This window comes from Hydrogenophaga aquatica, from assembly GCF_054780915.1.
This window is the reverse complement of the sequence record NZ_BAAGVK010000011.1, coordinates 396,426-453,750: the sequence shown is the minus strand read 5'-3', so window position 1 is coordinate 453,750 and position 57,325 is coordinate 396,426. Positions and strand designations below refer to the sequence as shown.

Here is a 57,325-nt window from a genome sequence, read left to right as displayed (position 1 = left end):
CCCGCCGCGAGGAAGAAGCGCGCCGCCAGGCAGAGCTCCTGCGCCGTCAGGAGGAAGAACTCGCCCAGAAGCGCCGTGAGCGCGAAGAGCAGGAGGCCCGCGCAGCCGAGGCCGAGCGCCAGCGTCAGGCCGCCGAGGCGCAGGCCCGCGCCGAAGCCGAGGCGCGCGCCAAGGCAGAAGCCGTTGCCGTGCCCGCGGAAGAGGTTGAGCCGGTTGCTGCGCCCGCCGAGGATGTGGCCCGCGCCGCCGCCAAGGCCGAAGCCGAACAGCTGGCCAAGCAGCGCCTTGAGGCCGAAAAGCAGGCCGAGGCCGAGCGTGCCAGAGACCTTGACGAGCGCCGTCGCAAGGCACTGGCGGAGGCCGAAGCCATCCGCGCCATGATGGCCGCCCCGAAAAAGGTGCTCGTGGCCAAGAAGCCCGAGGAACCCAAGCCAGCCGCCGATGCGAAGGCGGGTATCAAGGGCACGCTGCACAAGCCGGCTTCGGCCCCCAAGGCCGCGCCCGCCGCAGCGCCTGGCGCCGCTGGCGGCAAGAAGGAAGTGAAGTCCGAAAACCTGTCGTCCACCTGGAAGGATGACGCAGGCAAGAAGAAGGAACTGAAGACACGTGGCGACACCGGCCCGAGCCGGGGTGGCAGCAACTGGCGCGCTGGCCCCAAGGGCGGCAACCGCCGTGGCGGCCGCGACGACCGCGAGCAGTCCTCCAGCTTCTCGGCACCGGCCGAGCAGAAGGTGATCGAGGTGCACGTGCCCGAGACCATCACCGTGGCCGAACTGGCGCACAAGATGGCTCTGAAGTCGTCCGAGGTCATCAAGCAGTTGATGAAACTGGGCCAGATGGTCACCATCAACCAGTCGCTCGACCAGGACACCGCGATGATCGTGGTGGAGGAACTGGGCCACAAGGCCTTGGCAGCGGCACTGGACGACCCCGAGGCGTTCACCGAGGAGGAAGTGTCCTCCCAGCAAGCCGAACTCATGCCGCGCGCGCCGGTGGTCACCGTCATGGGCCACGTCGACCACGGCAAGACCTCGCTGCTGGACTACATCCGCCGTGCCAAGGTTGCGGCAGGTGAGGCTGGCGGCATCACGCAGCACATTGGTGCCTATCACGTTGACACGCCGCGCGGCATGGTCACTTTCCTGGACACCCCGGGTCACGAGGCCTTCACGGCCATGCGTGCCCGTGGCGCGCAGGCCACCGACATCGTTATTCTCGTCTGCGCGGCAGACGACGGCGTCATGCCCCAGACGAAGGAAGCCGTCAAGCACGCCAAGGCGGCTGGGGTGCCCATCGTCGTGGCCATGACCAAAGCCGACAAGCCCGAGGCCAACGTCGAGCGCGTCAAGGCTGAACTGGTGGCCGAGGAAGTGGTCCCCGAAGAATTCGGTGGTGACTCTCCCTTCGTCGCTGTGTCGTCCAAGACCGGCATGGGTGTGGACGAACTGCTTGAGCAAGTGCTGCTGCAGGCCGAGGTTCTGGAACTCAAGGCACCGGTCGAAGCCATGGCCAAGGGCCTGGTGATCGAAGCCCGGCTGGACAAAGGCCGTGGTGCCGTGGCCACCGTGCTGGTGCAGTCTGGCACGCTCAAGGTGGGCGATGTGGTGCTGGCTGGCCAGACATCTGGCCGCGTGCGCGCCATGCTCGACGAGAACGGCCGTGCCACCAAGGAAGCCGGTCCGTCCATCCCCGTGGAAATCCAGGGCCTTGCCGAGGTGCCGCAGGCTGGCGACGAATTCATGGTGCTGGCCGACGAGCGCCGGGCCCGTGAAATTGCAACCTACCGTGCAGGCAAGTTCCGTTCGACCAAGCTGGCCAAGCAGCAGGCCGCCAAGCTCGAGAACATGTTCGCCGACATGCAGGCGGGCGAGGTCAAGACCCTGCCCATCATCATCAAGGCCGACGTGCAAGGTTCGCAGGAGGCACTGGCCGCGTCGCTGCTCAAGCTGTCCACCGACGAGGTGCGCGTGCAGCTGGTCTATGCGGGCGTGGGTGGCATCAGCGAATCCGACGTGAACCTGGCGATCGCCTCCAAGGCCATCATCATTGGTTTCAACGTCCGCGCCGACGCTGGTGCCCGCAAGCACGCTGAAGCCAACGATGTGGATCTGCACTACTACAACATCATCTACGACGCCGTGGACGAGTTGAAGGCAGCCATGTCCGGCATGCTGGCGCCAGAGAAGCGCGAGGAAGTCATCGGTACCGCCGAAATCCGCCGCGTGTTCGTGGCGTCGAAGATCGGTACGGTGGCAGGTTGCATGATCACGCACGGCCGTGCCACGCGTTCTGCCCACTTCCGCCTGCTGCGCGACAACGTGGTCGTCTACACCGGCGAACTCGACTCGCTCAAGCGCGAGAAGGACGACGTGCGCGAGGTCAAGGAAGGTTTCGAGTGCGGTATCAAGCTCAAGAACTACAACGACATCAAGGAAGGTGACGTGCTGGAGCTCTTCGAGATCAAGGAAATCGCACGTACGATCTGAGCGACGCCATGCCCGCCAAGAAATCACCCTCCAACCGCAGCTTCAAGGTCGCCGACCAGATCCAGCGCGACCTGACCGAGCTCATCGCTCGCGAGTTGAAAGACCCGCGCGTGGGCATGGTCACGCTGCAGGCGGTGGAGGTGACGCCGGACTATGCACACGCCAAGGTGTACTTCAGCCTGTTGACGGGTGACCCGCAGGAAACCGAGCTGGCGCTGAACCAGGCCGCCGGCTTTCTGCGCAACGGCTTGTTCAAGCGGCTGCACATCCACACCGTGCCGACCTTGCATTTCCACTTCGACCGCAGCGTAGAGCGTGCGGCCGATATGAACGCCCTGATCGCCAAGGCTGTGGCGTCCCGCTCCAAGGATTCCGACTGACATGACGGCTGTTCCCCGCGCACGGGTGCAGCGTCGCCCCGTGCATGGGGTGGTGCTGCTCGACAAACCCGTGGGACTTTCCAGCAATCAGGCCTTGCAAAAGGTCAAGTGGTTGCTGCGCGCCGAAAAGGCGGGCCACACGGGTACCTTGGACCCACTGGCCACGGGTGTGCTGCCCTTGTGTTTTGGCGCCGCCACCAAGTTCAGCCAGCTGCACCTGGACGCCGACAAGACCTACGAGACCACCTTGCGCCTGGGCGAGAAAACGTCCACCGGCGACGCCGAAGGCGAGGTGACCGAGCGCCGCACGGTGGCCTGCACGATGGGCCAGGTGGTGGAAGTGCTGGACCGCTTCACCGGTCCCGTCAGCCAACTCCCGCCCATGCACAGCGCGCTCAAGAAGGACGGCAAGGCGCTTTACGAATACGCCCGTGCGGGGGTGGAAGTGGAACGCGAACCGCGTCAGGTGACCATCCACGAACTTGAAATGCTGGATGCCGATCTGGCTTCGGACATGCCATCGCTGCGTCTGCGTGTGCATTGCAGCAAGGGCACGTACATCCGTACGCTGGGTGAAGACATTGGCGCCGCATTGGGTTGCGGCGCGCACCTGTCGGCGCTGCGCCGGGTCGAAACCGGTGGCTTCGGGCTGGAGCGCTGCATCACGCTGGAGCAGATAGAGGCTCTGCCGGAAGACCAGCGGCTGAGCATCTTGCTGCCTGTGGACACCTTGCTGGCAGGACATGCGCGCGTCACTCTCGGCAGCGACGATGCAGCCCGCTTCCTCAGCGGCTTGCGCCGTCGCGGAGCGTGGGCCGACGCAACACACGTGGCCGTCTACGGCGACAAGCCCGCAGCCCTTTTGGGCACGGCGCACGTCAAGGCCGGTGAACTCATACCGGGGCGCCTGTTGAGCCCCATCGAAATTCAACAGATCCTGGAAAGCCAACCATGAGCACTCCCATTCGCAACATCGCCATCATCGCCCACGTTGACCACGGCAAGACCACCATGGTCGACCAGCTGCTGCGTCAGTCCGGCACCTTCGCGGAACACGAAAAAGTCGTGGACACCGTGATGGACAACAACGCCATCGAACGCGAGCGTGGCATCACCATTCTGGCCAAGAACTGCGCCGTGAGCTGGGAAGGCACGCACATCAACATCGTGGACACCCCGGGCCACGCCGACTTCGGCGGTGAAGTGGAACGCGCCCTGTCCATGGTGGACGGCGTGGTGCTGCTGATCGACGCCCAGGAAGGCCCGATGCCGCAGACCCGCTTCGTGACCAAGAAGGCTCTGGCCCTGGGCCTCAAGCCCATCGTGGTGGTCAACAAGGTGGACAAGCCCGGCGCCAACCCGGACAAGGTCATCAACGCCGCTTTCGACCTGTTCGACAAGCTGGGCGCGACCGACGAGCAGTTGGACTTTCCGGTGGTGTACGCCTCGGGCATCAACGGCTGGTCGTCGCTGGAAGAGGGCGCGCCGGGCGAGCAGTGGGGCCCCGACATGTCGGCCCTGTTCAATACCATCCTGAAGCACGTGCCCGCGCACGCTGGCGATGCAGATGCGCCGCTGCAGCTGCAGATTTCCGCGCTGGACTACTCGTCCTTCGTGGGGCGCATCGGCGTGGGCCGCGTCAACGCGGGCACCATCAAGCCGGGCATGGACGTGCTGGTGTGTGAGGGCCCGGATGGCAAGCGTGTCAAGGGCCGCATCAACCAGGTGCTGACTTTCCAGGGCCTGGACCGCATGCAGACCACGGCTGCCGGCCCGGGCAACATCGTGCTGATCAACGGTATTGAGGACATCGGCATTGGCGTGACGGTGACCAGCGTGGACACGCCCGCACCGCTGCCCATGCTGAAGGTGGACGAGCCGACCCTGATCATGAACTTCTGCGTCAACAACAGCCCGCTGGCTGGCCGCGAAGGCAAGTTCGTGACCAGCCGCCAGATCTGGGACCGCCTGCAGAAGGAACTGCAGCACAACGTGGCGTTGCGCGTCAAGGAAACCGACGAGGACGGCATTTTCGAAGTGGCTGGCCGGGGCGAACTGCACCTGACCATCTTGCTGGAGAACATGCGCCGCGAAGGCTACGAACTGGCCGTGTCCAAGCCGCGTGTGGTGTTCCAGGATATCAACGGCGAGAAGCACGAGCCGATGGAGTTGGTGACCGCCGACGTGGAAGAAGAGCACCAGGGCGGCGTGATGCAGGCGCTGGGCCTGCGCAAGGGCGAAATGGTCAACATGGAGCCGGACGGCCGTGGGCGCGTCCGTCTGGAGTACCGCATTCCTGCTCGTGGCCTGATCGGCTTCAGCAACGAATTCCTGAACCTCACCCGCGGCTCGGGCCTGATCGCGTCCATCTTTGACGGCTACGAGCCGCACAAGGGTGACATCGGCGGACGCAAGAACGGCGTGCTGATCTCCATGGACGATGGCGAGATCTTCACCTACGCGCTGGGCAAGCTGGACGACCGCGGCCGTATGTTCGTGAAGGCCGGCGACCCGGTGTATGAAGGCATGATCATCGGTATCCACAGCCGTGACAACGATCTGGTGGTCAACGCCACCCGCACCAAGCAGCTGACCAACTTCCGCGTCAGCGGCAAGGAAGACGCGATCAAGATCACCCCGCCGATCGAGCTGACGCTGGAATACGGTGTGGACTTCATCGACGACGACGAACTGGTCGAGATCACGCCCAAGAGCATCCGCCTGCGCAAGCGCCACCTGAAAGAGCACGAGCGCAAGCGCGCACAACGCGAAGGCGCATGAAGATACGCCACGGTCAGGCCGTTGGCCTGATGCTTCTGGTCACCTTCCTGTGGTCCACTGCAGGTGTGGTCACGCGTCAGTTGGAGCAGGCGCAGGCCTTCGAGATCACCTTCTGGCGCAGCTTCTTCACGCTGCTGTCGCTGCTGGTGATCCTGCCCGTGTGGCAGGGCTGGGGCGTGTGGCGGCGCATGCGGCAAGAGGGCTGGGTGCTGTGGGCTTCCGGCGCCTGCTGGGCGGTCATGTTCACCGCCTTCATGCTAGGCCTGGCGCTCACGTCTGTGGCAAACGTGCTCATTACGCTGGCCGCCGGGCCGCTCATCACCGCACTGGTGTCCAGCGTGTTCTTCGGGCAGCGGCTGGCCCGCCGCACCTGGATCGCCATTCTCGTGGCCGGCCTGGGCATCGCCTGGATGTTTGGCCGCCAGCTGGGCGAAGGCAACCTGCTGGGCAGCCTGGTGGCACTCGGCGCACCCATCGGCGGGGCCATCAACTGGAACCTGGTGCAGCGCAGCCAGCAGGCTGGGCGCCACGTCGATCTGGTGCCTGCGGTGTTGATTGGCGCATTCCTGTCGTCGCTGGTCACCTTGCCGCTGGCGTGGCCCATGCAGGCCAGTGTCCACGATGTGACGCTGCTGGCCGGGCTGGGGCTGGGACAATTGGCCATTCCCTGTGTGCTCGCCGTGGTTTGTGCTCGTTCGCTGACACCGCCCGAGATGTCGCTGCTGGCCCTGCTGGAGGTGCTGTTCGGCATTGGCTTGGCGTGGGTTGGCGCGAATGAGGTGCCTCAGCTCTACGTGCTGCAGGGCGGCGTGCTGGTGCTTGGTGCGCTGGTGGCCAACGAGTGGCTGGGCTGGCGTGAGCGCGAGGGGCACTACCGCATTCAAACGCTGGAAGTTGAAGACACCGGAGACAAGAATGAACTGGACGACACCGGACGTGACCGTTGAGGTCAGCGCCAATGGCGTTGGCTTGCTGACGCTGAACCGCCCCAAGGCACTCAATGCCTTGAGCCTGCCCATGATCCGCGCGCTGACCGAGGCGCTGCTGGCCTGGCGCGACGATCCTGCGATTCGTGCCGTGGCCATCCGTGGCACCAGCAAGCACGGCCTGTTCGGTGCCTTCTGCGCGGGCGGCGATATCCGCTTCTTTCACCAGGCGGCTGTTGCAGGTGACGCGGCGCTTGAGGACTTCTTCACCGAGGAATACGCCCTCAATCACCTCATCTTCACCTACCCCAAGCCTTACATCGCGTTCATGGACGGCATCGTCATGGGCGGGGGCATGGGCATCAGCCAGGGCGCGGGCGTCCGTATCGTCACCGAACACACCAAGATGGCCATGCCCGAGACCAATATCGGGCTGTTTCCGGACGTGGGCGGCGGGTACTTCCTGAGCCGTTGCCCGGGGCACGTGGGTGAATACCTGGCTTTGACCGGCCACGTGATCGGTGCCAACGAGGCACTGGCTTACGGGCTTGCCGATGTGATTGCGCCCGCGCACAGCCTGCCTCAGGCATGGGAAGCGCTTCAGGACATCAAGGCTGCCAGCAGCCAGGCCTTTGCGGCCGAATGGCAAAGCTGGATGGACAGCGCCGGCTGGGCGCGGCAGGCCGCCGACGATGCCCCGCTGCTGACGGCCGAAGTGGAGGCTGCCTTTGGGCAGCCGACCGTGCAGGACATCGTGGAGATGCTGCAGCGCACGCCGACCGGAAATGCCGAGAAGACGCTGGAGATCCTGCGCACGCGCAGCCCGCTGATGCTGCACGTGGTTCTGGAGCAGGTGCGCCGTGCGCGGCACATGGGGCTGGCAGACGATCTGCGCATGGAACGTGACCTGGTGCGTCACTGCTTCCAGACGGTGCATCTGCAGCGTGCGGGCCATGCCAGCGAGACGGTTGAAGGCATTCGGGCGCTGGCGGTGGACAAGGACCATGCGCCGCGCTGGAACCCCCCTCGAATCGAGGACGTGACGCCCGGCATGGTCGAGCCGTTTTTTGTGAGTCCGTGGCCGGTGCACAGCCACCCGCTGAAGAGCCTGGACTGAGGAAAATCCTGGCAGCGCTGGCGGTGTGGCCGCCAGCGCGCGTCAGCGTTGACGCTGCTTCAGGGCGCGTTCGACTTCTCGCTTGCCTTCGCGTTCCTTGATGGTGTCGCGCTTGTCGTGCTCGGCCTTGCCTTTGGCCAAGGCGATGTCGCACTTGACCCGCCCGTTCTTCCAGTGGAGGTTGATGGGGACAAGGGTGTAGCCTTTTTGCTCCACCTTGCCGACCAGGCGGCGGATTTCCTCCCGGTGCATCAGCAGCTTCTTGGTCCGGGCGCTGTCGGCGCTGACGTGGGTGGACGCCGTGCGCAGCGGGTTGATCAGGCAGCCGATCAGGAACAGCTCGCCATCGCGGATCATCACGTAGCCGTCGGTCAGCTGGACCTTGCCTTCGCGCAGGGCTTTGACTTCCCAGCCTTCCAGCACCACGCCGCACTCGAAGCGCTCTTCAAAGTGGTAGTTGAAGGAGGCTTTCTTGTTTTCGGCGATGCGGCTGTCGCGGGCTTTGGGTTTGGCGTTTTTCTTGGCGGAAGACATGTCGTACAAATGGGGTGCCGGCGGGCCAATACAATCCCACGTCGGCCGATGATTGTATGAAAAGTGTTCACAAGTCTGTTTTGATCTGGCACAGCGCGCACGAAATGTTCGCGCTGGTCACCGACGTGCGGCGTTACCAGGAGTTCCTGCCCTGGTGCAGCGGCGGGGAAGTGCTGGAAGAAACCCCTGACGGCATGGTGGCGTCGATCGGGATGTCGATTGGCGGCTTGCGCAAGAGTTTCACGACGCGCAACACCCATGTCGAAGACCGGCGGATACACCTGGAGCTGGTGGATGGCCCGTTTTCGCACCTGGATGGCACTTGGGAGTTCACGCCTTTGGGCGACGGCACGCAGCGCGCCTGCCGGGTAGACTTCACGTTGAACTACGGCTTTTCCAGCAACACGCTGGCTGCGTTGGTGGGGCCCGTGTTCGACCGCATCGCTGGCAGCCTGGTGGACGCTTTTGTCAAGCGGGCCGATCAGGTTTACGGAAGCGATTGACCGGCATGCAGGTGACCCTGGTCTGTGCAAGCGCTTCCCGGCAGGTCGAGGAGCTGGTGCTGTCCCTTGAATCCGGCGCCACGGTGGCGGATGCCATGCGGGTCAGCGGCTGGGACCGGCGCTTCGAGGAGGGCCCAGCCGGGCCCGGTTGGGGCGTTTCCGTGTGGGGCCGCAAGGCGTCGCCGGAGCAGGTGCTGCGCGAGGGGGACCGGGTCGAGTTCTGCAGGGACCTTCGTGTTGACCCCAAGGTCGCGCGCAGGGAGCGCTTCAACAAGCAGGGGGCTCGCACGGCAGGCCTGTTCTCGCGCCGCCGCAAGGGTTCCAAGCCCGGGTACTGACCAAGCCGCCTAGCGGCAGTTCTCGGCGATGATCTGTTCCAGGCGGCGTGTCTCGTCGGATCTTGTCTGACTGCTCATGATGACCTGCCGGCCCTGGGCGTCGGTGGTCATCAGCCGCATGTTGGATTTCAGGGTGCTGATGGCGGACGTGGCACGCTTGCAGTTTTCAGCCCGTATCTCGGCATTCTTGGCCTCGACGGCCTTGCGCCGCGCCTCTTCGGCCTGCTGGGCTTCCTTGCGTTTCTTTTCTTCGGCTGGGTCCGGCTTGGGCGGCGCGGCAGCGGGCGTCGCCGCAGATGACGCGCTGGCCGGAGTGTCCGACGCTGCAGCGGGCAGGGGAGCGATGCGTGCGCCTGCTGCTGGCTGCTGCACTATCTGGCGGTCGGAAACCGAGGCTGGAGGGGGAAGGTCACTGTAGACCTTGCGGCCGCTCTCGTCGACCCAGACCCACGCCCCGGCGGCGTGTGCAGGCAGTGTTGATACCGCCGTGAGGAGGGCGAACAACAACGTCCGCGAAGGGTGTGCACCAAGCCTGTGTGCATGGGAAAGTGGCGTGTTCTGCCGCTGCATGGTCACCTCTTGTGAGTAGCCGCCATGTTACGCCTTTTGACCCAAGTACAATATTGCTTTTGGAGCTTTACACATGCGCCTACTCGGAAAAGCGCTCACCTTCGACGATGTGTTGCTGGTGCCCGCGTACTCCCAGGTCCTGCCCAAGGACACGTCGCTCGCCACCCGGTTCACACGCGACATCACCCTGAACCTCCCGCTGGTGTCCGCCGCCATGGACACCGTCACCGAAGCCCGGCTGGCCATCGCCATTGCCCAGGAGGGTGGCATAGGCATCGTTCACAAGAACCTCACGGCGCAGGAACAGGCGGCGCACGTGGCCAAGGTCAAGCGTTACGAGTCCGGCGTGTTGCGCGACCCGGTGGTGATCACCCCTGACACCACTGTGTTCCAGGTGCATCAGCTGTCCGAGGAACTGGGCATCTCCGGCTTCCCGGTGGTCGACGGTGGCAAGGTGATCGGCATCGTCACTGGGCGTGATCTGCGCTTCGAGACGCGCGTGGACCTGCCCGTCAAGGAGATCATGACGCCCCGCGAGCGCCTGATCACCGTGCCCGAGGGCACCACCCCCGCCGAGGCGAAGGCGCTGCTCAACAAGCACAAGCTGGAACGCCTGCTGGTGGTCAATGAGGCCTTCGAACTCAAGGGCCTGATCACCGTCAAGGACATCACCAAGCAGCTCAATTTCCCCAATGCCGCGCGCGACGCGGCTGGCCGCCTGCGTGTGGGCGCCGCCGTGGGCGTGGGCGCTGGCACCGAGGAGCGCGTTGAGGCGCTGGTCAAGGCCGGGGTCGACGCCATCGTGGTGGATACGGCCCATGGCCACAGCAAGGGCGTGATCGACCGCGTTCGCTGGGTCAAGCAGAATTACCCGCAGGTGCAGGTCATCGGTGGCAACATCGCCACCGGGGCGGCCGCGCTGGCGTTGGTGGAAGCGGGCGCTGACGGCGTCAAGGTCGGTATCGGCCCGGGCTCGATCTGCACCACCCGCATCGTGGCGGGCGTGGGCGTGCCGCAGATCACCGCCATCGACAACGTGGCCACGGCGCTGCAGGGCACCGGCGTGCCTCTGATCGCCGACGGCGGCATCCGCTACAGCGGTGACATTGCCAAGGCCATTGCCGCGGGCGCCAGCACCGTGATGATGGGCGGCATGTTCGCCGGTACCGAGGAAGCGCCGGGCGAGGTCATCCTCTACCAGGGCCGCAGCTACAAGAGCTACCGTGGCATGGGCTCGATTGGCGCCATGCAACAGGGCAGTGCCGACCGCTACTTCCAGGAATCCAGCACTGGCAACCCCAATGCCGACAAGCTGGTGCCTGAGGGCATCGAAGGCCGCGTGCCTTACAAGGGCTCGATGGTCTCCATCGTGTTCCAGATGGCGGGTGGCATTCGCGCTTCCATGGGCTACTGCGGCTGCGCCACCATCGAAGAGATGCGCAACCGTGCCGAGTTCGTCGAGATCACCGCCGCCGGTATCCGCGAAAGCCACGTGCACGACGTGCAGATCACCAAGGAAGCGCCCAACTACCGCGCCGACTGATCCGTCGCCTTCCAAGGGCCGCCGCACCGGCGGCCTTTTGCATTTCCAACGGGCCCGAGCCCTTACCGCCATGCAACACCAGAAGATCCTCATTCTCGACTTCGGCTCCCAGGTCACCCAGCTTATCGCGCGCCGTGTGCGCGAGGCCCACGTGTACTGCGAAGTCCACCCCTGCGACGTTTCCAGCGACTGGGTGCGACAGTACGCAGCCGACGGTCTGCTCAAGGGCGTGATCCTGTCCGGCAGCCATGCCAGCGTGTACGAGGTGGACGACAAGGCCCCCGACGCCGTGTTCGAACTCGGTGTGCCGGTGCTGGGCATCTGCTATGGCATGCAGACCATGGCGCAGCAACTGGGCGGCAAGGTAGAGGGCTCGCACACCCGCGAGTTCGGCTACGCCGAGGTGCGCGCGCGCGGCCACACCGATCTGCTCAAGGACATCGTTGACTTCACCACCCCCGAAGGCCATGGCATGCTCAAGGTGTGGATGAGCCACGGCGACAAGGTGACCGAACTGCCGCCGGGCTTCAAGCTCATGGCGAGCACCGACTCCTGCCCCATTGCCGGCATGGCCGACGAGGCGCGCCGCTTCTATGCCGTGCAGTTCCACCCCGAGGTGACCCACACCGTGCAGGGCCGCGCCATCCTGGAGCGCTTCGTGCTGGATATCTGCGGCACCCACCCCGACTGGATCATGCGCGACCACATCGCCGAGGCGGTGGAGAAAATCCGCGCCCAGGTGGGTGACGAAGAGGTCATCCTGGGCCTGTCCGGCGGGGTGGATTCTTCCGTGGCCGCCGCGCTGATCCACCGTGCGATCGGTGACCAGCTCACCTGCGTGTTCGTGGACCATGGCCTGCTGCGCCTGAACGAGGGCGACATGGTGATGGACATGTTCGCAGGCAAGCTGCACGCCAAGGTGATTCGTGTGGACGCGAGCGATCTGTTCCTGCGTGAACTGGCGGGCGTGAGCGACCCCGAGCAGAAGCGCAAGATCATCGGCCGCCTGTTCGTGGACGTTTTCAAGGCCGAAGCGGAAAAGCTCAAGGCCAGCGGCCAAGGCCACAAGGGCGCAACCTTCCTGGCCCAGGGCACCATCTACCCGGACGTGATCGAGTCTGGCGGCGCCAAGAGCAAGAAAGCCGTGACCATCAAGAGCCACCACAACGTGGGTGGCCTGCCCGAGCAGTTGGGCCTGAAGCTGCTGGAGCCGCTGCGCGACCTGTTCAAGGACGAGGTGCGCGAGCTGGGCGTGGCCCTGGGGCTGCCGCACGACATGGTGTACCGCCATCCCTTCCCGGGGCCGGGCCTGGGCGTTCGCATTCTGGGCGAGGTGAAGAAGGAATACGCCGACCTGCTGCGCCGCGCTGACGCGATCTTCATCGAAGAGCTGCGCTCCACCATCGACCACAACTCCGGCAAGAGCTGGTACGACCTGACCAGCCAGGCTTTCACTGTGTTCCTGCCGGTCAAGAGCGTGGGCGTGATGGGCGACGGCCGCACCTACGACTACGTGGTGGCGCTGCGTGCCGTGCAGACCAGCGACTTCATGACGGCCGACTGGGCCGAGCTGCCTTACAGCCTGCTCAAGCGGGTGTCCAGCCGCATCATCAACGAGGTGCGCGGCATCAACCGCGTGACCTATGACGTGAGCAGCAAGCCGCCGGCGACGATCGAGTGGGAGTGATCCCCCGGCCGCTCAGGACGCGAGGGCGGGGCGGCTGAAGCGCCCGTTCTCGACGTCTTCCGCCAGCTGCGCGGGCGGCATGGGGCGGGCCAGCAGGTAGCCTTGCAACAGGTCGCAGCCGTGCTTCTGCAGAAACGCCTGCTGTGCCGGTGTCTCCACGCCCTCGGCCACCACTTCCAGGCCCAGGTTGTGGGCCAGCACGATGATGGATTGGCAGATGGCGGCGCTGCCCTGGTCGGTCTCCACCCCCTGAACGAAACTGCGGTCGAGTTTCAGCCCGTGCAGGGGCAGTTCTCTCAGGTAGCTCAGCGACGAATAGCCGGTGCCGAAATCGTCGATGGACAGGCGGACACCCATGTCTCGCAGTGCCCGGAGGCGGGTGGTGCTCGTCTTGGTGTCTTCCATCAGCATGGACTCGGTGATTTCCAGCTCCAGCCGGTCCGCGGGCACGCCGTGCCACTCCAACAGCTTGGCAACCGTGCCTGTGAGCTCTGAACTGGCCAGTTGCTGGGCGGACAGGTTGACGGCAATGCGCAAGTCCGGGCCGCCCAGGGTGTCCTGCCAGGCGCGCCACTGCCTGCAGGCTTCGTCAAGCACCCATTCACCCAAAGGCAGGATCAGGCCACTCTGTTCCGCCACCGGAATGAACTTGCCGGGTGGTATCCAGCCCTGTTCAGGGTGGCACCACCGCAGGAGCGCCTCGACCCCGAGCAGCTCGCCCGTCAGCGCGGAGAACTGGGGCTGGTAATGGAGCTCGAACTGGCCAAGGTCGAGCGCCTTGCGGAGTTCGGCGATGAGATGCACACGCTCCAGCAACAGCGCCTCCATGCCGTCGGCATAGAAGCAGGTCTGGTTACGGCCCTGCGATTTGGCGTGGTACATCGCTGTGTCGGCTCGCTTGAGCAACAGCTCGGACGTGTCACCGTCATCGGGAAAACAGGACAGGCCGATGCTTGCCGTGGTTCGCAGCTTCAGGTGGTCGACCGTGAACGGTGCATCCAGCGCCAGCCGGATCTTTTCGGCGACCTGACCGGCTGCGTCGCGCCCTGAGACCTGGGACAGCAGGATGACGAATTCGTCACCGCCCAGTCTGGCCACCTTGTCGCCATGGCGTACCGCCTGTTGCAGCCTTTGTGCCACTTGCTGGAGCAACTGGTCCCCGATGGCATGGCCATGCACGTCGTTGATTTCCTTGAAGTTGTCCAGGTCGATCAGCATCACCGTCAGCACGTGGCCGTGCCTGCTGGCCTGCAACACGGCGTGGCTCAGCTCCAGCGTCAGGGACATGCGGTTGGAGAGGCCGGTGAGGCTGTCGTGGTGTGCGAGCCGGTAGATGCGCTCTTCTGCCTGCTTGCGTTCGGTGATGTCGCTGAAGATGCCGATGTAGTGCGTGATTCGGGCCTGTTCGTCGCGCACGGTGTTGATGGACAGCCACTTGGGGTAGACCCGGCCGTCTTTGCGGCGGTCCCAGATCTCGCCCTGCCAGGTGCCATGCTCGTTGAGGTCGTGCCAGAGTTGCCGGTACAGGTCCGTTGGCGTGAGCCCGGCGGACAGCATGCGCGGGTTGCGGCCCAGCACCTCGTCACCGCTGTAGCCCGTCAGCAAGGAAAAGGCGTTGTTGGTCGCGATGATGCGGTTCTGCGCGTCGGTGATCATGATCGCCTCGCGGCTGTGCTGGAAGACCGTCGCCATCAAGTCCAGCCGGCCCTCGATGCGCCGGCGCTCCATCAGCTCGCGTTCCAGCAGGGTGGCGCGTTTGCGCTGCTCCTCGCCCATCGTCAGCAGGTCGTCCTGCATGCGCTGCAATGCGCTCACAAGGCGGCTGAGCTCGTCTGGGCGGGACGGCAGCTTGCGGTTCAGCGCCAAAGGCGCTTGGGGCAGGAGGCGGCGGTCCTGGTAGGAAAGGGCATGTCTGGCAATGTGAAGCAGGTGCCGTCCAATGAGGCGGTAGAAGGCATAGAAAATGAACGCGGCGACCAGGGCCGTCTTGATGGCATTGGCCGCCGTGAAACGCAGCAGGTGGCGCAGGACCCGGTGCAGTGCGTTCTGGTAGGTTGCCTGCACCACCAGCTCGCCGATCAGCAGCTCCTTGCCCTGGTGCATGCGTCGCAATTCGAACGTCTGTGTGATGCCCCGCCCAGCCAGAGGCGTGCCGGATCTGAGTGTCGACTGGTTATCGACCCGGACCTCGGCGTGCACGAAGTCGGGCAGGCGCGTGATGCCCTGCAAAAGCGTTTCCAGCCGCTGAACGTCGTTCACCCAGAGGTTTTCCACGACGCTCTCCAGGTAGGCATCCCGGATCTGGTCCATGCGCGAGTCGATATGCTCGATGTCGCGGCGGTATTCGTAGCCCATCTCCGCACCGGTGATGACGACGGCGATGGCCGAGCTGAACACGATCACATACAAGGCAAACCGTGCAACCAGCGGGGAAGGGCGCACGCGCCGGAGCAACGCTTTGAGTTTTTGCATGGGCTTCGTCAGGCCCTGAGCGTGGCGTTGTGGATGCGTTGGTATTCCCCCGTGCGCTTGAGCTTGGCCAGGGCCTGGGCCGCAGGTTGCACCAGCGCCTCGTGCTTCTTGTGCAGGTACATGTACATCGGGGTGCTCACGAGCGGGGGCTCCATCACCCGCACGTCCAGGTTGGTGGAGCGCGCCTGGGCCAGACCTTGCCAGCGTTCGTACAGCACAACGTCGGCCCGGTCCCGGGCAAGCAGGGTGAAGAGTTGTTCCGCGTCTCGAACGGGGGTGCGGTCCACGCCAGGCGGAACGTTGTTCTCGAAGATTTTCCAGCCGATGAGGTAGCCCACGGTGTAGGGTTTGAGCGAGTTCCAGTCGCTGGTGACGAAGCGGTGTTTCACGCTCATCGCGACAAAGTCATTGGTGATGACGGGCTCGGGAACACGCACGAGGTTGGGGTACATGGCTTCCAGCCCGGCAACCCGCAAGGCTTGGCCGTCTTCAATGCCAGCGTTGGCATTGATCAGGCTTCGCTCCGATGCCGCCGGGTACACCAGCAACTCGGCCTGCCTTCCCATCTCCCGGAACACGGCGGCTACCAGCAGGTCCAGAAAGCCCTGGCGGTCGGGGGTGGTGTAGGGTGCGACGACACTGGTCGACAGCACGATCTTCTCCGGCTCAGACCAAGCCTGGCCGTGCAGGGAAAGCGCCGCCAGGCCGCTTGCGCAAGCCATCCACTGGCGCCTGTTGACTGGCGACATTCGTTAACCTTCTTGATGTGATCTATACCTAGCTGTACGTCAAAAAGGTTTATACACCAGAAGGGTTATTTTCCGAGAATTTCAGAAGGTTTCCCAATCGTCTTCGCCCTTCGGGGGCGTGGTGCGCCTGGGCGCAGGCTCAAGCGCCGGGGTCCCGGCCTTGGGGCGGGGCAGTGCGCGTGCCGGGGTGGCTGCGTTGCGCCTTTGTGCAGGTTGGCTGGCCGGGCTGTCACTTGTGTTGACGAGGGCGTCGCGCAGATCCCGGATGGCTGTGATGACTTCCTGTCCCGCGTGACCGAAGGGCTTGGATGCATCGAGCATGGCTTCAGCATCCTTGTGGCGCTTCTGGTTGATGACGTCCGCCACCTTGCCAGCTTCCTGGTGGAACACCTTGTGCTTGCCCAGCAGGTTGGAAAACGCCGGTACGCTGGACCACCGCTGCTTGCCTGGTCCGTGCAGCCATTCGCCCAGCATGCAGCAGTCGTCCCGACGCAGCTTGTCTGCGTCGACGGTCAGGTTGCGGCCGATCGCATTGCGCAGCGTGATCCGCCACTGGTGGTGTGCGGTAATGGCGGCCTCGAAATCGAAGTTCGAGTCGTCCAGCCGGACCTCGCGCTGCATCTGCTGCTTGCGCAGTTCCACGGCGTCCTCTTCCGCCAGGGTGATGTCCTGCGACGTCAGGCGGAAGACGCGGATGGAGTTGTGTACCTGGCCGACCTGGGCGTTCAGCGAAGAAGCGGCTGCGGCCAACTCTTCCACCATGGCGGCGTTCTGCTGGGTGATGGCGTCGAGCTGGGAGACCGCCTCGCTGACCTGCGAGACACCCACGGCCTGCTCCTTGGAGGCGCTGCTGATTTCCTCCAGCAATGACGCCACCCGGTCAACGGACGCCATGGCTTCACCCATGCGCTCACGGGCTTCCACTGCGCGGGTGTTGCCTGCCTCGACGCGGTCACGTGACTCCTCGATCAGGCTGCGGATTTCCTTGGCGGCCGTGGTGGTTCGCTGTGCGAGCGCACGAACTTCGGACGCCACGACGGCAAAGCCCCGGCCTTGCTCGCCGGCACGTGCGGCCTCGACCGCGGCGTTGAGCGCCAGGATGTTGGTCTGGAAGGCCACGCCCTCGATCACCTGGATGATGTCGCCGATGCGTTTGGACGAGTCCGCTATCTCGTGCATCGTGTCGGCCACATTCAGCACGGCTTCGTGGCTGCGGCGGGCCACGTCTGCGGTTTCGCGGGCCACCGTCGTGCCTTCGCCCGCCAGCTGGGCGGTCTGCTTGATGGTGCCGTTCATCTCTTCCATCGACGCCGCGGTTTCCTGCAGGTTGCTGGCCTGCGTTTCGGTGCGGGCCGACATGTCCTGGTTGCCTGCGGCGATTTCCTGGGTGCCGCCGCGCAGGTTGGCCACCTCGTGGCGCACGTCCCGCACCACGGTCCTGACGGACACCGACAGCTGGGCGAGCGCGAGTTGCAGCTGGCCGATTTCGCTCTTGCCCGTGATCTGGACAACTTTGGTGAGGTCGCCACTGGCCATCAGGTTGGCCGTCTTGATCACCCCGGCAAGGGGACTGACCACCACCCGCAGGAGCCCCATGGCGGACATCGCAACCGTGACGGCTGCCGCGAGCGCACTGGCCCACAGGGGGGCTCCCAAGGCCATGGCGGCAAGCGGGCCCGCCGCTGCCAATGCGAGCAGCCAGAACAGCGTGGCCCTGAGGCCGGGGCGCGTCGCCCGTGCAATCGCGCCGAGCAAGCCCTTGCGAATAACCTCCCCACGCTGGAGCACATGGACCAGCTTGCCGCGCGCAGCTTCCTCGCGCATCGTGGCGTACAGCTGGTCATAGATCTTGATCTCGTCGTCCGACGGCCGGGTCCGCACGGAGAGATAGCCCACGATCTTGTCGCCATCACGCATGGGCGTGGCATTGGCCCTGACCCAGTAGTGATCCCCGTTCTTGCGGCGGTTCTTCACCAGCGCGCTCCAGGGCAACCCGTCTTCCTGGATGGTGTGCCAGAGATCGCGGAAGGCCTCCTCCGGCATGTCTGGGTGGCGCACGATGTTGTGCGGCTGCCCCAGCAGCTCGTCCCGCGAATAGCCGCTGACCGTGACGAAGTTGGTGTTGCAGTAGGTGATTCGCCCCTTGAGGTCGGTGACCGAAATCAGCGTCTGGTCTGCGGGGAACTGGTATTCCTTCTGGGTGATAGGCAGGTTCGTTCGCATGTGTGCTGGGGCGTGGTGGTTGGGAATTGTGATTTACGGGTTTGCACCGATTGTGCCTTCTCGACAGCTACTGTCTGGCGTGGATTTGCGTTCCGAGTCAGGGGCTGTTTCTGTGATCAATGCGGCCAGTGCGGCAGAGGCGGTTTCGGTATCGAACGCCTCGATCGCCTGATCCAGGGCAAGCCAGTGCGGCGACGGTGTGTTCCCGCGCTTGCGTTGCAGTTGCTCGTGCAGGTCAAAGATGCGCATGTCAGCCTTGCTCAGCGCTTCCTGCAACGACCGCATGGCGTCCAGCAGGCCCTCCTGGTCAGCGGGTGCGGACTGGGTGGGGCGCGGGGTCTGCTGCCGCCAGGTGGCCTGGGCAGCCAGGGTTGCGCTGACGGCCGGCTGAAGGCTGGCAACCAAGTCGCTTTCTTCGGGGCTTGCCAGCTCACCGCTCCTGAGCAGGTGTTCCAGCTGCGCGCAGGTGGCGCCCAGGCGCTCGGCCCCGACCGCCAACGCCGTGCCCTTAAGGCGGTGCGCCAGTTCGGCGGCTTGCGCGCGGTGTCCCAGTTGGGCGTGGTCGACCAGTTCCTGCGCGGCAGGCAGGGCCTTGGCTGCAAAGCTGTCCAGCAACTTGGCGTAGAACGCCTGGTCGCCGCCCAGGCGTGCGATGGCATTCCCGGTGTCCAGCGTCAGCGATTCGGTGGCCGGGTCTTTCAGGGGGGCGCTTGATACGCCGCTGCCGCGCACGTCGGCACCACGCGTGTGGCGCAGGATGGTGCTCACCAGGTTGTCCAGTTCCAGCGGCTTGCCGATGTGGTCGTTCATGCCTGCGGCCAGGCAGGCATCCCGGTCGGCTGTCATGGCATTGGCCGTCATGGCCACGATGGGCAGAGCGGCGTGGCTGCTGCCGCTGCGGATCACGCGGGTCGCCTGCAGGCCGTCCATGACGGGCATCTGCATGTCCATCAGAACCAGGTCGAATGGGGTGTCATTGAGTCGCAGCGTGTCGATGGCGGCCTGGCCATTCATTGCCACGGTGACCGCAGCACCCTCTCGCTCCAGCAGTTCTTGTGCCACCTCCAGGTTGATGTCGTTGTCATCGACCAGCAGCAAGCGCAGGCCGGCAAGCCTTCGCGGGCCGCCTGGTGGCATGTGCCGCTCGCTGGTGCGCACGCCTTGGCGCAGCGCCTCGACGGCGGAGGCGATCATGGCCCCTGTCACCGGTTTGACGAGTTCAATCGTCCCCGGGGGTGGATCCACCAGCATGTTGGGCAGGTTGCTGCGCAGCCAAACGCGGGCAAGTCCCGTGTCTGCGGCTTGCAACTGTGGCATTGCGCTGGCCAGGCGCTCGCTAAGGGCGGCGGTTCCCGGCCTGTCCGGGTTGGCGATGAGCACGGTGGCAGCAGGTGCCGGGCCGGTCTCGTCCAGCCATGCCTGGGCCTGGTCTGTGGCAGGGAAGCTGGTCACGGTCCATCCCAGCCCTTGCAGCATGTGCTGCAAGGCCTTGCGCGAGCGGCTGTTGTCATCGATGAGCAAGGCCGCATGCTGCCCAAGGGAAGGCAGGGAAACCACGGCGGCGGCTTGCGGGGCCAGCTCCAGCTCGACGGTGAAGAAAAATGTGCTGCCCTCGCCAGGGGTGCTCCGCAGGCGCAGTTCCCCCCCCATGAGGCTGACCAGCCTCTGGCTGATTGCAAGCCCCAGCCCGGTGCCGCCGTAGCGGCGGGCGGTGGAAGCTTCTGCCTGGGTGAAGCCGCTGAAAATGCTTTCCTGCTGCTCCTGGCTGATGCCGATGCCAGTGTCTTCTACTTGGAAGCGGACCTGGACGGCGCCGTTGGCGCGACCCGTCTCGCGCAACTGCAGCACCACCTCTCCCTTGGCGGTGAACTTGATGGCATTGCCGCACAGGTTGATCAGTATCTGCTTGAGGCGCATGGCGTCACCCACCAGTACGCGTGGCAGCGCGGGGTCGATGTCGAAGACAAGCTCGAGCTGCCGCGCCCCCAGTGTGCCGGCAAGGATGGTCGACAGGTCGCCCAGCAGGTCGTCCAGCAGGAAGGGTTCCGGATCGAGCTGCATCTTGCCCGCTTCGACCTTGGAGAAATCCAGGATGTCGTTGAGGATGCCCAGCAGCGCCCGCGAGGCGCTGGTCGCCTTGCTGACCAGCTCGTGCTGGCGTGAACTCAGGCCAGTGTGCTCCAGCAGGGTCATCATGCCCATGATGGCGTTCATGGGGGTGCGGATCTCGTGGCTCATGTTGGCCAGGAACTGGCTCTTGCTGCGCGACGCGGCATCGGCCGCTTCCAGCGCGTTGTGCATCTCGGTGATGTCGACCCTGAAGCCGACGTGAAAGCCGTCGGAGGTGGTTCGTCCCAGGACCTTGAGCCAGCGCCCGTTGCCCAGTTTCATGACGTCTTCCGAACTGGGCTCCCGGAACTTGGCCAGCCGCTCCGCAACCCACTCCTGGGTCCGCCCGGCTGCGTCGGGGTATTCACCGCGTTCGGCCCCGGCCCGCAGAATGTCTTCGTAGCGGGCACCCACCATGATGGTGTCACGGCTTCTGGGGTAGATTTCGCGGTATTTGTCGTTGCAGAACACCAGTCTTTCCTGCGGGTCGTACAAGGCGAATGCCTCGCCCACGGCGTCGATGGCGGAGCGCATGGTGCGCTCGCTTTCCTCGATGCGCCGCTGTGCCTGAACCTGCGTGGTGATGTCCTGCGCAGCACCCACGATGCGCCGCCTGCTGCCTTCTTCCGGGTCTGGTTCCCCGACCAGCCTGACCCAGCGCCGACCCGCGCGCGGATGCTGGATCTCCACGACCATGTCAAAGGCTTCCTCTGCATGGATGGCGTTGTCCATGGCCGCCAGCACCGGTTGCCGGCTTTGCGGGACGAAATAACCCAGCGTGGGTTCGATGCGAACGCTCCAGTCCGGCTCCACGCCGAAGATCTGCATGCATTCCACAGACATGTAGGCGGTGTGAGATTCGAGGTCCGCAAACCAGCCGCCGATGCCCGCGACGCGGCCCGTGCGGGTCAGCATGTCTTGGCTGGACACGAGGGCCGCCTGGGCCTGCTTGTGCTGGGTGATGTCCGTGTGGATCGAAAGAAAGCGATCGATCTGCCCGTCCGGCCCCATCAGCGGGGCGATCAGGCTGTCCACCCAGTAAAGCCGGCCATCCTTGGCTCGGTTGCATATTTCACCGCGCCAGGGCCTGCCCGAGGTGATGGTGCGCCACATCTGGTCCCAGAATGCGCTGGGGTGTGCGTCCGAGCCCAGCATGCGGTGGCTGTTGCCCACCAGCTCGTGGGCGCCGTAGCCGCTGGTCTGCACGAACTTGTCGTTGACCCTGATGATGGTTCCCTCGGCGTCCGTTTCCGAGACGATGGCGTGCTGGTCCAGTATCCGGCGTAGCCCCTCGTGGTCGCGCAGCGCGTGCTCCAGTGCCTCCTGATCGCGCCTGCGGCCTTCGATGTCCGTCTGGATCAGGATATAGCCGTGGAAGGTGGCCGACGCATCGGCAATCGGGCGCATTTCAAGCGCGGCCCAGCGATCCTGCCCGCTCTTGCTGCGACAGAGCACTTCGATCTCAAGCGGGGCTCGCCGGTCCAGTGCATCAAGCATGCGCTGGCGCGCGCTGCTGTCAGCGGCGGGGGACAGCATCAGGCGGTCGGGCGTGAGTCCGTAGGCTTCGTCCGGCGCATAGCCAGTCTGCCGGATGAAGGCCTCGTTGATCCAGGTGATGCGGTGATCCGTGTCGGTCACGGCCACGGCACTGGCGGTGTACCGTGCCACCCGAGACATCAGCTCCAGGTCCGAAGCCATCTCCATCGCGCGGCGTTCGGCCCGGTGGCGGGAGCTGAGCAGCGACCACGCCGCCAAAGCGGCCATCAGGCTCACGGCGCTGCCGCTCAGGGCCGCTGCCAGCGGTGCCCAGCGGTCCAGCGGGTGGGCGAAGGACGCTGTGGCGCTGCTGTGCAGCGTCAAACGGTGTTCGCCAAGCTCCAGGGTCTTGACCTGCCGCAGCGCCCTGACCCCAGGCAAGTGGGCGTCATCCGTTGAGAGGTTCAGAAGGTGCCCGTCTGCGTCGTAGATGACTTGAGGCGGCCTGTCTTCTGTTTCGGTCATCACCTCCACGTCCATCCCTGCAGGGAGCTGGCCGACCGCTGGCTCCAGCCAGTCGTGCACCAGCACGGTGGCGACCAGCCATTGGCCGGCGCTTGCCTCCATGGCAGGTGGCGAACCTGCCACGGCGGGTGCCGCGATGGGGACGATGACATGGAAGCCCCAGCGTTTTGCCGTTCCCGGGAACAGATCCTGAACCGGCGTGAAGGCCGGCAGCCGGGCGAGTGAGGCCTTTTGCAGCGTCTGGCGTCCCGGCTCACTGCGCAGAGAGGCCAGCGGCGCTTCGCCCGGGACTCCTTGCAACGTGGCAATACTCAGGTTGCCAGCTGGGCCTTGAGAGGACGAAGCCTGCGCGCTGACGTGATGCAGGGCCACCAGGCCTGGAAGCTCCCCGGGAAGCTCACGGGTCCGCAGATGTTGATGCAGCCGTTCCTGCGGGACTTCCTGCAACGCCTCGTACAGGACCCTCAAACCCTGCAACTGGTCTATCTGGCGCAGCAGGGACTGCCGCAGGGCAGCGTGGAGGTCTTTGTTGGCAAGAACGAAGCGCTCACGCGCCTGGGTGTCCACCCCGTCCTTGACCAGCCTGTGCACGTAGGCCGTGCATGCCAGACCGAACAGCAGCACTGCCAGCGCGAGCGCCGTGGGCCAGTGCCGCCGTCGCGGCTGCGGGGCGGCCGCACCGTGCGGAGCCGGGGCTGGCGCGTGCGAGGGTGGGGGGCTGGGTGGCAGCATGGTGGTTCAGCGGACGGCAAACCGCCGTATCTCCTGCGCCAGTGTCTGTGCAGTCAGGGGTTTGACCAGAAACCCGTTGGCGCCTGCCGCCAGGAAATGGGCCCGGGTTTCTGCGCCATCGTCGCCGGTGACCACGATGACCGGCAGCCCGCCGTTGCGCTGACCACCGCCTCCCCGCAGTGCCTGCAGGGTGGCGAGCCCGTCGAGCACGGGCATGTGTATGTCGAGCAGCAGCAGATCGAAAGCCTGTCTGGCCAGCGCATCCAGCACCTGCTGCCCGTTGGTGACCAGCGCTCCCGAATGCCCTTGCTCCCGGAGCAGCCGCGCGGCGACGCGCAGGTTCAGCGGATCGTCATCGGCGACGAGTATCCTCAAGGAGCCAGATCCAGCATTCGATTCGGGCGAGAGATTCACCAGATGCGCCTCCCTAGGCAAAGATCACAATTTTGGTTTGCATCGGGCGGATGATATCGGTTAAAACGATGAAAATACTCATTTGTTGATTCAACTGCCCCGATATGTCGGAATCCAGACACAGCCTAGCCCCTCCCGCTCCGATCGAAGACGAGGCGTGCATGCGGCTGGCCTTGGCGCAGGCGCGCCTGGCCGCGGAAAGAGGCGAGGTTCCCGTTGGGGCCGTGCTCGTTCGCCGGGGTGCAGCGGGGGAAGAGGCCAGGGTCGTCGCCTGCGCGCACAACGCGCCGATTGGTTTGCGCGACCCCACTGCCCACGCCGAAATGCAGGTGCTGCGCGAGGGCGCGCATGCGATAGACAACTACCGGCTGGACGACTGCGAGGTCTATGTGACGCTGGAGCCCTGTGCGATGTGCGCCCAGGCGATGCTGCACGCCCGCATCAGGCGTGTGGTGTATGGCGCCCCCGAACCCAAGACCGGCGCGGCTGGATCGGTGGTGGACCTCTTTTCACTGCCCCAGTTGAACCACCAGACGGCGGTGGTGGGAGGGGTGCTGGAGGAAGAATGTGCCGGCCTGATGCGTGAATTCTTCGAGGAACGCCGCCGCCAGGCACGGCTGCACGCTGACCCCCTGCGGGAAGACGCCTTGCGCGCCCCGGCACAGGTGTTCAAGGAGGTGTGGGCGCACTGGCCGTCCCTGAGCCAGGCCAGCCGCACCGTGAGCGATCTGCCCGGATTTGAAGGGTTGCGTTTCCATTACCTGGATGTGGGGCAGGGCGGCGATGGACCCGTTCTGCTGGCCCTGCACAGCCCGGACGCCTGGTGGCCGCAATGGGCGGGATTTGCCATTGACGGCGCAGCCAAGGGCGCGCGGGTGCTTGTGCCCGATCTGATCGGGTTTGGCCAGAGCGACAAGCCCAAGAAACCTGGCTGGCATTCGCTGGAGCGGCATGCGCGAGGTTTGGCCGTCTGGCTGCGCCGATTGGGCGTTTCGCAGCTCAGGCTTGCCGTGGCGCCAGGGCAGGCAAGGCTCGCGCAGGCTCTGACAGAGGCTTGGGGTCCAGGGGTCAGCGTCGAAGAGTCCGCTTGTCCCGTGGCCGATGCTGTGCCGCCTGGGTGGAAGGACGTGCCGTACCCAGATGCCGGGCACCGCTCGGCGCAAAGGGCGTGGCGCGCCCATGGGTGGGATCAGGGCGCCTGAGCGGCCAGGGGGAGCGATGCGCCGCTGGTCAATAATGCCCAGCATGGCACACATCTATATCTACTCTCCCAGCGGCGCCGTCCGCGACAAGACCGGTTTCAAGCGCGCGCTCGCCCGGCTCAAGGCACAGGGGCACGATGTCGAACTCGACCCATCCGCGCTGGCAAGCCACACCCGTTTTGCCGGTGATGACGACACCCGGCTGGCGGCCATTGCACGTGCCGCAGCCAGTGGTGCCGACGTTGCCCTGACCACGCGCGGCGGCTACGGGCTCACGCGGCTGCTGCCCAGGCTGCCCTACGGCAAGCTGGCCAAGGCCGTGGAAAAAGGCACCGCCTTCGTGGGGTTGAGCGACTTCACCGCACTGCAACTGGCCTTGCTGGCCCGCGAGGGCGTCACGACCTGGGCTGGTCCCGCCCTGATGGAGGACTGGGCCTGTGAAGAGGAGCCCGACGAAATCATGCAGGCCTGCTTTGACGACCTGCTCGACGGCCACGGCGAAGGCACGGGCTGGCGCCTGCCCGCCGCCGATGTCAAGGCACATCCCGCGCTGGGCACTGAAAAGGGGTGGGGCCTGGGCAAGGCCACCCTGTGGGGGGGCAACCTCTCGGTGCTGACGTCGCTCCTCGGCACGCCTTACTTTCCCCAGGTCAAGGGAGGCCTGCTTTTCCTCGAAGACGTGGCCGAGCACCCTTACCGCATCGAGCGCATGCTCACCCAGCTGCTGCACGCCGGTGTGCTGGGGCGGCAAAAGGGCATCATCCTGGGCCAGTTCAACAGGTACCAGCTCACGCCGCACGACAAGGGGTTCAAGCTGGCCACCGTCGTGGACTGGCTGCGTGCGCAGCTCAAGGTGCCGGTGTTGACCGGTCTGCCCTTCGGCCACGTGCCCACCAAAGTCCTGCTGCCGGTGGGGCAGCAGGTGCAGCTCATGGCGCAGCAGCGCGAGGCGCTGCTGTTCTGGGGCTGATCAGACCGTGGCGGGGCGCGCGGCCTGCACCCGCGCCGCGATGTGGTCCAGCGCCTCCTGCACCTGGTCGATCAGGATCAGGCACAGATCGCCAGGCTGCAATCGCTCCAGCGCGGCGTCGATGGCGTTGAACTCCCCTCGGATCTCGCTGATGCGCTGCGTCTTGGGAGCGCCTTCGAGCCCCTCGCGCAGCAGGGCGATCACCTCGCCGTCGGCGCGCCCGCGCTGGCAGGCGTCCTGATACAGCAGCACCTCGTCGAACACCTTGCCCAGAATGCGCGTCTGGTCGCGGATGTCCTCGTCGCGGCGGTCACCCGCACCGCTGATCACGGCCAGCCGCTCGCGCGCGGGCATCCTTTGCACGGCATCGCTCAGCGCCTGGATGGCGTCCGGGTTGTGGCCGTAGTCCGCGATCACCGTCGCGCCCTTGTAATCGAACAGGTTGAAGCGCCCCGGCACGGCGTGAGCGTCACTCACGAAGGTGTACAGGCCCTGCAACACGGTGTTCCAGGGAATGCCAAGCGCCCAGGCCGCACCGATGGCTGCCATGGCGTTATCCACCTGGAACGCAATGGCGCCGTTGTGCGTGATGGGAATCTGCGCTAGGGGTATGCGCACCTGCGTGGTGCCTTCGGCCGCAACGATGTGCCCGTCCTCGGCATAGATGACGCGCTTGCCCAGCGCACGGTGGGTGGCAATGACGGGGTGGTGCTCGTTCGGCCCGAAGAACGTCACCTGGCCAGGGCAGTGGTCAGCCATCCTGGCCACCTGCGGATCGGCAGCATTCAGAACGGCCATGCCCGTCGGGGCGACGTTCAGGACGGTCACCCGCTTGAGAACGCTCAAGTCTTCGACCGTGGTGATGTAGTTCAGTCCCAGGTGATCGCCTGTGCCGATGTTGGTGACAACGGCCACCTGGCAACGGTCGTAGGCCAGACCTTCCCGCAGCATGCCGCCCCGCGCAGTTTCGAAGACGGCCGCGTCGACATCGGGGTGGGCCAGCACGTTGCGTGCGCTGCGCGGGCCGCTGCAGTCACCGCTGTCGATCTGGCGGCCGTTCACATAGACACCGTCCGTGTTCGTCATGCCCACCCGCAGGCCCATGCTGCGGATCAGATGAGCCGTCAGGCGCACGGTCGTGGTCTTGCCGTTCGTTCCGGTCACCGCCACCACGGGAATCCGGCCGTCGTCACCCTCGGGGAACATGTGGCTGATGACGGCCTCGCCGACCTGGCGGCCTTTGCCGTAGGACGGGCTGATGTGCATCCGCAGGCCCGGTGCGGCATTGACCTCGACGATGCCGCCGTGCTGCGCCTCCAGCGGTTCGATCACGTTCTCGCAAACCACGTCGACACCGCACACGTCCAGCCCGACCGTGACGGCAGCGGCAATTGCCCGTGCCGCCACCTTGGGGTGGACCTCGTCGGTCACGTCGGTGGCCGTTCCGCCGGTGGACAGGTTGGCGTTGTTGCGCAACACGACGCGCATTCCAAGGGGCGGCACCGATTCCGGCGTCAGCCCCTGTTCGCGCAGGCGGTCGACAGCAATGTCGTCCAGGCGAATCTTCGTCAAGGGGGTGGCATGGCCATCGCCCCGGCGCGGATCGGCGTTGACGCTGTCCACCAGTTCGCGGACGGTGTGCTCACCATCGCCGATGACCAATGGCGGGTCGCGGCGGGCGGCCGCCACCAGTTGCTTGCCCACCACCAGCAGGCGGTAGTCGATGCCCGGCAGGTAGCGCTCGACCAGCACGTCCTCGCTGATCTGGCAGGCGTTGTGATACGCCGCCTCGACCTGTTCGCGTGTGCTGATGTTGACGGTCACACCCTTGCCCTGGTTGCCGTCACGCGGTTTGATCACCACGGCGCTGCCCAGGGCCTGCGCGGCGGCCCAGGCGTCTTCCGCGCTGCTGACCGGCCGGCCCAGCGGCACGGGAACACCCGCCGCGTGCAGCAGCTTCTTGGTCAGCTCCTTGTCCTGGGCGATGCCTTCGGCAATGGCGCTGGTGGTGTCGCATTCCGCTGCGCGGATACGGCGTTGCTTGCTGCCCCAGCCGAACTGCACCAGGCTGCCCTGGGTCAGGCGGCGGTAGGGAATGCCACGTGCCACGGCAGCATCCACAATGGCCCCGGTCGACGGCCCCAGGCGCACGTCCTCGTCCAGCTCCTTCAGTCTGGCGATTGCGCCCTGGGTGTCATAGGGCGTGTCGTTCAGCGCGGCGTTCAGCAGCTCGATGGCCAGGTCCAGGGCCAGCCGGCCCACTTCCTCTTCGGTGTACTGGACGGCGACCTGGAACACACCCGGCTCGGGGGCCTGCGTGGTGCGGCTGAAGCTGACCGGGCATCCTGCATGGGTTTGCAGTGCCAGGGTCGCCAGTTCCAGGGCATGTGCCATGGACACCACGCCTTGCGCCGTGGGTTCAGGCAGAGCGCCGATCTCCGGGAAGCGCTGCCGCAGACGCTCTTCGAAGCCGGCCAGCTTCGAGAGGTCGGACTCTTCGGGGAGGCAATGCACGATGGCTTCGATGGCCGTGGTGCGTGACCACAGGTTGGGGCCACGGAGGGCGCGGATACGAGAGACGTCCATGGGACGGTTCCTTGGAGGATTCAGGATCGGTTGAAAAGCCGGTCGGCGGTTTCGATGCCGGCGCGGATCAGGGCGGGCGGAAGTTCCAGTGCCAGCGCGGAAGCCACCGCTGCAAGCAAGGCTGGCAAGGGCAGGTGCCGGGACAGGAGGTCTGCCACCACGGGATGGGAGAGTTCCAGCAGCGGGGTGGCGCCCTGGTTGCGCCAGAGCATCAACTTGTCGTCTTCCACGAGCAGGAAACGGCGCCCCGCCTCGCAGTGGGCAATGCGCAGCGGGTGGTCCGCCGCAGTGCTGTAAAAAATCACATCGCCGTCGCAAAGCTCTGCCAGCCCAGCACAGGTTTCGTCGTCGGCGTTGAGAACGGCGCATCCGTGCGGGAGCACCACGTCAACCTGGGTGCGAAGCACCGTGCGCATCTGCTCCGTGCTGGTGACGTGGTGATCCTGCAAGCCCACAGGGGGCGCCACGTCCGTCACCACGCCCACCAGGCAGCGGTCGTAGGACAGGCCGTCGTCCAGGATGCTGCGCGGGGAGTTCTCGAGCACGGCCACGTCCACGCAGCGGTTCATCAGGATGCGCTGGCCGGCTTCCCAGTCCGACGGGCGGCTGGTGTCGATTGGCTCCATCTGCACAAACAACCCTTCGCTGCATGCCACGCCGGCGGCATGCCCCGCACGGTGGAGCAGGGAGCCGAGCAGCAACGCCACTGGCGTCGTGTCCTTCGTGCCGGTGATGCCCACGACCGGAATGCGTCCGTCGTCCCGGTTGCCGAAGAGGTGCTCCACGATGGCCTCCCCGACGGGGCGGGGCTGTCCCACGGCGGGTTTGAGGTGCATGAGCAGCCCGGGCCCGGCGTTCACCTCGACAATCGCCCCGCCTTGCTCGTGCAGCGGGCGCGAGATGTCGGACGCCACCAGATCGATGCCCGCGATGTCCAACCCGACAACCCGTGCGGCCAGCGCGGCCATTTCGGCCACCTCGGGGTGCACTTCGTCGGTGATGTCGTGGGTCATCACGCCGGTGCGCTGGACCAGCACGACCTGTCCCGCAGCGGGCACGCTGTCGGGGGTGAGGTTCTGGCGCGAAAGCTCCAGCATCACCAGGGAGTTCTCCGGCAGCCGGATGGTGTCCAGCGGGTACTCTTCCTCTTCGCCACGGCGGGGGTCGGTGTTGATCTGGGTTTCGATCAGCTGCATCACCGTGCGCTGGCCGTCTCCGGTGACGCAGGCCTGTTCCCCGCGCGCGGCGGCCACCACCCGGTTGCCCACCACGAGGAGCCGGTGCTCCTGCCCGGGGATGAAACGCTCCACGATCACATCGGAGCCTTCTGCGTCGGCCAGGGCGTAGGCGGCCTCCACCGCTTCCTGGGTGCGCAGGTCAAGGGACACGCCACGGCCATGGTTGGCATCGCTGGGTTTGACCACCACCGGCAGCCCGATGTCCTGGGCCACTTCCCAGGCTTCTGCCGGGCTGGCCGCCACCTGGCCTTCCGGAATGGGCACGCCGCAGCTGGACAGCAGCCGCTTGGTCAGATCCTTGTCACGCGAAATGCTCTCGGCAATGGCACTGGTGCGGTCGGTCTCGGCGGTCCAGATGCGGCGCTGCTTGCTGCCATAGCCCAGCTGCACGAGGTTGCCATCGGTGAGCCTGATGGACGGAATCTTGCGTTGCGTAGCCGCGTCCACAATGCTCGCGGTGCTGGGCCCCAGCGCGTGCCGGTCGATCAGGCCCTTGAGGCGCTGGACAGTCGCCGGAACATCAAAGGGCCGGTCCTCAATGGCAGCCATCACCAGGTCACGGGCATCGATAAGGGCCTGGCGTCCAACTTCTTCCTGGCGCGTGCGGATCACGACTTTGTACACGCCGCGCTGCTCGGTGGAGCGTGCCTTGCCGAAACCGGTCTGCATGCCAGCCATGTTCTGCAGCTCCAGCGCCACGTGTTCCATGATGTGGCCCGGCCAGGTGCCTTCGCGCAGGCGCAGCAGGAACCCGCCGCGCTCACCCACGCCGCAGTGGTGCTCCACCAGGCCAGGAAGCCACGCAGTCAGGCGTTCGTAGAAGCCGGGGATGGTGTTGGAAGGTGAGTCTTCCAGATCACCAATGTCGATCAGAGCTTCCATGGCTGGCCGGTAGGTCCAGATATTGGGCCCGCGCAGATAGCTCATGCGCAACAGCTTGATGGTCTTTGGGTTCATGGTGGGGGGGTGTTCGCAGCCCCAATGGCATCGCGCTGACAAAACGCTGTGTCAGGCGGCAGGGGTCTGGCGGTGTCGATGTCGGTTCTGCGGAGAGTTAGCAGCCTTACAATCTGAATGATCAGCGACTGGACCAGCAACGGGCGACGAGAAAACCGGTCAAATTTGCCGGATTTCACATGCATGTCACATGATTCCATCGGAACGTGATTGTGTATCCAGTTGGCCGTCTTGCGTGTCCCCAACCCCAAAAATTATTTGCAACATGCCGTTACTTTTTGAACCAGCGGGCTTGCCCGAAGGTTTCCCATCGGCATGGCGTGCTCCTGCGCTGTCGGCCTGGGAGTCTGCCGGTGAGGTTCCCCAGGCGCAGGCCTGGCTGGAACTGGATCTGGACGCCAATCTCCGTTTTCATGCCAGCCTGCTCGTTGTGGCCGAACAACAACTGTGGTGGGTGGGAGAAGAGGGCGATGCTCCTGCGGTGAAGCGCTGGCCGCTGCAGCCCGGCATGCAGCTCCATCACAGCGACCACAACGGCGTGGGCACCCTGGAGCTGGTGCAGGACGGCGTCAGACTGGCGGTCTGGCGCTACACCCTGGGGCGGCACCTGCCCGCTACGCGCCTGGTCGAGCAGTTTGAAGCCAACCTGGCCCAACAGGCCGAAGGCACGCCCTTGCAGCTGGCCAAGCTGGAGTTGTGCCCGCGCTGCCAGTCCCCGCTCGACCCGGAGGAGGACGAGTGCGGCGTCTGTGCCCAGGTGGTGCACACACCGCCTTCCACATGGACGCTGCTGCGCCTGTGGCGGTTCGCCCATCCATACCGTTGGCAGCTGCTGGCGGGCTTCCTGCTCACGCTGGCGTCCACGGCGGCCACGCTGGTGCCCCCGTACCTCACCATCCCGCTGATGGACGACGTGCTGATCCCCTACCAGAGCGGGCGGGAGATCGACGTGGGTCTGGTGGCATGGCTGCTGGGCGGCCTGCTGGGCTCGGCCTTGCTGGCGTGGGGGCTGGGCTGGGCCAAGACCTACATACTGGCATTGGTGTCCGAGCGCATCGGCGCTGACCTGCGCACCAACACTTACGAGCACCTGCTCAACCTTTCGCTCGAATACTTTGGCGGACGCCGCACGGGCGACCTGATGGCGCGTATCGGCTCCGAAACCGACCGCATCAACGTGTTCCTGTCTCTTCACCTGCTGGACTTCGCCACCGACGTGATCATGATCTTCATGACGGCGGTGATCCTCTTTTCCATCAACCCGTCGCTGGCCGTGGCCACGCTGGTGCCGCTGCCTTTCATTGCCTGGCTCATCCACGTGGTGCGCGACCGGCTGCGCACCGGCTTCGAGAAGATCGACCGTGTGTGGTCGGAAGTCACCAGCGTGCTGGCCGACACCATCCCCGGTATTCGCGTGGTCAAGGCCTTCGCCCAGGAGGCGCGCGAGGCACAGCGCTTCCGCGATGCCAACCGCCACAACCTGGAGGTCAACGACCGGCTCAACCGCCTGTGGTCGCTGTTCTCGCCCACGGTGTCGTTGCTCACCGAAATCGGCCTGCTGGTGGTGTGGGGGTTTGGGATCTGGCTGGTGGCGGAGGGCGACATCACCGTGGGTGTGCTCACCGCCTTCCTGGCCTACATCGGGCGTTTCTATACCCGATTGGATTCGATGAGCCGCATCGTCTCGGTCACGCAGAAGGCGGCATCCGGCGCCAAGCGCATCTTCGACATCCTGGACCATGTCTCCAGCGTGCCGGAGCCAGTGAACCCGCAAAAGCTGGAGCGGGTGAAGGGCAAGCTGGAGATCCGGGATGTGGGTTTCCGCTATGGCAACCGTGCCGTCATTCAAAGCCTGAACCTGACCGTGCAGCCCGGCGAGATGATTGGCCTGGTTGGTCACAGCGGTTCGGGCAAGAGCACACTGGTCAACCTGATCTGCCGTTTTTACGACGTGGCTGAAGGCGCCATTCTGGTAGACGGCGTGGATCTGCGTTCGCTGCGCGTGGCCGATTACCGCCGCCACATCGGCCTGGTGTTGCAGGAGCCCTTCCTCTTCTTCGGCACCATTGCCGAGAACATCGCCTACGGCAAACCGGACGCCACCCGCGAAGAGATCATCGCCGCGGCGCGTGCGGCCCATGCCCACGAGTTCATCCTGCGCCTGCCCCAGGGCTACGACTCGCTGGTGGGCGAGCGCGGGCAAGGGCTTTCGGGCGGCGAACGCCAGCGCATCTCCATCGCCCGCGCCCTGCTGATCGATCCGCGCATCCTCATCCTGGACGAAGCCACCTCAGCCGTGGACACCGAGACCGAAAAGGAGATCCAGAAAGCGCTGGACAACCTGGTGCGCGGCCGGACCACCATTGCCATCGCGCACCGCCTGTCCACGCTGCGCAAGGCAGACCGGCTTGTCGTCATGGACAAGGGGCGCAAGGTGGAAGAGGGCACGCACGACGAGCTGATCGCCCGCGAGGGCGCCTACTGGCGCCTGTACCAGGCCCAGCAGCGCCAGGCCGAGGCCGAGCGCGACCTGATCGCGGAGGAGTCCTGAAGTGAAGCTGGATCGCAATGCACTGGGCAAGCTGGTCTTGACCACCGCCAACGGGGACGTCATCGACAACGTAGTGCCGGTGCGCGCCTTTCCCGTTCAGGTGCCGCACGGACAGATATCCCTGCTGGGGGCCGACGGTCACGAGGTGGTATGGATCGAGCGGCTGGAAGACGTGCCCGAGGCGGCGCGCATGCTGATCGAAGAAGAGTTGCGCCTGCGTGAGTTCACGCCCGTCATCCAGCGGCTGCTGGAGGTGAGTTCGTTCGCCACGCCCAGCCAGTGGACGGTGGAAACCGACCGTGGGCGCACCAGCTTCGTGCTCAAGGGCGAGGAGGACATCCGCCGCCTGAGCCGCGACGTGCTGCTGGTGCTGGACAGCCACGGTGTCCAGTTCCTGATCCGCCAGCCTCAGCAACTGGACCGGCACAGCCGCAAGCTGCTCGACCGCTTCCTGTGACGCGCACCGGGCCCGCGGCCCGGCACGGTCACTTCAGGTTGCCCGACAGGAACTGCGCCAGGCGTTCGCTCTTCGGGTTGGCCAGCACCTGGCGCGGGTGGCCTTCTTCCTCGATGCGGCCCTGGTGCAGGAAGATCAGGTGGTTGGACACTTCGCGGGCAAACCCCATTTCGTGCGTCACCACCACCATGGTGCGGTGTTCTTCGGCCAGTTGCTGCATCACACGCAGCACCTCGGTTACCAGCTCGGGGTCCAGGGCGCTGGTGGGCTCGTCGAACAGCATCACCTCGGGCTCCACCGCCAGGGCCCGGGCAATCGCCACCCGCTGCTGCTGGCCGCCACTCATGTGCGACGGGTAGCGGTCTTCCATGCCCTTGAGTCCTACGCGCTCCAGGTACTTGCGCGCGGTCTCCACGGCTTGGTCCCTCGGCACTTTCAACACATGCACCGGCGCCTCAATGATGTTTTCCAGCACCGTCATGTGGGCCCAGAGGTTGAAGCTCTGGAACACCATGGCCAGGCGGGTCCGCAGACGCTGCAACTGCCGGGTGTCGGCAGCCTCCAGCTCGCCCCCCTTGCCGGGCCGCAGCTTGAGCTCTTCACCCGCCACCACGATGCGCCCCTCGTAGGGCTTTTCCAGCAGGTTGATGCAGCGCAGGAAGGTACTTTTGCCCGAGCCGGAGCTGCCGATGATGCTGATGACGTCACCGGAACGTGCCGAAAGGGACACGCCCTTGAGGACTTCGTGGTTGCCGTAGCGCTTGTGCAGGTTTTCCACCTGCAGTTTGAGGGCGGGAGTGCTCATGGCGGTGGATTCGGTTCTATGGCCTCAGGACCGGCGCGGTGCCAGGTAGGCCAGGTAGCGGCGTTCAGTCAGGCGGAAGATGCCGACGAGAACAAAGGTGATGCAGAGGTAGATCGCCGCGGCGAAGATGTAGGCCTCGAAAGGCAGGTAGAAATCGGAGTAGATGCGGCTGGCGGCGGCTGTCACGTCCAGCATGGCCGGAACAGTGCTGGCCAGGCTGGTGCTGTGCAGCATCATCACCACTTCGTTGCTGTAGGCAGGCAGGGTGCGGCGCAGTGCGCTGGGCAACACGATGCGGCGCAGCGTCTGCCAGCGGCCCATGCCCATGGCCTGGGCGGCCTCCAGTTCACCCGCGCTGGTTTCGCGGATGGAGCCCGCCAGCATTTCCGCCGTGTAGCCAGCGTTGTTCAACGCAAAGGCCAGCAGCGCGCAGAAGAACGGCTCTTTGAAATGTGTCCAGGGCCAGACGTCGTCCCAGCGTGCCTGGATCCAGTCGAGCTGGGCCAGCCCGTAGTAGATCAGGTAGACCTGGATCAACAGTGGCGTGCCGCGGATGCAGTACGTGTAGGCACCAGCCAGCCAGCGCAGCGGCGCAATGGGGCCGGTGAGCGCCAACGCCAGCAGCAGCGCCATGACGGCACCCACCGCCAGCGAGGACAGGAGCAGCGACAGCGTCGTGACCAGGCCTTCACCGTAAAGGGCCAGCGTGGCCGGGTCCGAGAAGACTTCCCAGTTCATAGCTGCACCTTTTTTGTGCCCAGGCTGTAGCGCTGGTTGACCTTGCGCAGCACCCAGAGCGACACGCTGGTGAAAGCCAGGAACAGGGCGGCGGCGAACAGCAGGAAAATGAACGGCTCACGCGTGGCGGCACTGGCCTGCTTGGCGCGGTAGGTCATTTCGTGCAGGCCGATCAGGCTGACGAGCGCGGTGGACTTGATGAGCACAAGCCAGTTGTTGGTGAAGCCCGGCAACGCATAGCGGATCATCTGGGGCAGCGTGATGCGCCAGAAGGTCTGCATGCGGCCCATGCCGAAGGCCCAGGCGGCTTCCATCTGCCCCTTGGGAATGGCCAGGATCGCCCCACGGAACGTTTCGGTCATGTAGGCACCGTAGATGAAGCCGATGGTCAGGACGCCTGCCGTGAACGGGTTGATGTCCACATTCGCGTCCAGCCCCAGGCTTTCAAGCAGCGCGATGAGACCGATGGTGCCTCCGTAGAACACCAGCAGCATCAGCACCAGTTCGGGAATGCCCCGGATGAGGGTGGTGTAGACGGTGGCGGCTCCCGCCAGCAGCGGGTTGCCGGAAAGCTTCGCGCTGGCGCCCAGAAGCCCCAGCGCGACCGCCACCGCCAGCGAGGTGAGAGACACCCCGACGGTCAGTACAGCACCCTCAAGAATGGAGAGGTAGTAGCCGTCCAAGCGGTTACTTGCCGTAGACGTCGAAATCGAAGTACTTCTTCGCGATCTTGTCGTAAGTGCCGTCGGCGCGGATGGTCGTGATCGCCTGATTCAGCTGGTTCTTCAGGTCGTTCTGGCCCTTGCGCAACGCAACGCCAATGCCATCGCCGAAGTACTTCTTGTCGTACAGGTCGGGACCCACAAAGCCGTAGCCCTTGCCTTCGTCCTTGCGCAGGAAGCCACCGGTCACTTCGACCTTGTCAGCCACGGTGCCGTCGAGGCGGCCGGACTTGATGTCCAGATAAACCTGGTCCTGGGCCTCGTAGGGCACCACCGTCACGCCTGCGGGCTTCAGTTCACCCATGGCGTACTTTTCCTGGGTGCTGCCTTTGAGCACACCGATCTTCTTGCCCTTCAGGGAAGCCGGACCGCTGTAGGCTGTACCAGCCTTGACCACCACGCTGCTGGGGGTGGCGTAGTACTTGTTGGTGAAATCCACCACGCGCTTGCGTTCGTCGGTGATGGACATGGAGCTGATGATCACATCGTACTTGCGAGCTTGCAGGCCGGGGATCATGCTGTCCCACACCTGTTCCACGAACACGCACTTGCGCTTGATCTGTGCGCACAGGGCTTCGGCGATGTCCACGTCGAAGCCGGTGGGCTTGCCATCGGCCGTCTTGTAGGTGAAGGGCTCGTAGGTGGGATCGATGGCGACCTTGAGATCAGCGCCTTGTGCGGAGGCGGCGGTGGCGCCCAGGGCCAGGGTGAGGGCCAGAAGCTGTTTGTTCATGTTTCGCAAATCCTTGTGGGAAGTGAAGGTAGGTGAATTGTATGCATTGCAAGGTGCGTGCCTACCGTGAGAACCCGCAGGCGCAGGCTCGTCAAACGAGTACGCGCTGCCCACTGTGGCGTTGGACGCAAGACTTGCCTGCTTGTTTTCCATCGTACATTGCAGCGTCTGCCAGGCGGATGAGTTCCATCGGATCGGTGCTGTCCTCTGGCGCGAGGGCATAGCCAATCGTCAGGCCCACTTTCACCGAATGGCCCTGAGGCAGTGCAAACGGCGATTCAAACGCATGCAGCAGTTTCAGTCCCAGTTCGTGTGCCTGTCGGGCGGACGACAAATGACGAGCCACGACAACGAACTCATCTCCGCCCAACCGTGCCACCAGGTCGGACTGGCGCACGTGCCCTTGCAGGCGGCGGGTCACCGCTACCAGGAGCTCGTCGCCCATTTCATGCCCATGGGTGTCATTCACCGGTTTGAAACCGTCCAGATCCAGGAGAAAGAGGGCGACAAGGCGGTTCTCCGGGCGCTCCTCCAGCGCCGCCACCAGGGCAGTCTGCAGCCCCCTTCGGTTGGGAACGCCTGTGAGCGGGTCCGTGTGAGCAAGGGATCTCATCGCATCACGCTCTCTAGTGACGGTTTGAGCGGTGATGCGAAGCTCGCGCGACCGCAACCCGAGCACGTACATGAAAAGCAGCATTTCCACGGTTGCACCCAACTGGAACGAGTGCAACGTCCAGAACCCAATGGGAACGCGGCCCTGGATCACGCCAATGATGGTGGCTGTGGCTGCAAAATGCACAACCCACGCGACCAGGAGCGTTGCACCGATCGGGTCGCGCTGCCTGAGCAGCCGCCATGCCCCTGGCAGCCCGAGCAGCATGGGAAGCGGGCCGACGAGACTCACAAAGGCCGCAACAGCGCGTGTACTCAGCAGGCCGGTCACATGCGCCAGCCCGAAGAGGAAGGTGATCAGCGCGGCCAGGCGCATGGCTTTGAGCAGGCGGTCTCCGCGCTCCTGGCCATACAGGATCTGGCTGACGAACAGGAATCCACCGCAGGTGGCCATGAGCGAGGAAATACCTGTGGCCCGGTTTTCCAGCCACCAGACGTCAGGCCAGAGGTAGGCTGCGCCAACCCCGAAGAAGTGCAGAGAAAAAAGCAGGCTGCCACTGATCATCAGCGCATACTGGATGAACATGGGCTCGCGCAGGCTGCGCCACTGGATCAGGCTGTAGGCGATCAGTGTCAACCCCAGCCCGGTCATCAAACCTTGCAGCATCTGTTCCATGCCGCTGCGGCTCACCATGGTTTCGGGTTTGACCAGCGAGATCGGGAGAATCATCGCCCCCTGGGTCTCAACACGCAGATAAAGCGTTTGGGTCTCACCAGGGGTGAGATTCAGCAGGAGTGAGTGAGTCAGGCCCTTCATGGGCCTTTGCGCCCGTGGGGTAAGACTGCCAAGCCTGCCCAGAGGGTGCAACCCGCTGCTGTCCTGCAGATAGACATCTATCAGGTTGAGGGGGTGGTAGGCGATGTCCAGTATCCAGCGTCCGTCGCTGTGTGCCGATGTGGCCAGAGGCAGGCGAAGCCAGACGGCTTCAGGGCGTATGCCCAGCGTGCCGTGGGCGCCAGCGGGGCGGACAAAGCGCGTCTCTTCGGCCACAACATCGTGTATGGACAGCGCTTTTCCGGGGTCGCTCAGGAAAGCAACAGCAGGCCAAGCGTCCACACTTTCGTCCGTATCGAGCAGGTCCAGCGGCGCGGCCCATGCGCTCGCGCCCCACAGCAACAAGCCAACCCACAGCAGCCAATGCCCAAGACGCTGCAATGCGGCTTGGGGGGCAGGGACAAAAGTGATGGACATGGCGGACGCAGCGGAACTCGGTCTGACGCGGGAGTTTCCCTGGCCAGCACGCTCATCAATGGCTGTGCGGCCTTCCGGTCAACTCACCGCGATCTCGCCGGATTACAGAACGTCGCTGGCAAAGTCGGCCAGGCGCGAGCGTTCACCCCGGGCCAGCGTGATGTGCCCGCCATGGGGCCAGCCCTTGAAGCGGTCCACAGCGTAGGTCAGACCGCTTGAACCCTCGGTGAGGTAGGGGGTGTCGATCTGCGCCAGGTTGCCCATGCAGATGATCTTCGTGCCCGGGCCGGCCCGCGTGATGAGCGTCTTCATCTGCTTGGGCGTGAGGTTCTGCGCCTCGTCGATGATGACGTACTTGTTCATGAAGGTGCGCCCGCGCATGAAGTTCATGCTCTTGACCTTGATGCGGCTGCGGATGAGTTCGTTCGTGGCCGCACGGCCCCATTCACCTGCATTGCCGCCGTCACCCTTGGCCAGGAACTCGAGGTTGTCGTCCAGGGCACCCATCCAGGGGCCCATCTTCTCTTCCTCGGTGCCCGGCAGAAAACCGATGTCCTCGCCCACGCTCACCGTGGCGCGGGTCATGATGATCTCGGTGTAGCGTCGCTCGTCCAGCACCTGCGTCAGGCCTGCGGCCAGGGCCATGAGCGTCTTGCCTGTGCCCGCCGTGCCGGCCAGGGTGACGAAATCCACCTCTGGGTCCATCAGCAGATTGAGGGCGAAGTTCTGCTCGCGGTTGCGGCTCGTCACCCCCCAAACGGCGTTCTTCAGGTGGTTGTAGTCCTTGAGCGTCTTGAGCACTGCCGTCTTGCCGCGCACTTCGGTGACGCGGGCATACAGCGGGGGCTCGCCGGGGGCTTCGAAGTAGACGAACTGGTTGATCGTCATCTGGTCCACGATGGGGCCGCTGATGCGGTAGAACGTGTGGCCGCCTTGCTGCCAGCTCTCAACGGTCTTGCTCTGACGGGTCCAGAAGTCGGCAGGCAGTGCCAGCGAGCCGGTGTAGAGCAGCTCGTCGTCGTCGAGCGCCTTGTCGTTCTGGTAGTCCTCTGCTGCCAGGCCCAGGGCGCGGGCCTTGATGCGCATGTTGATGTCCTTGGACACCAGCACGACCTCACGTCCGGCGTAACGCTCGCGCAGGGCCTGAACCACGCCGAGGATCTGGTTGTCGGCCTTGCCCTGGGGCAGGCCGCTGGGCAGCGTGTTGCTGAGTGGCTCCGTCTGGAAGAACAGCATGCCGCTGATTTCGCGGTTGCCCAGGGCAGCCAGCGGCAGGCCTTGGGCAATGTCTCCGCCACCATGCGCCGCAAGGCTGTCGAGTGTCCGGCTCGCCTGGCGGGCGTTGCGGGCAACTTCGCTCATGCCTTTCTTGTTGCTGTCCAGCTCTTCCAGCACGATCATCGGCAGGTAGATGTCGTGTTCCTCGAAGCGGAACAGGCTCATCGGGTCGTGCATAAGAACGTTGGTGTCCAGCACGAACAGGCGCTTGCCTTCGCCGTGGCGGCTCGTCTTGACCCGGCGCTTCGGTTTTTCCGGGGCCGACGCAGGCACAGCCACGATGGCCTGGGGGGTGGCGTTGTGCGTGGGCTGCGGCGACAGCAGTGCCGGTGCCTGCTTAGGTGCCGTGCTCCGCTTGCGGGCTGACGAGGAGCGGGGTGTTTCCTTCTGCGGCGCGGGCTGGGCCATGACGATCGGGGTGGCTGCGGGTTGTACCGGTTCGGCCGCTGCCTTGGTCACCGACCGTGACGTGGCTTTCACTTCAAAGGCTTCGGGGCTGAGGCGGGCGGCTTTGCGTTGGGGAGCTGGGGGCAGGGGCATGGGATGTGTGAGGCCGGAAAACAAAAAGCCGCCAGGGTCACCGGGCGGCTTGTGAGAGAACTTGGGCAGACAGTGCTGTTTTGTTCAGATTCATGAGGCCATTATGCATCAGCCCCGTGTATGCCCGGCACCTGGGCCGGGATGGCAATGAAAGGTGCTTCAGGCCGCCTTCTTGAGTGCCTTGACCGCCTTGAGGACTTCCTCGACATGACCAGGGACCTTGAGGCCGCGCCATTCCTGCAACAGGATGCCGTCGGGGCCGATCAGGAAGGTGCTGCGCTCGATACCCTTGACCTTCTTGCCGTACATGATCTTGTTCTTGACCACGCCGAACATGTGGCACATCTTCTCTTCGGTGTCGGCAATCAGCTCGAAAGGCAGTTCCAGCTTGAGCTTGAAATCGTCATGCGACTTCATGTTGTCGCGCGAAACGCCAAAGACCTGCGCACCAGCCTTGGTGAAGTCCTTGTACTTGTCGCGGAACTGCATGGCCTCGGTGGTGCAGCCGGGGGTGTTGTCTTTCGGGTAGAAATAAAGGATCAGAATCTGGCCCAGATGAGACTGGTTGGTGACCTTGACACCGCCGGTGGCATTGGCTTCAAATTCTGGAATGGGTTTGTTGACGACAACGGCCATGAAGCGGTTCCCCTGCGAGAGTTGGTGAAATACGTGCTTTCCGTGAAAAGGCCGCCTGAACTGCTTGAAATAAAAGCGCGCCGGCGTCGGAAAATAAGCGAGTATTTTACCCTGAAGACGAGGGCGTGACCAGCCGCCCTGCTGTCACCTCTGTCAAAGGCCTTCTATCAGCAGCGCCGCAACGACCTTGCGCCCCTCGCCAGCAAGGATGTTGTAGGTGCGGCATGCGGCCATGGTGTCCATGGTTTCGACGCCTATGCCCCGCTCGATGAGCCCCCGCAGCAACGCCGGGGGAACGAAACGCAGGCGCGAGCCGCTGCCGAACACCACCAGCTCTGGCTGGTCGTCCGCCAGGCGGTCGAAGTGCGCCGCCGAAAGGCTCTCCAGGCCATCGCATTCCCAGTTTTCCAGCCGGCCTTGCGAACTGACGATCAGGCTGTGTTCCATACGCTGACCGTTGACCGCGATCCACCCAGGGCCATAGGCGTTGATGGCCAGGGTATCGAAACGGTCGGGCTGGAGCTTCATGGAGGCGCTGCGGGTTGGGTCTGGCTTGAGATTGTACGGAGCACGCTGCACCGCAGCGAGCGCTCGGTAGAATAACCAGTTTCACTTCATTGCTCATCATGCAAGCGCCGAACATTCAGAAGTCCGCCAAGCTGGCCAATGTCTGCTACGACATACGGGGTCCCGTGCTGGACAAGGCGCGAGCGATGGAGGAAGAGGGCCACAAGATCATCAAGCTCAACATCGGCAACCTGGCGGTGTTCGGGCTGGAGCCGCCCGACGAGATCCTGCAGGACATGATCCGCAACCTGCCGCAGGCGGCGGGCTACACCGACAGCAAAGGCCTGTTCGCGCCGCGCAAGGCCATCGTGCACTACACACAGGAAAAGCGCATTGCGGGTGTGACGGTGGACGACGTGTACCTGGGCAACGGTGCCAGCGAACTCATCACCATGTCGATGAACGCACTGCTGAACGCGGGCGACGAAATCCTGGTGCCGGCCCCTGATTACCCGTTGTGGACGGCGTCGGTTTCCTTGTCCGGTGGCACACCGGTGCACTACATGTGCGACGAACAGGCCGGCTGGACGCCTGACCTTGCCGACATCGAGCGCAAGATCACGCCCAACACCAAGGGCATCGTCGTCATCAACCCCAACAACCCCACGGGGGCGCTGTACCCGGACGACGTGCTGCAGGCGATCGTGGGCCTGGCGCGCAAGCACGACCTCATCGTCTTTGCCGACGAGATCTACGACAAGGTGCTGTACGACGGCAACACGCACACGTCCATCGCCTCGCTGGCCGACGACGTGCTGTTCGTGACCTTCAACGGCCTGTCCAAGAACTACCGATCCTGTGGCTACCGCGCGGGCTGGATGATCGTCTCCGGCGACAAGCGCCGCGCCAAGGACTACATCGAGGGGCTGAACATGCTGGCCTCGATGCGCCTGTGCGCGAACACGCCGGGGCAGTTGGCCATTCAGACGGCGTTGGGTGGCTACCAGAGCATCAACGACCTGGTGGCGCCAAGCGGCCGCCTGTGCCGCCAGCGCGACCTTGCGCACAAGCTGCTGACCGACATCCCGGGTGTGAGCTGCGTCAAGCCCAAGGCGGCGCTGTACATGTTCCCCCGGCTGGACCCGAAGATCTACCCCATCGAGGACGACCAGCAATTTGCCTACGAGCTGCTGGCCGAGGAAAAGGTGCTCATCGTGCAGGGCACGGGCTTCAACTATCCCACGCCAGACCACTTCCGGCTGGTCTTCCTGCCGCACGAGGACGACCTGGCAGAGGCCGTGGGCCGCATTGCCCGCTTCCTGGCGCACTACCGCAAGCGCCACGGCACTTGAGCCGCAACTGACATCCGCTTTTTTCACCGAGAACCAACCGATATGAAACCGATTCAAGTGGGCCTTCTGGGCATTGGCACCGTGGGCAGCGGCACCTTCAATGTGCTCCAGCGCAACCAGGAGGAAATCCAGCGCCGTGCCGGCCGTGGCATCCAGATCACCATGGTGGCCGACCTCGATGTCGAGCGTGCGCGGGCCGTGGTGGGCGAGGGCGTGCAGGTGGTCAACGACGCGCGCCAGGTGATAGCCAACCCCGAGATCGACATTGTGGTTGAGTTGATCGGCGGCTACGGCATTGCCAAGGCCTTGGTGATGGAGGCGATTGCCGCAGGCAAGCACGTGGTCACCGCCAACAAGGCCTTGCTGGCTGTGCATGGCACGGAAATTTTCGCGGCGGCGCAGGCCAAGGGCGTCATGGTGGCGTTCGAGGCGGCCGTGGCCGGTGGCATCCCCATCATCAAGGCGCTGCGCGAGGGCCTGACGGCCAACCGCATCGAGTGGGTGGCTGGCATCATCAACGGCACCACCAACTTCATCCTGAGCGAAATGCGCGACAAGGGCCTGGACTTTGACGTGGTGTTGAAGGAAGCGCAGCGCCTGGGCTACGCCGAAGCCGACCCGACCTTCGACATTGAAGGCGTGGACGCCGCGCACAAGGCCACGCTCATGAGTGCGATTGCCTACGGCATTCCCGTGCAGTTCGACAAGGCCTACGTGGAAGGCATCACCAAGCTGGGCGCTGCCGACATCCGCTACGCCGAGCAACTGGGTTACCGAATCAAGCTGCTGGGCATTGCCAAGCGCGCCGCGCAGGGCGTGGAACTGCGTGTTCACCCCTGCCTGGTGCCCGGCAAACGGCTCATCGCCAACGTGGAAGGCGCCATGAACGCGGTGATGGTGCAGGGCGACGCCGTGGGCACCACGCTGTACTACGGCAAGGGCGCGGGCAGCGAGCCCACCGCCAGTGCCGTGATTGCCGACCTGGTGGACGTGACGCGCCTGCACACGGCCGACCCGCTCAACCGCGTGCCGCACCTGGCCTTCCAGCCCAACGCCATGAGCAACCTGCCCGTGCTGCCCATGAGCGAGGTGGTTACCAGTTACTACCTGCGCCTGCGCGTGGCGGACCAGGCTGGCGTGCTGACCAAGGTCACGGGCATCCTGGCCGCGGCTGGCATCAGCATCGACGCCGTGCTCCAGCGTGAAGCCGACGAAGTGGGCGGCGAGGGCAGTACCCAGACCGATGTGATCATCCTGACCCACGATACCCGCGAAGGCACCATGAACGACGCACTGGCACAGATGCAGGCGCTGCCCACGGTACTCGCGCCCATCACCCGCATCCGCAAAGAGGAGCTGGCCTGATGTTGTACGTGTCCACCCGCGGCCATGCAGACCGCAAGCGTTTCTGTGAAATCCTGCTCGAAGGCTTGGCGCCGGACGGCGGGCTGTACCTGCCCGAGCATTACCCGCAGGTGGACGACGCTACGCTGACGCGCTGGCGCAAGGTCTATCACGAGCAGGGCTACGCCGAACTGGCGTTCGAAATCCTCTCGCTCTACATTGACGACATTCCGGCGGCCGACCTGCGCGCCTTGTGCGCCAAGACCTACACGGCCGAGGTGTTCGGCACGGGCGAAATCGTTCCGCTGCGCCACCTGGAAAACGAGCTGTGGATCGAGGCGCTGTCCAACGGCCCGACGCTGGCCTTCAAGGACATGGCCATGCAACTGCTGGGCAACCTGTTCGAGTACGAACTGGGCCGCCGTGGCGAGCAATTGAACATCCTGGGCGCCACCAGTGGCGACACCGGCAGTGCGGCAGAGCATGCCATGCGCGGCAAGCACGGCGTGCGAGTGTTCATGACCAGCCCGCACGGCCGCATGAGCCCCTTCCAGCAGGCACAGATGTTCAGCCTGCAGGACGCCAACATCCACAACATCGCCATCGAAGGCGTGTTCGATGACTGCCAGGACATCGTCAAGGCGGTGAGCAACGACCTGGCGTTCAAGCGCAAGTACAGAATCGGCACGGTCAACTCCATCAACTGGGCGCGTCTGCTGGCCCAGGTGGTGTATTACTTTGCTGGCTACATCCAGGCGACCGAGCAATGCGAACCCGCCGCAACCCGCAACCGGCAGAAAGTCAGCTTCACGGTGCCCAGCGGCAACTTCGGCAACGTGTGCGCCGGTCACGTGGCGCGCATGATGGGCCTGCCCATCCACCAGCTGGTGGTGGCGACCAACGAGAACGACGTGCTCGACGAGTTCTTCCGCACCGGTGTGTACCGGGTGCGTGGCAGTGCGGACACCTTTGAGACGTCGAGCCCGTCGATGGACATTTCCAAGGCCAGCAACTTCGAACGCTTCGTGTTCGACCTGCTGGGGCGTGACGCGGCGCAGACCAAGGCGCTGTTCGGCGAGGCGCTGGGGCGTGAAGGCCGGTTCGACCTGAGCGGCAACCCGCATTTCGCGCAGGCCGCCAGCCGTTACGGCTTCGTCAGCGGCAAGAGCACGCACGCCGACCGCCTGGCGACCATCCGCGACACCTGGGAGCGTTTTGGCCAGATGATCGACACCCACACCGCCGACGGTGTGAAGGTGGCGCGCGAACACCAGACCGCTGGCGTGCCCATGGTGGTTCTGGAGACGGCGCTGCCGATCAAGTTTGCCGAAACCATTGTCGAGGCGCTGGGCCGTGAACCCGAGCGTCCAGCCAAGTTCAATGGCATTGAGGCGCTGCCCAAGCGCGTGCAGGTGATGCCTGCCGACGCGGAAAAGGTGAAAGCCTACATTGCCGCGCACTGCAATGACTGACACCCAACCCGTCCGCCGCCCCGGCCTGATGCTGCTGGAGGACGCCTTGGCGGCCTTGCTGGCTACAGTTCAGGCCTTGCCGGAGGTGGAGGAGTTGGCGACGTTCGACGCAGACGGGCGCGTGTTGGCGCAGGATCTGGTCTCTTCCTTGGACGTGCCGGGCCACGACAACACCGCCATGGACGGCTACGCCGTTCGCGTGGCCGACCTGAAGGCGGCGGCCGGCGGGCCATTGCCTGTGTCGCAGCGCATTCCCGCAGGCCATTTCGGCCCTGAACTGCAGCCTGGCACCGTGGCCCGCATCTTCACGGGTGCGCCCGTGCCTGCCGGTGCCGACGCCGTGGTCATGCAGGAAGAGGCCGAGGTGACGGGCGAGGTGGACGGCCAGCCCCTGGTGCGCTTCAAGACCCTGCCCGAGGCTGGGCAGTGGATTCGCCGCCAAGGGGAGGACGTGCGCCGTGGCGAGGTGGTGCTGACCAAGGGCACAAAGCTGGGTCCGGCGGAACTGGGGCTGGCTGCCAGCATGGGTTTTGCGCACCTGGGTGTTGCCCGCCGCGTGCGCGTGGCACTGTTTTCCACGGGCGACGAACTGGTGATGCCGGGCGACGTGCCGCCGGAGCAAATGAAGCCCGGCGCGATCTACAACTCCAACCGTTTCTTCCTGCGTGCGCTCTTGCAGCGTCTGGGTTGCGAGGTGAGCGACCTGGGCATCGTATCCGACCAGCGTGATGCAACTTTGGCTGCGCTGCGCTCGGCCGCACAGGCGCACGATGTGATCCTCACCAGCGGCGGCGTCTCGGTGGGCGAGGAAGACCACATCAAGCCCGCTGTACAGCAACTGGGCGGGCTGGACCTGTGGCAGATCGGCATGAAGCCGGGCAAGCCCTTTGCCCATGGCTGGGTGGCTCGGCCCGAAGGTGGTGGACGCTGCCATTTTGTCGGGCTGCCTGGCAACCCGGTGTCCAGCTTCGTGACCTTCTTGTTGCTGGTGCGGCCTTTCCTGCGGCGGCTGCAGGGTGTGTTGGGTGCGCAGGCCGATGGGTTGCCCGTGCCCCAACGCATGGTGGCGCACTTCCATCTGCCCAAGGGTGACAAACGCCGCGAATTCCTGCGCGTCAGGCGTAATGCCGACGGCGGTCTGGCGTTGTTCCCGAACCAGAGTTCGGGGGTATTGACCTCGGTGGCGTGGGGGGATGGCCTGGTGGACAACCCGCCAGGGCGTGCCATCGCGTATGGTGACGAGGTGGATTTCCTGTCTTTCGATTCGCTGCTTTCCTGATCTGTCCATGACCATACAAGTGCGTTTCTTTGCCGCTATCCGCGAGGCGGTGGGCACGGCCTCCTTGACGCTGGACACGCGCGCTGCCAGCGTGGGTGAGTTGCGTGACGAGTTGATTGGCCGTGGCGGCGCCTGGGCCGAAGCCCTGGCCCGGGGCAAGGCCGTGCGCGCTTCCCTGAACCAGGTGATGGTGGACGAAGCCGCGCCTCTGGCACCGGGCGCAGAGGTGGCGTTTTTCCCCCCGGTCACCGGTGGTTGAGGAGCGTGTGATGGCCACCCCAAACCGGGTCAGCGTCCAGACCGAAGACTTCGACCTGAACGCCGAGGTGCTTGCCTTGCGCAGCCAGGACGCTCGCGTGGGCGCCGTCTGCGCCTTTGTGGGCACCGTGCGTGACCGCAATGACGGTCAGAACGTGTCCACGATGGAGCTGGAGCACTACCCTGGCATGACCGAAAAGGCCATCGAGGCGATGATCGACGAGGCGTTCCGCCGCTTTGATATCTTTGGCGCACGGGTGATCCACCGCGTGGGTCTGTTGCACCCGCTGGACCAGATCGTGCTGGTAGCGGTGACGTCGGCCCACCGGGGCGAGAGCTTCCAGGCCTGCGAATTCCTGATGGATTACCTGAAGACGCAGGCGCCTTTCTGGAAGAAGGAGCAGACGCCCGAGGGCGCCCGCTGGGTGGATGCCCGCGTGAGCGACGATGCGGCCTTGGCCCGCTGGGGCATCGAAAGCCGCAACGGCTGATTCGACGGCCCCGCAGTGGGTCAGTCACCCATGACCACGCCCTCGCGGCGCGGGTCGGCGCCGCCAAAGTAGCCGCCCGGCACGCGTTGAATGGCCTGCAGCCCGCTGGTCATGTTCATTTCCCGTACCTCGTGCCCTCGGGTCTTCAGTGCATCGACCGTGGCGGCGGGGAAGCGTTTTTCCTCCAGCAGCGTGGGGCCGTTGGCCGAACCGAAGTTGGGCAGGTTGATGGCCTGCTGGGCATTCATGCCCCAGTGCAGCGTACCCCAGAGCGTCTTGGCGGTGTAGTGAATGATCAGCGCACCGCCGGGGCTGCCGCCGCTCATCACCAGTTGCCCCGTGGCCTTGTCGAACACCAGGGTGGGCGACATGGACGAGCGCGGGCGCTTGCCCGGTTGCACACGGTTGGCGATGGGGGTGCCCTGGGCGTCGCGCGGGGCGAAGCTGAAATCGGTTAACTCGTTGTTGAGCAGGAAGCCTTTGACCATCTGGCGCGCGCCGAAGGCGTCTTCGATGGTGGTGGTCATGGCCACGGCACGCCCCTGGGCATCCACGATGCTGATGTGGCTGGTGCCGTATTCCGGCTGGTTGGGCATGGGGGCAAAGCTGGTTCGCGTGCCCTCCGGGCGGCCGGGCTGAGCGACCTTCATCGACTGGGCGCCAATCAGCCGTGCCCGCTGAGCCAGGTAGTCGGGTGACAGCAGGCTCATCCACGAGCCAGCGGGCGGGGGGACAAAGTCGGGATCAGCCACGTATTGCGCGCGGTCGGCAAACGCCAGGCGGGCGGCCTCGGTATAGAAGTGCAGCCAGTCGGCGCTGGGCAGGCCGTCTGCGCCCAGGGGCAGCGTGGCGCCCTGTGTGTTCTGCAGGATGCCCAGCATCTGGCCGATGGCGATGGCACCCGAGCTGGGCGGCGGGAAACCGCAGAGCCGGTACACCTTCTGCGGCGGCACGGCATGGTCATGACACAGCGGCTCACGCTTGCGCGGCTGGTAGCCAGACAGATCGGCCAGTGTCATCTGGCCGGGGTTGGTGGGGTGGCTTCGGATCTTGTCGACGATGGCTTGCGCCACCGGGCCTTCGAGCAGCGCCTTGGAGCCGCGCGCGGCGATGTCCCGCAGCACCTGGGCCAGTTCCGGGTTTTTCAGCACGTGCCCCACGGGCCAGGGCTGGCCGCTGGCGTCGTAGAAATAGGCTGCGGCCACGGGGTCTTTCTTAAGGTGCTGTTCCGCTGCAAGCAGGGTGTTGAGCCGGGCGCTCACCCTGAAGCCTTGTTCCGCCAGGGTGATGGCGGGCTGGAACAGCGTGGCCCAGGGCAGCTTGCCGTGTTGCTGGTGGGCCAGCTCCAGCATGCGCACGGTGCCGGGAACGCCCACAGAGCGCCCGCCCACCACGCCTTCGATGAAGGCCATGGGCTTGCCATCGGGCTTGATGAAGAGGTCCTCGTTGGCTGCCGCAGGGGCGGTTTCGCGGCCGTCGTAGGCCTCGACGGCTTTGCCGTCGAAATGCATGAGGAAGGCGCCGCCGCCAATGCCGCTGGATTGCGGCTCCACCAGTGTCAGGACCATCTGCACGGCAATGGCTGCATCCACGGCGCTGCCGCCCGCCTTGAGAACCTGGTAGCCTGCGTCGGTGGCCAAGGGGTTGGCGGCGGCCACGGCGAACTTGGCGGTCTGCCAGCCGGGTTTCTCGGCGTAGCCCGACGAGCCCTCAGGCTGGTTGGGCACGGTGTAGTTGAGCGTGGGCGGGGTGGTACTGCAGGCGGCCAGCAATACGGCCGAGAGCAGGGCGGTTGGGAGAGCTGAGAGCAGGGCGGGTGGCATCGCGTGACTCCTTGCAGTGGTTGAGCCTGGGACAAGGATACGCCAAAGTGATGCTTTTGATGGGATTTCTCTTTGCCGCCCGTGACTTGAAAACCCCCGCCCCCATCCCCAACATCACGTCAGTTCACCAATCAGCAGGAGCATCTGCATGCGTATCGACAAACTCACCACGAAATTCCAGGAGGCCTTGGGCGAGGCGCAGACGCTGGCCCTGGGACAGGACCACGCCTACATTGAGCCAGCACACGTGCTGGCGGCCATGCTGCGCCAACAGGACGGCCCCAAGGCGCTGCTGCAGCGCGCGGGCGTGAATGTGGCGGCACTGGGCAAGGCCGCCGATGAGGCCGTGGCCAAGCTGCCGCAGGTGCAGGGGCAGGAACAGGTCCAGGTGGGGCGCGATACCGTGACGCTGCTGCAGGCCGCCGAGAAAGATGCCATCAAGCGGGGCGACCAGTTTGTTTCAAGCGATTCCTTCCTGCTGGCGCTGGCTGACAGCAAGATTGCCCTGGCAGACGAGGCCCGCAAGGCTGGCCTGAAGCGTCAGACCCTGGAAGCAGCCATCGACGCCGTGCGCGGCGGCCAGAAGGTGGACAACCCCGAGGCCGAAGGCCAGCGCGAGGCCCTGAAGAAATACACCCTGGACCTGACCGAGCGTGCCGCGCAGGGCAAGCTGGATCCGGTGATCGGCCGTGATGACGAGATCCGCCGTGCCATTCAGGTGCTGCAGCGCCGCAGCAAGAACAACCCGGTGCTGATCGGCGAGCCTGGCGTGGGCAAGACCGCCATTGTCGAGGGCCTGGCCCAGCGCATCGTGGCGGGCGAGGTGCCTGAGACACTCAAGGACAAGAAGGTGCTGGTGCTGGACATGGCGGGCCTGCTGGCCGGCGCCAAGTTCCGCGGCGAGTTCGAGGAACGCCTGAAGGCCGTGCTCAAGGAGGTTTCCCAGGACGAAGGCCGCATCATTCTGTTCATCGACGAGATCCACACCATGGTGGGCGCAGGTAAGGCCGAGGGCGCCATTGACGCCGGCAACATGCTCAAGCCCGCCCTGGCGCGCGGGGAGCTGCACTGCATTGGCGCGACCACGCTGGACGAGTACCGCAAGTACATCGAGAAAGACGCCGCGCTGGAGCGCCGCTTCCAGAAGGTGCTGGTGGACGAGCCCACTGTGGAGGCGACCATTGCCATTCTGCGCGGCCTTCAGGAGCGGTACGAGGTGCACCACGGCGTCGAGATTACCGACCCGGCCATCGTGGCGGCGGCCGAGCTGAGCCACCGCTACATCACCGACCGCTTCCTGCCCGACAAGGCAATTGACCTGATCGACGAGGCGGCGGCCAAGATCAAGATCGAGATCGACTCCAAGCCCGAGGCCATGGACAAGCTGGACCGGCGCCTGATCCAGCTCAAGATCGAGCGCGAGGCCGTAAAGAAGGAAAAAGACGAGGCTTCCATAAAGCGGCTGGGCCTGATCGAGGACGAGATCGCCAAGCTGGAGCGCGAGGTGGCTGACCTGGAAGAGGTGTGGAAGAGCGAGAAGGCCGCCGCGCAGGGCTCCGACCAGGTGCGCAAGGACATCGAGCAGACCAGGATCCAGATCGAGGACCTCAAGCGCAAGGGCGACTTCAACAAGGTCGCTGAGCTGCAGTACGGCAAGCTGCCCGAGCTGGAAAAGCGCCTGAAGGACGCCCAGGCCAAGGAAGAGGCGGGCGGTGCCGCCGCCGGGCCGAGGCTGCTGCGCACCCAGGTGGGGGCAGAGGAAATCGCCGAGGTGGTGGCCCGAGCCACGGGCATTCCGGTGGCCAAGCTGATGCAGGGCGAGCGCGACAAGCTGCTGACCATGGAAGACAAGCTGCACGAGCGCGTGGTGGGGCAGGACGAAGCCATTGTGGCCGTGGCCAACGCCATCCGCCGCAGCCGCGCGGGTTTGAGCGACCCCAACCGCCCGCTGGGCAGCTTCCTGTTCCTGGGCCCCACCGGCGTGGGCAAGACAGAGCTGTGCAAGGCGCTGGCGGGCTTCCTGTTCGACAGTGAGGAGCACCTGATCCGCATTGACATGAGCGAGTTCATGGAGAAGCACTCGGTGAGCCGCCTGATTGGCGCGCCCCCGGGCTACGTGGGCTACGACGAGGGCGGCTACCTGACCGAGGCCGTGCGCCGCAAGCCGTACAGCGTGATCCTGCTGGACGAGGTGGAAAAGGCGCACCCCGACGTCTTCAACGTGCTGCTGCAGGTACTGGACGACGGCCGTCTGACCGACGGTCAGGGTCGCACGGTGGACTTCAAGAACGCCGTCATCGTGATGACCAGCAACATCGGCTCACACCTGATCCAGGCGATGGTCGGCCAGGACGCCGAGGACATCAAGGACGCGGTGTGGGGCGAATTGAAGCAGCACTTCCGGCCCGAATTCCTCAACCGCATTGATGAGACGGTGGTGTTCCACGGCCTGAACGCCGAGCACATCGCCAACATTGCCAAGATTCAGCTGAAGGTGCTGATGGAGCGCCTGGCCAAGATGGACCTGACGCTCAACGTGAGCGAGGCGGCGTTGTCAGAGTTGGCCAAGGTGGGGTTCGACCCGGTGTTCGGGGCACGCCCGCTCAAGCGGGCCATCCAGCAGCGCATCGAGAACCCTCTTTCGCGCCTGATTCTGGAGGGGCGCTTCCCGCCGAAGAGCGAGATTCCCGTGGACGTGGACCCGATCCTGGCGCCCGGGCAGTTCCAGTTCGGACGCGTGGTGCACTGAAAGAGAAAAAGCCCGCATCAAGCGGGCTTTTTCGTTGGCGCCAGGCGGAGGCTTATTGCACCTTGGCCTTGCTGCGCAGCTGTTCCTGGAAGTCGTTCAGCTTCTGTTGCTGCAGCTGCTGGGCGATCTGGGGCTTGAGCTCTTCCATGGAAGGCAGTTGGGCCTGGCGCACGTCGTCGACACGGATGACGTGCCAGCCAAACTGGCTCTTCACCGGCGCGTCAGCCATCTGGCCCTTGCCCAGTTTGATCATCGCCTCGGAGAACTCGGGCACGAAGCTGGAGGCCGTGGCCCAGTCCAGGTCCCCGCCGTTGGCGCCGGACCCAGGGTCCTTGGAGTCCTTCTTGGCGATGTCTTCGAACTTGGCGCCCTTCTTGATGTTGGCGATGATGGCCTTGGCCTGGTCTTCGGTTTCCACCAGGATGTGGCGGGCGCGGTATTCCTGGCCACCGTTGGCGGCGGCGAACTTGTCGTACTCGGCCTTGACCTCGGCATCGGTCACGGGGTTCTTGCGCTGGAAGTCGGCGAAGAGTTCACGGATCAGGATGGTCTGCAAGGCGAGTTCGGCCTGGGCCTTGTAGTCCTTGGAGGCCTTGAGGCCGCGCTTTTCGGCTTCCTGCACGAAGATTTCGCGGGCGATCAGCTCTTCCTTGATCTGCGCCTTCAGGTTGTCGTCAACCGGACGGCCAGAGCGCTCGACTTGCTGGGTGAGCGCTTCCATGCGGGAGGCGGGCACGGGCTTGCCGTTGACGATGGCGATGTTTTGAGCCATGGCGGGCATGGCCAGGGTGGTGGCCAGGGCCACGGCGGTCAGAGCGAGTTTCATGGGGGAGTGACTTCAGGGGGAGAAAGAAAAAGCGTCAGCGCTGGATTTCGATGGCCAGGGCGTGCAGCCCCGCGTCTATGTATGGTTGCAGCGCATCATACACAAGGCGGTGGGCTGCCACGCGGCCAATTCCATCGAACCGGGGGCCGCCGATGCGCACGCGGAAGTGCGTGCCGCGGCCCAGCTCGTTGGCGCCGGCGTGCCCGGCATGGGCGGCGCTCTCGTCCACCACGTGGACGGTCGTTGGCTGCAGCCTCTCGCGCAAGGTGGCTTCGATGGCTGCGGCAGTGGGCAATGGCTCTTGGGTCATGATGATTGGCTGGTGTCCTCGTCCTTCAGGTGGCGGGCGACGTAGAAGCCCTGGCCTACGATGAAGACGACCGGGAACACGTAGCCCCAGAGCTTGAAGTTGACCCAGTCTTCGGTGGAGTAGAAGGCAGCCACGTAGGCGTTGATGGCAGCCATGAACAGGAAGTACGCGGCCCAGGCCACGGTAAGGCGGGCCCAGACCGGATCGGGCAGGCGCAGCTGGCTGCCCAGCAGCATTTGCAGGAAGTTCTTTTTCCAGACCCAGAGCGCCGCCGCCAGCACGATGGCCATGCTGGCGTAAAGCACCGTGGGCTTCCACTTGATGAAGCGCTCGTCGTGCAGCAGGAGCGTGAGCGTGCCGAACACCAGCACCAGCACCAAGGTGACCTTCTGCAGGGTCTGCAGGCGGCGGTCTATCGCGTAGATGAGGCCTGTTTGCACCAGGGTGGCGGCCATCAGCACCGCCGTGGCGGTGTAGATGTCGTGCAGCTTGTACGCGGCTACGAACAGGCCAATGGGGAAAAAGTCGATCAGGAAACGCATGTGCGGGATTATCGTGGCTGCAGGTCCAGGGCAGCAGAGTTCATGCAGTAGCGCAGGCCGGTGGGGGCCGGACCGTCCTCGAAGACGTGGCCCAGGTGTGCACCGCACTGGCTGCAGACGGTTTCCACGCGCACCATGCCGTGGCTGTGGTCGATGATTTCGGTGATGGCTCCGGGTATGGCCTGAGAGAAGCTGGGCCAGCCGCAGCCGGCATCGAACTTGGTGTCGCTGTTGAACAGATGGTTCCCGCAGCAGATGCAGTGGTAGCTGCCGTCGGCCCAGACGCGTTCGTACTTGCCGGTGAATGGCCGTTCCGTGCGGGCGTGACGCGTGACCTCGTAGGCCAGGGGTTCGGCGTTCCTCTGCGCCAGCAGGGTGCGCCATTCGGTGTCGGTCTTCTCAATGGGGAAGGTCATGGTCATCCCTCCCGCCGAGCCGTCTCAAGGGAGGGATGCGCCCCCTTGGGGGGCAGCGAGCCGATGCGAGCGTGGGGGTTCATGGTTTAACTCCTAGCATGAAGGGTCAGGAAGAGCAACTGATCTGGATTTGTGCGGCCCAATCGGGGGGAAAGGCGGCGAGGTCATCGTGGCCCGGCAGGGCCGTGTAGGGCTGTTCCAGTGCCGCCTGAAGCCGTTCCAGTACGGAGAAGTCGCCCTGGCGGGCGTGGTGGATGGCGATCTCACCCAGGTGGTTGCGCAGCACCACGTGCGGGTTGGTGCGCAGCATGGCGTCACGCGTGGCGGTGGCGTCGAAACCGGGCTGGGCATGCAGCCGCGCACGCCAGCGGGCGGCCCAGGCGTCAAAGGCTTCGCGCTGGAGGAACAGGTCGCGCACCGGCGCGATGGCTTGACCGCTCTGTGCCGGGGTGGTGTCGGGCGCAGCGAACCCGGCCACCGCCTCACTCAGACGCCGCCAGAAGATGGTGAAGTCCACGCGGTCGCGGGCGAGCAGCTGCATCACGTCTTCGGTCAGCGCGGCGTCACCTTCCTGCACCTCGGCCAGGCCCAGCTTGGCGCCCATGCGTCGTTGCAGGGCGGCGGGGAACAAGGCCTTGTAGGGTTCAAGCGCGTTCAGCGCCTGCTGGGTGTCGTCCATCAACGGCAACATGGCCTGGCCCAGGCAGAACAGGTTCCAGTAGGCGATGTTGGGCTGGCGCGCATAGGCGTAGCGGCCAGTGTTGTCCGAGTGGTTGCAGATGTGGCCGGGATCGAAGGCGTCCATGAACTGGAAGGGGCCGTAGTCGATGGTGAGCCCCAGGATGCTCATGTTGTCGGTGTTCATCACGCCATGGCAGAAGCCCACCGCCTGCCATTGGGCCAGCAGCTCGGCGGTGCGCGCGCTCACGGCCTCCAGCAGGCGGGCGTATGGGTTGCCGTCGGCGTGGCGGCATTCCGGGTAGAAGTTATCAACGACGAAGTCCGCCAGGCGGCGCAGTGCGTCGTGCTGGCCCGTGTGGCAGAAGTGCTCGAAGTGGCCGAAGCGGATGAAGCTGGGCGCCACGCGGGTGACCACGGCGGCGGTCTCGATTTCTTCGCGGCGCACGGGCGCGTCCGAGCCGGTGACACAAAGCGCGCGGGTGGTGGGAATGCCCAGCGCATGCATCGCCTCGCTGCACAGAAACTCCCGGATGGAGCTGCGCAGCACGGCACGCCCGTCGCCCATGCGGGAATAGGGGGTCAGGCCCGCGCCCTTCAACTGGATTTCCTGAAGCCCGGCAACGCTGTCGCGTTCGCCCAGCAGGATGGCGCGGCCGTCTCCCAGTTGACCGGCCCAGTGGCCAAACTGGTGGCCGCTGTAGACGCTGGCCAGGGGCGACGCGCCTGGCGGCAGGCCGTTGCCGGTGAGGGCCTCCAGGTGCTGTGGCTGCTCGTGCCAGTCTTCGGGCAGCTCCAGGGCGCGTGCCAAGGGCGTGCTGCGGCCCACCCAATATGGCGCAGGCAAGGGTGTGGGGTGAAGGCGCGTGAAAAAAGCCTCGCCCAGGGTCTCGAAGCGGCTGGTCTGCAATTCCATGCGGGAATTGTCCCTGTTGTGGCGAGGCCCTGCCGGAGGCGGGGTGGTTGGCCGGATCAGTCTTCCGGCTTCAGTTCCGCGCTGGCGCTGCCGGTCTCTGCCAGGCGGTCCAGCGCTTCCTGGTCGAGGATGTCCACCCGCCCGAACTCCAGCGACACCCAGCCTTGCGACTCGAACTGCTTGAGCACGCGGTTGATGGTCTGCCGGGACAGGCCGGCCAGATGCCCCAGGTCTTCCTGGGACAGGGTGATCTTGCGGATGCCCGACCAGATGAAATGCTGCAGGTACTGGGCCACGCGCTCCTCGGGCGAGCGCAGGCGGCCCGACTCGATGGCCGACATGGCCTGCCCCAGGCGAAGGTTGAGCCGCTCAATCAGGTAATGGTTGAATGGCAGGCTGCGTTGGTAGAGCTGCTGGAAGCAAGCCAAGGGCATGCTGATGAGCGTGGTGTCGCGCAGGGCGACGACGTCGTAGCGCCAGCGTCCCCCCTTGATCACGGAGCCTTCGCCGAACCAGTCGCCCGCTGGCACACCCAGGAAGGCGGATATCCGGCCGTCTTCGGTGGAAGTCTGCAGCTTGACCATGCCCGACAGCACGCCGTGCCAGCCTTCTATGGCATGGCCCTTGTGCAGAACGGTCTCACCTTTGGCAGCGCGAACCAGCACCATGCGCTCGACCAGCTCGCGTTTTTCGGCAGCAGGCAAGGTTTCGAACCACGGCTGACCGTAGAGGAACAGGTAGGCAGGCGAGCGTGGTTCCAGGAGCATGGGGTGGCGGGGCAGGAGGAGGGTGCTGACCCCCGAAGTCTAGCCGCCGCCCAGCACCCTGGCGCATTTGCTCACCAGACCACGTGGCCTTTGAGCTTGGGGTCGAGGAAACGGCCGCCACGGGCGGTGATGCGGGTGGCCGCCAGCAGGACGTCGGGGTTCTGGTCCTTGGTCAGGTAACCGCACGCCCCCGCGTCAAGGGCACCTTGTGCCACACCGGCCTCGGCGTGCATGCTCAGCACCAGGATGGGCAGGCCGGGATGGCAGTTGCGAACGGTGCGGATCAGCTCGTTGCCGCAGAGGCCTGGCATGCTCATGTCCAGCAGGAGCAGATCCACCTCGTTCGCGTGCAGGCGCTGCAAGGTTTCGTCACCGTCTCTGGCCTCGTCTATGACGAGAATGTCCTGCGTCAACGCATAAAGCTGCTTGATCCCCTCGCGCATCATGGCGTGGTCGTCGGAAATCAGCAGGCGTATGGGCAGCGTGCCTGCCTGGGGGGCCTGCGGCGACATGACTTCAGTCTTGATTCGGTCCATGAGTGTTTCCATTGGGTCTGGCGCCTCGATGTGCAGCCACGTTCTGGTCAGCAGGCTCAGCGGGTGGATGCCGATGGCTCCGGCAAGGTCTTGCACCATGCGCAAGGTCGGACTCTTGCGTCCCCGCTCGAGACTGCTCAGGTGGGTGCGGCTGGATACCAGAGAAAAGTCTTCTTGGGTCAACCCCCGTGCTTTGCGAATTTCCTTCAAGGCTTTG

The 57,325-nt window shown here is 65.0% G+C and carries 46 protein-coding genes (2 of these 46 only partly in view); 21 read left to right on the top strand and 25 right to left on the bottom strand.

Annotated elements, in window-relative coordinates:
• The 6 genes in view from infB to ACYVHH_RS09490 are tightly spaced (at most 8 nt apart) and all read left to right on the top strand, a layout consistent with a single transcriptional unit that may run on beyond the window.
• On the top strand, positions 1-2,486 hold the 3' portion of the coding sequence (gene infB, locus ACYVHH_RS09515; protein ID WP_460564905.1) for a translation initiation factor IF-2. 373 nt of this gene lie to the left of the window's left edge; the window shows 2,486 of its 2,859 coding nt (coding positions 374-2,859); the start codon falls outside the window, past its left edge; its stop codon occupies positions 2,484-2,486.
• 8 nt (positions 2,487-2,494) lie between these two features.
• Complete coding sequence (gene rbfA, locus ACYVHH_RS09510; protein WP_460564904.1) at positions 2,495-2,866, top strand: 30S ribosome-binding factor RbfA; 372 nt, start codon at positions 2,495-2,497, stop codon at positions 2,864-2,866.
• A gap of 1 nt (position 2,867) precedes the next feature.
• Complete coding sequence (gene truB / locus ACYVHH_RS09505) at positions 2,868-3,821, top strand: tRNA pseudouridine(55) synthase TruB (protein WP_460564902.1); 954 nt, start codon at positions 2,868-2,870, stop codon at positions 3,819-3,821.
• Positions 3,818-5,647: a translational GTPase TypA gene (typA, locus tag ACYVHH_RS09500; protein WP_460564901.1), complete on the top strand. Its 1,830-nt coding sequence runs from the start codon at positions 3,818-3,820 to the stop codon at positions 5,645-5,647. Before truB ends, typA begins: the two co-directional genes overlap by 4 nt.
• Positions 5,644-6,594, top strand: a complete 951-nt coding sequence (locus ACYVHH_RS09495) for a DMT family transporter (protein ID WP_460564900.1) — start codon at positions 5,644-5,646, stop codon at positions 6,592-6,594. Before typA ends, ACYVHH_RS09495 begins: the two co-directional genes overlap by 4 nt.
• Positions 6,563-7,690, top strand: a complete 1,128-nt coding sequence (locus ACYVHH_RS09490; RefSeq protein WP_460564899.1) for an enoyl-CoA hydratase/isomerase family protein — start codon at positions 6,563-6,565, stop codon at positions 7,688-7,690. The genes ACYVHH_RS09495 and ACYVHH_RS09490 overlap by 32 nt, the downstream gene beginning before the upstream one ends.
• A 42-nt stretch (positions 7,691-7,732) precedes the next feature.
• Here ACYVHH_RS09490 and smpB read toward each other — a convergent pair whose 3' ends face one another.
• Positions 7,733-8,224 carry an SsrA-binding protein SmpB gene (gene smpB / locus ACYVHH_RS09485; RefSeq protein WP_460564898.1) on the bottom strand — a complete coding sequence of 164 codons (492 nt, stop codon included), beginning with the start codon at positions 8,222-8,224 and terminating at the stop codon, positions 7,733-7,735.
• A gap of 56 nt (positions 8,225-8,280) precedes the next feature.
• Between smpB and ACYVHH_RS09480 the strand changes: the two genes are divergently transcribed.
• Positions 8,281-8,727 (top strand): type II toxin-antitoxin system RatA family toxin, encoded by a 447-nt coding sequence (locus ACYVHH_RS09480; protein ID WP_460564897.1) that lies wholly within the window; start codon positions 8,281-8,283, stop codon positions 8,725-8,727.
• Between the two features lie 5 nt (positions 8,728-8,732).
• A complete protein-coding gene (locus tag ACYVHH_RS09475) occupies positions 8,733-9,065 on the top strand; it encodes an RnfH family protein (RefSeq protein WP_460564896.1) in 333 nt (110 codons plus the stop codon).
• Between the two features lie 9 nt (positions 9,066-9,074).
• Here ACYVHH_RS09475 and ACYVHH_RS09470 read toward each other — a convergent pair whose 3' ends face one another.
• The gene (locus ACYVHH_RS09470; RefSeq protein WP_460564895.1) at positions 9,075-9,569 is read right to left on the bottom strand and encodes a DUF4124 domain-containing protein; all 495 of its coding nucleotides are present in this window, start codon (positions 9,567-9,569) and stop codon (positions 9,075-9,077) included.
• 139 nt (positions 9,570-9,708) lie between these two features.
• On the opposite strand from ACYVHH_RS09470, the gene guaB reads away from it, so the two are divergent.
• Complete coding sequence (guaB, locus tag ACYVHH_RS09465; protein WP_460564894.1) at positions 9,709-11,178, top strand: IMP dehydrogenase; 1,470 nt, start codon at positions 9,709-9,711, stop codon at positions 11,176-11,178.
• A gap of 70 nt (positions 11,179-11,248) precedes the next feature.
• Positions 11,249-12,865, top strand: coding sequence for a glutamine-hydrolyzing GMP synthase (gene guaA / locus ACYVHH_RS09460; RefSeq protein ID WP_460564893.1), 1,617 nt, complete (start codon positions 11,249-11,251; stop codon positions 12,863-12,865).
• 12 nt (positions 12,866-12,877) lie between these two features.
• Here guaA and ACYVHH_RS09455 read toward each other — a convergent pair whose 3' ends face one another.
• From ACYVHH_RS09455 to ACYVHH_RS09435, 5 genes are all read right to left on the bottom strand, one after another.
• Entirely contained in the window at positions 12,878-15,337 is a 2,460-nt protein-coding gene (locus ACYVHH_RS09455; RefSeq protein ID WP_460564892.1) for a bifunctional diguanylate cyclase/phosphodiesterase, read from the bottom strand.
• An 8-nt stretch (positions 15,338-15,345) separates the two neighbouring features.
• Positions 15,346-16,086, bottom strand: a complete 741-nt coding sequence (locus ACYVHH_RS09450; RefSeq protein WP_460564891.1) for a substrate-binding periplasmic protein — start codon at positions 16,084-16,086, stop codon at positions 15,346-15,348.
• A gap of 81 nt (positions 16,087-16,167) precedes the next feature.
• Positions 16,168-18,309: a methyl-accepting chemotaxis protein gene (locus tag ACYVHH_RS09445; RefSeq protein ID WP_460564890.1), complete on the bottom strand. Its 2,142-nt coding sequence runs from the start codon at positions 18,307-18,309 to the stop codon at positions 16,168-16,170.
• 33 nt (positions 18,310-18,342) lie between these two features.
• Complete coding sequence (locus ACYVHH_RS09440) at positions 18,343-23,151, bottom strand: PAS domain S-box protein (RefSeq protein ID WP_460564889.1); 4,809 nt, start codon at positions 23,149-23,151, stop codon at positions 18,343-18,345.
• A gap of 6 nt (positions 23,152-23,157) precedes the next feature.
• Entirely contained in the window at positions 23,158-23,526 is a 369-nt protein-coding gene (locus ACYVHH_RS09435; RefSeq protein ID WP_460564888.1) for a response regulator, read from the bottom strand.
• Between the two features lie 143 nt (positions 23,527-23,669).
• On the opposite strand from ACYVHH_RS09435, the gene tadA reads away from it, so the two are divergent.
• A complete protein-coding gene (tadA, locus tag ACYVHH_RS09430; protein WP_460564887.1) occupies positions 23,670-24,767 on the top strand; it encodes a tRNA adenosine(34) deaminase TadA in 1,098 nt (365 codons plus the stop codon).
• Between the two features lie 43 nt (positions 24,768-24,810).
• The gene (locus ACYVHH_RS09425; protein WP_460564886.1) at positions 24,811-25,737 is read left to right on the top strand and encodes an LD-carboxypeptidase; all 927 of its coding nucleotides are present in this window, start codon (positions 24,811-24,813) and stop codon (positions 25,735-25,737) included.
• Here ACYVHH_RS09425 and cphA read toward each other — a convergent pair whose 3' ends face one another.
• Both cphA and ACYVHH_RS09415 read right to left on the bottom strand, forming a co-directional pair.
• Complete coding sequence (gene cphA, locus ACYVHH_RS09420; protein WP_460564885.1) at positions 25,738-28,323, bottom strand: cyanophycin synthetase; 2,586 nt, start codon at positions 28,321-28,323, stop codon at positions 25,738-25,740.
• Between the two features lie 20 nt (positions 28,324-28,343).
• Positions 28,344-30,518 (bottom strand): cyanophycin synthetase, encoded by a 2,175-nt coding sequence (locus ACYVHH_RS09415; protein ID WP_460564884.1) that lies wholly within the window; start codon positions 30,516-30,518, stop codon positions 28,344-28,346.
• Between the two features lie 292 nt (positions 30,519-30,810).
• Here ACYVHH_RS09415 and ACYVHH_RS09410 point away from each other — a divergent pair, with 292 nt between their 5' ends.
• Both ACYVHH_RS09410 and ACYVHH_RS09405 read left to right on the top strand, forming a co-directional pair.
• Positions 30,811-33,069: a cyanophycin metabolism-associated ABC transporter gene (locus ACYVHH_RS09410; RefSeq protein WP_460564883.1), complete on the top strand. Its 2,259-nt coding sequence runs from the start codon at positions 30,811-30,813 to the stop codon at positions 33,067-33,069.
• Between the two features lies 1 nt (position 33,070).
• Positions 33,071-33,526 (top strand): cyanophycin metabolism-associated DUF1854 family protein, encoded by a 456-nt coding sequence (locus ACYVHH_RS09405; RefSeq protein ID WP_460564882.1) that lies wholly within the window; start codon positions 33,071-33,073, stop codon positions 33,524-33,526.
• A gap of 28 nt (positions 33,527-33,554) precedes the next feature.
• On the opposite strand, the gene ACYVHH_RS09400 is transcribed toward ACYVHH_RS09405, so the two are convergent.
• From ACYVHH_RS09400 to ACYVHH_RS09365, 8 genes are all read right to left on the bottom strand, one after another.
• Complete coding sequence (locus ACYVHH_RS09400; protein ID WP_460564881.1) at positions 33,555-34,331, bottom strand: ABC transporter ATP-binding protein; 777 nt, start codon at positions 34,329-34,331, stop codon at positions 33,555-33,557.
• A 24-nt stretch (positions 34,332-34,355) separates the two neighbouring features.
• A complete protein-coding gene (locus ACYVHH_RS09395; protein WP_460564880.1) occupies positions 34,356-35,069 on the bottom strand; it encodes an ABC transporter permease in 714 nt (237 codons plus the stop codon).
• Positions 35,066-35,752, bottom strand: coding sequence for an ABC transporter permease (locus ACYVHH_RS09390; protein ID WP_460564879.1), 687 nt, complete (start codon positions 35,750-35,752; stop codon positions 35,066-35,068). Before ACYVHH_RS09390 ends, ACYVHH_RS09395 begins: the two co-directional genes overlap by 4 nt.
• A 4-nt stretch (positions 35,753-35,756) precedes the next feature.
• Entirely contained in the window at positions 35,757-36,524 is a 768-nt protein-coding gene (locus ACYVHH_RS09385) for an ABC transporter substrate-binding protein (protein WP_460564877.1), read from the bottom strand.
• 91 nt (positions 36,525-36,615) lie between these two features.
• Complete coding sequence (locus tag ACYVHH_RS09380; RefSeq protein ID WP_460564876.1) at positions 36,616-38,388, bottom strand: diguanylate cyclase domain-containing protein; 1,773 nt, start codon at positions 38,386-38,388, stop codon at positions 36,616-36,618.
• A gap of 102 nt (positions 38,389-38,490) precedes the next feature.
• Entirely contained in the window at positions 38,491-40,206 is a 1,716-nt protein-coding gene (locus ACYVHH_RS09375; RefSeq protein ID WP_460564875.1) for a PhoH family protein, read from the bottom strand.
• 159 nt (positions 40,207-40,365) lie between these two features.
• On the bottom strand, positions 40,366-40,842 hold the full coding sequence (locus ACYVHH_RS09370) for a peroxiredoxin (protein ID WP_460564874.1): 477 nt from the start codon (positions 40,840-40,842) through the stop codon (positions 40,366-40,368).
• A gap of 153 nt (positions 40,843-40,995) precedes the next feature.
• Positions 40,996-41,370 carry an Mth938-like domain-containing protein gene (locus ACYVHH_RS09365; RefSeq protein ID WP_460564873.1) on the bottom strand — a complete coding sequence of 125 codons (375 nt, stop codon included), beginning with the start codon at positions 41,368-41,370 and terminating at the stop codon, positions 40,996-40,998.
• A 98-nt stretch (positions 41,371-41,468) separates the two neighbouring features.
• Here ACYVHH_RS09365 and ACYVHH_RS09360 point away from each other — a divergent pair, with 98 nt between their 5' ends.
• From ACYVHH_RS09360 to moaE, 6 genes are read left to right on the top strand one after another with little or no spacing between them, the layout of a single operon-like run.
• Positions 41,469-42,701: a pyridoxal phosphate-dependent aminotransferase gene (locus tag ACYVHH_RS09360; RefSeq protein ID WP_460564872.1), complete on the top strand. Its 1,233-nt coding sequence runs from the start codon at positions 41,469-41,471 to the stop codon at positions 42,699-42,701.
• A gap of 42 nt (positions 42,702-42,743) precedes the next feature.
• Entirely contained in the window at positions 42,744-44,066 is a 1,323-nt protein-coding gene (locus ACYVHH_RS09355; protein WP_460564871.1) for a homoserine dehydrogenase, read from the top strand.
• Positions 44,066-45,517 carry a threonine synthase gene (thrC, locus tag ACYVHH_RS09350; protein ID WP_460564870.1) on the top strand — a complete coding sequence of 484 codons (1,452 nt, stop codon included), beginning with the start codon at positions 44,066-44,068 and terminating at the stop codon, positions 45,515-45,517. Before ACYVHH_RS09355 ends, thrC begins: the two co-directional genes overlap by 1 nt.
• Positions 45,510-46,796 carry a molybdopterin molybdotransferase MoeA gene (locus ACYVHH_RS09345; RefSeq protein WP_460564869.1) on the top strand — a complete coding sequence of 429 codons (1,287 nt, stop codon included), beginning with the start codon at positions 45,510-45,512 and terminating at the stop codon, positions 46,794-46,796. The genes thrC and ACYVHH_RS09345 overlap by 8 nt, the downstream gene beginning before the upstream one ends.
• Before the next feature lie 7 nt (positions 46,797-46,803).
• Positions 46,804-47,055, top strand: coding sequence for a molybdopterin converting factor subunit 1 (moaD, locus tag ACYVHH_RS09340; protein WP_460564868.1), 252 nt, complete (start codon positions 46,804-46,806; stop codon positions 47,053-47,055).
• A 10-nt stretch (positions 47,056-47,065) separates the two neighbouring features.
• The gene (moaE, locus tag ACYVHH_RS09335; protein ID WP_460564867.1) at positions 47,066-47,545 is read left to right on the top strand and encodes a molybdopterin synthase catalytic subunit MoaE; all 480 of its coding nucleotides are present in this window, start codon (positions 47,066-47,068) and stop codon (positions 47,543-47,545) included.
• A gap of 20 nt (positions 47,546-47,565) precedes the next feature.
• Here moaE and ACYVHH_RS09330 read toward each other — a convergent pair whose 3' ends face one another.
• Positions 47,566-49,368: a gamma-glutamyltransferase family protein gene (locus ACYVHH_RS09330; protein WP_460564866.1), complete on the bottom strand. Its 1,803-nt coding sequence runs from the start codon at positions 49,366-49,368 to the stop codon at positions 47,566-47,568.
• Positions 49,369-49,516: 148 nt separating this feature from the next.
• On the opposite strand from ACYVHH_RS09330, the gene clpB reads away from it, so the two are divergent.
• The gene (gene clpB / locus ACYVHH_RS09325) at positions 49,517-52,117 is read left to right on the top strand and encodes an ATP-dependent chaperone ClpB (RefSeq protein ID WP_460564865.1); all 2,601 of its coding nucleotides are present in this window, start codon (positions 49,517-49,519) and stop codon (positions 52,115-52,117) included.
• Positions 52,118-52,169: 52 nt separating this feature from the next.
• On the opposite strand, the gene ACYVHH_RS09320 is transcribed toward clpB, so the two are convergent.
• The 7 genes from ACYVHH_RS09320 to ACYVHH_RS09290 all read right to left on the bottom strand — a co-directional run.
• Positions 52,170-52,943 (bottom strand): peptidylprolyl isomerase, encoded by a 774-nt coding sequence (locus ACYVHH_RS09320; RefSeq protein ID WP_460564864.1) that lies wholly within the window; start codon positions 52,941-52,943, stop codon positions 52,170-52,172.
• A 34-nt stretch (positions 52,944-52,977) separates the two neighbouring features.
• Positions 52,978-53,253, bottom strand: coding sequence for a BolA family protein (locus tag ACYVHH_RS09315; protein WP_460564863.1), 276 nt, complete (start codon positions 53,251-53,253; stop codon positions 52,978-52,980).
• Positions 53,250-53,795 carry a septation protein A gene (locus ACYVHH_RS09310; RefSeq protein WP_460564862.1) on the bottom strand — a complete coding sequence of 182 codons (546 nt, stop codon included), beginning with the start codon at positions 53,793-53,795 and terminating at the stop codon, positions 53,250-53,252. The genes ACYVHH_RS09315 and ACYVHH_RS09310 overlap by 4 nt, the downstream gene beginning before the upstream one ends.
• A gap of 8 nt (positions 53,796-53,803) precedes the next feature.
• Complete coding sequence (gene msrB, locus ACYVHH_RS09305) at positions 53,804-54,211, bottom strand: peptide-methionine (R)-S-oxide reductase MsrB (RefSeq protein ID WP_460564861.1); 408 nt, start codon at positions 54,209-54,211, stop codon at positions 53,804-53,806.
• Positions 54,212-54,317: 106 nt separating this feature from the next.
• Positions 54,318-55,805 (bottom strand): protein adenylyltransferase SelO, encoded by a 1,488-nt coding sequence (locus ACYVHH_RS09300; RefSeq protein WP_460564860.1) that lies wholly within the window; start codon positions 55,803-55,805, stop codon positions 54,318-54,320.
• A gap of 56 nt (positions 55,806-55,861) precedes the next feature.
• Complete coding sequence (locus tag ACYVHH_RS09295; RefSeq protein ID WP_460564859.1) at positions 55,862-56,572, bottom strand: Crp/Fnr family transcriptional regulator; 711 nt, start codon at positions 56,570-56,572, stop codon at positions 55,862-55,864.
• 71 nt (positions 56,573-56,643) lie between these two features.
• Positions 56,644-57,325, bottom strand: the 3' portion of a protein-coding gene (locus ACYVHH_RS09290) for a response regulator (RefSeq protein ID WP_460564858.1). The gene runs 26 nt beyond the window's last position; 682 of the gene's 708 nt are visible here — the last part of the coding sequence; its start codon lies beyond the right edge, outside the window; the stop codon is at positions 56,644-56,646.

Excerpts from the sequence above, each read along its gene's own strand:
- guaB (WP_460564894.1), top strand. The coding sequence starts at position 9,709 with ATGCGCCTACTCGGAAAAGCGCTCACCTTCGACGATGTGTTGCTGGTG.
- guaA (WP_460564893.1), top strand. The coding sequence starts at position 11,249 with ATGCAACACCAGAAGATCCTCATTCTCGACTTCGGCTCCCAGGTCACC.
- ACYVHH_RS09495 (WP_460564900.1), top strand. The coding sequence starts at position 5,644 with ATGAAGATACGCCACGGTCAGGCCGTTGGCCTGATGCTTCTGGTCACC.
- ACYVHH_RS09450 (WP_460564891.1), bottom strand. The coding sequence starts at position 16,086 with ATGTCGCCAGTCAACAGGCGCCAGTGGATGGCTTGCGCAAGCGGCCTG.
- msrB (WP_460564861.1), bottom strand. The coding sequence starts at position 54,211 with ATGACCTTCCCCATTGAGAAGACCGACACCGAATGGCGCACCCTGCTG.
- ACYVHH_RS09315 (WP_460564863.1), bottom strand. The coding sequence starts at position 53,253 with ATGACCCAAGAGCCATTGCCCACTGCCGCAGCCATCGAAGCCACCTTG.
- ACYVHH_RS09295 (WP_460564859.1), bottom strand. The coding sequence starts at position 56,572 with ATGCTCCTGGAACCACGCTCGCCTGCCTACCTGTTCCTCTACGGTCAG.
- tadA (WP_460564887.1), top strand. The coding sequence starts at position 23,670 with ATGTCGGAATCCAGACACAGCCTAGCCCCTCCCGCTCCGATCGAAGAC.
- truB (WP_460564902.1), top strand. The coding sequence starts at position 2,868 with ATGACGGCTGTTCCCCGCGCACGGGTGCAGCGTCGCCCCGTGCATGGG.
- ACYVHH_RS09310 (WP_460564862.1), bottom strand. The coding sequence starts at position 53,795 with ATGCGTTTCCTGATCGACTTTTTCCCCATTGGCCTGTTCGTAGCCGCG.
- ACYVHH_RS09320 (WP_460564864.1), bottom strand. The coding sequence starts at position 52,943 with ATGAAACTCGCTCTGACCGCCGTGGCCCTGGCCACCACCCTGGCCATG.
- typA (WP_460564901.1), top strand. The coding sequence starts at position 3,818 with ATGAGCACTCCCATTCGCAACATCGCCATCATCGCCCACGTTGACCAC.
- moaD (WP_460564868.1), top strand. The coding sequence starts at position 46,804 with ATGACCATACAAGTGCGTTTCTTTGCCGCTATCCGCGAGGCGGTGGGC.
- ACYVHH_RS09370 (WP_460564874.1), bottom strand. The coding sequence starts at position 40,842 with ATGGCCGTTGTCGTCAACAAACCCATTCCAGAATTTGAAGCCAATGCC.
- ACYVHH_RS09330 (WP_460564866.1), bottom strand. The coding sequence starts at position 49,368 with ATGCCACCCGCCCTGCTCTCAGCTCTCCCAACCGCCCTGCTCTCGGCC.
- ACYVHH_RS09475 (WP_460564896.1), top strand. The coding sequence starts at position 8,733 with ATGCAGGTGACCCTGGTCTGTGCAAGCGCTTCCCGGCAGGTCGAGGAG.
- ACYVHH_RS09455 (WP_460564892.1), bottom strand. The coding sequence starts at position 15,337 with ATGCAAAAACTCAAAGCGTTGCTCCGGCGCGTGCGCCCTTCCCCGCTG.
- ACYVHH_RS09425 (WP_460564886.1), top strand. The coding sequence starts at position 24,811 with ATGGCACACATCTATATCTACTCTCCCAGCGGCGCCGTCCGCGACAAG.
- ACYVHH_RS09360 (WP_460564872.1), top strand. The coding sequence starts at position 41,469 with ATGCAAGCGCCGAACATTCAGAAGTCCGCCAAGCTGGCCAATGTCTGC.
- ACYVHH_RS09480 (WP_460564897.1), top strand. The coding sequence starts at position 8,281 with ATGAAAAGTGTTCACAAGTCTGTTTTGATCTGGCACAGCGCGCACGAA.
- ACYVHH_RS09490 (WP_460564899.1), top strand. The coding sequence starts at position 6,563 with ATGAACTGGACGACACCGGACGTGACCGTTGAGGTCAGCGCCAATGGC.
- ACYVHH_RS09400 (WP_460564881.1), bottom strand. The coding sequence starts at position 34,331 with ATGAGCACTCCCGCCCTCAAACTGCAGGTGGAAAACCTGCACAAGCGC.
- ACYVHH_RS09365 (WP_460564873.1), bottom strand. The coding sequence starts at position 41,370 with ATGAAGCTCCAGCCCGACCGTTTCGATACCCTGGCCATCAACGCCTAT.
- ACYVHH_RS09385 (WP_460564877.1), bottom strand. The coding sequence starts at position 36,524 with ATGAACAAACAGCTTCTGGCCCTCACCCTGGCCCTGGGCGCCACCGCC.
- ACYVHH_RS09380 (WP_460564876.1), bottom strand. The coding sequence starts at position 38,388 with ATGTCCATCACTTTTGTCCCTGCCCCCCAAGCCGCATTGCAGCGTCTT.
- ACYVHH_RS09375 (WP_460564875.1), bottom strand. The coding sequence starts at position 40,206 with ATGCCCCTGCCCCCAGCTCCCCAACGCAAAGCCGCCCGCCTCAGCCCC.
- thrC (WP_460564870.1), top strand. The coding sequence starts at position 44,066 with ATGTTGTACGTGTCCACCCGCGGCCATGCAGACCGCAAGCGTTTCTGT.
- cphA (WP_460564885.1), bottom strand. The coding sequence starts at position 28,323 with ATGGACGTCTCTCGTATCCGCGCCCTCCGTGGCCCCAACCTGTGGTCA.
- ACYVHH_RS09415 (WP_460564884.1), bottom strand. The coding sequence starts at position 30,518 with ATGAACCCAAAGACCATCAAGCTGTTGCGCATGAGCTATCTGCGCGGG.
- ACYVHH_RS09345 (WP_460564869.1), top strand. The coding sequence starts at position 45,510 with ATGACTGACACCCAACCCGTCCGCCGCCCCGGCCTGATGCTGCTGGAG.
- rbfA (WP_460564904.1), top strand. The coding sequence starts at position 2,495 with ATGCCCGCCAAGAAATCACCCTCCAACCGCAGCTTCAAGGTCGCCGAC.
- ACYVHH_RS09355 (WP_460564871.1), top strand. The coding sequence starts at position 42,744 with ATGAAACCGATTCAAGTGGGCCTTCTGGGCATTGGCACCGTGGGCAGC.
- smpB (WP_460564898.1), bottom strand. The coding sequence starts at position 8,224 with ATGTCTTCCGCCAAGAAAAACGCCAAACCCAAAGCCCGCGACAGCCGC.
- ACYVHH_RS09445 (WP_460564890.1), bottom strand. The coding sequence starts at position 18,309 with ATGCGAACGAACCTGCCTATCACCCAGAAGGAATACCAGTTCCCCGCA.
- moaE (WP_460564867.1), top strand. The coding sequence starts at position 47,066 with ATGGCCACCCCAAACCGGGTCAGCGTCCAGACCGAAGACTTCGACCTG.
- ACYVHH_RS09440 (WP_460564889.1), bottom strand. The coding sequence starts at position 23,151 with ATGCTGCCACCCAGCCCCCCACCCTCGCACGCGCCAGCCCCGGCTCCG.
- clpB (WP_460564865.1), top strand. The coding sequence starts at position 49,517 with ATGCGTATCGACAAACTCACCACGAAATTCCAGGAGGCCTTGGGCGAG.
- ACYVHH_RS09395 (WP_460564880.1), bottom strand. The coding sequence starts at position 35,069 with ATGAACTGGGAAGTCTTCTCGGACCCGGCCACGCTGGCCCTTTACGGT.
- ACYVHH_RS09300 (WP_460564860.1), bottom strand. The coding sequence starts at position 55,805 with ATGGAATTGCAGACCAGCCGCTTCGAGACCCTGGGCGAGGCTTTTTTC.